Origin of the sequence: Pseudomonas sp. 30_B (genome assembly GCF_017491605.1) — a bacterium.
In the GTDB taxonomy this organism is placed as follows: Bacteria; Pseudomonadota; Gammaproteobacteria; order Pseudomonadales; family Pseudomonadaceae; genus Pseudomonas.
On the sequence record NZ_JAFGYY010000013.1, the window covers coordinates 57180 to 114850 of the forward strand.

Genomic DNA, 57671 nt, shown 5'->3' on the forward strand with positions numbered 1-57671 from the left:
CGGGGCAACCTGGCCACCTTGTCTGCCCTTTTCCTGCTGATCCCCCTGATTGGCCGCCATAGCCTTGGCTGGGGCACACCGCAGGGCTACCTGTCCGATCTCGCGCTCGGCTCGTTGCTCGTCGTCGCGCTGCACAGCCGACGACTGTTCATCGCCTTCCCGGTGATGCTGGTCTGGGCATTGTCGGTCATCGGCACCGCCGAACTGGTCAGCGCCGTGGGCCGCATGCCCGCCCCGGAAGACCTGCACTTCCTCGCCGACCCGACCTTCGTCGCCAACTCCACCGAAGGCGGCGGCCTGAATCACCAGCACCTGGCGGTCATCATCGGTATCGGCATCCTGCTCTGCGCGCTGCTCTGGCGCCGTCGCGAGCAGCCATTGCCGCGCTACGCCTACGCACTGCCGGCCGTATTCCTGGCCGGCCACTTCGGCCTGCAGTACTTCCAGCCCAGCGATGCGGAGATGTGGAAGCAGTTCAACCTGCCGCACCAGCTGGTCTCCCGCGCCATTACCAGCGGCGAAATCGCCTATGAGGACTGGCGCGACCGCGACCTGCCGGAGGTCCGCCCCGACGTGACCGGCCTCACCCAGCACGACCTCAATGGCACCCCGCTGCTTTCCGGCCGTGGCCAGGCGAAGAACGTGCTGATCATCGCCATGGAGGGTATTCCCGGCGCCTATGTCGCTACCAACCGCGCCGCGCTGAGCAGCAGCTACGAAGAGTCGATGATGCCCAAGCTCAGCACCTGGGCCGAACGGGCGATGACCACTCCGGATTACGTGGTGCACAGCCACCAGACCATCCGCGGGCTCTACGCCATGCTCTGTGGCGACTACAGCAAGCTGGACAACGGCACACCCAAGGGTGTCGAACTGCTGGGCAACCCGACCCGCGCCGCCGAATGCCTGCCGGCACAGATGCACCAGGCCGGCTTCAGCACCCACTTCCTGCAGGGCGCCGGGCTGCGCTTCATGGCCAAGGACAAGGTCATGCCGGCCATGGGCTTCGACAAGACCCTCGGCCGCGACTGGTTCAAGAAGAAGCCCTACCTGGAATTCGCCTGGGGCATGGATGACAAGGCCTTCTTCGAGGGTGCGCTGGACTATGTCGGCCAGCTGCGCCAGAAGAAGCAGCCGTGGATGCTCACCCTGCTGACCGTCGGCACACACCAGCCCTACTCGGCTACCCCGGAATACCTGGCCAAGTACCCGACCGCGCGCCAGGCCGCCGTTGCCTACCTGGACGACGCAGTGACCGCATTCCTCAAGGGACTGGAAGAGAAAGGCGTACTGAAGGACACCCTGGTGATCGTCACCTCCGACGAGTCCCACGGCATCGATAACGTGCGCCTTGCCTCGGCCTGGGGCCTGAACCTGGTGTTCGCACCGGAGCAGGCCGCGCTGCCGCCGGTGAAGGACGGCGTCTATGGCCATGTGGACCTGGAGTCCTCGATCCTCGACTACTTCGCCATCAAGGCACCGCAGGATATCGCCGGCCGCTCGCTGTTCCGCGAATACGAGACGGGCCGGGAGATGGTGTCCTTCACCAACGGCATGCAGCGTTACCACGACGGCAAGGGCACCTTCATCGAGTGCGACTTCCAGCAGGTCTGCCGGCGCTACAAGAGTGACGGCTTCATCGCCGACAGCGCTAAGTTCGAGGGTCGCTTCAGCGGCCGCGATGCGCGCCTGATGACTGCCCGTGCCGACATCCTCGACCAGTCGGTGGTCAACGCCCAGTCGGCGCGCGAATACCAGTTCGCGACCAAGGAACGCATTCAGCTGAAGCCGAAGATCGACAACGAATACACCGACAACCTGATCGGCGCGCAGTACCTCGAATTCCCGGCCAACTCGCGCACCACGGTGAGCCTGAAGATCCGCGCCATCCAGATGGACGCCAACGGGGCCAAGGTCACGCTCAAGACACGTTCCTTCGAGAAGCCGGTGCCCATCGAGATGCCGGAGTTCCCGCGGGTCATGCGCAATCAGCCGCTGGAAGTGACCTTCGGCTTCGACAACGAGGAGGCCCGCAAGGCGTTTTCCTTCCACCTGCTGGCCGAAGGCAAGGGCATCATCGAGATCACCGACTTCCACGTCACGACGCAGCCGCGCAAGTCGCCGATCAATGCCAGCGAGCCGCACGCAACGGGCCTGGCCGACGGCAAGGTGCTGCCGATTCCCCGCCTCTCCGGCCACCCGAACCTGATGGCCAGCCAGCCCCCGGAATCCCAGGACGACGTGACACCCACGGACGTCATCGAAGATCCGTCACCGCAACTGCGCCAGATGATGCAGTGACCCAAACCGGCGGCCGCAAGGCCGCCGGTCTTTTCCCCATCAGCGGAAGCTGGCACTATCGCGCCCCCGCGCGGAAGGCCCTCCGCCCCCGCGAGTTCAGCCCAGGCGACAACACACTGTGGCAATGCGACAACTTGCCGCCATCCCGGCGAACAGCGAGGCATGGGCGCTTGGCGCCCCCTGGGACGCGTGTTAGCTTCCCCCTCGCCAGGATGGCCCCGATTCTGCAGTACCCCGCTGCGAGAGCGTCCTAATAACAATAGAGGAGCCCCCTATGGCCGAGGCCATACCCGCACTGGAAATCCGTAATCTGCACAAGCGTTACGGTGACCTGGAAGTGCTCAAAGGCATTTCCCTGACTGCCCGCGACGGCGATGTGATTTCCATCCTCGGCTCCTCCGGTTCCGGTAAATCCACATTCCTGCGCTGCATCAACCTGCTGGAGAACCCGCACCAGGGCCAGATCCTGGTCGCCGGTGAAGAGCTCAAGCTGAAGAAGGCCAAGGACGGATCGCTGGTCGCCGCCGACGGCAAGCAGATCAACCGCCTGCGCAGCGAACTGGGCTTCGTCTTCCAGAACTTCAATCTCTGGCCGCACATGAGCATCCTCGACAACATCATCGAGGCCCCGCGCCGTGTGCTGGGCAAGACCCGCGCCGAAGCCACCGAGATCGCCGAGGCCCTGCTGGCCAAGGTCGGCATCGCCGACAAGCGCCACAGCTTCCCGTCCCAGCTTTCCGGCGGCCAGCAGCAGCGCGCCGCCATCGCCCGCACCCTGGCGATGCAGCCCAAGGTCATCCTCTTCGACGAGCCGACGTCCGCACTTGACCCGGAAATGGTCCAGGAAGTGCTCAACGTCATCCGCGCGCTCGCCGAGGAAGGCCGCACCATGCTGCTGGTCACCCACGAAATGAACTTTGCCCGCCAGGTTTCCAGCGAGGTGGTGTTCCTCCACCAGGGCCTGGTAGAAGAGCAGGGGCCGCCGCAGCAGGTCTTCGAGAACCCGCAATCGGCACGCTGCAAACAATTCATGTCCAGCCACCGCTAACGGAGCATCACTGCATGAAAAACTATAAGAAAGTCTTCCTGGCTGTCGCAGCCACTCTGGCCATCGGGGGCAACGCCATCGCCGCGGATAAACTGCGCATCGGCACCGAAGGCGCCTATCCTCCCTTCAACGGCATCGATGCCAGCGGCCAGGTCATCGGCTTCGACGTCGACATCGCCAAGGCCCTGTGCGCCAAGATGAAGACCGAGTGCGACGTCGTCACCTCCGACTGGGACGGCATCATCCCGGCGCTGAACGCCAAGAAGTTCGACTTCATCGTCGCTTCCATGTCGATCACCGACGAGCGCAAGCAGGCCGTGGACTTCACCAGCCCCTACTACACCAACAAGCTGCAGTACGTTGCCCCCAAGTCGGTGGACTTCAAGACTGACAAGGACTACCTGAAGGGCAAGGTGATCGGCGCCCAGCGCGCAACCATCGCGGGCACCTGGCTGGAGGACAACATGTCCGACACCGTCACCATCAAGCTGTACGACACCCAGGAAAACGCCTACCTCGACCTCTCCTCGGGCCGCCTCGACGGCGTGCTGGCCGACAAGTTCGTGCAGTACGACTGGCTGAAAAGCGACGCCGGCAAGGACTTCGAGTTCAAGGGCCAGCCGGTATTCGACAACGACAAGATCGGCATCGCCGTGCGCAAGGGCGATCCGCTGCGTGACAAGCTGAATGCCGCTCTGAAGGAAATCGTCGAAGACGGTACCTACAAGAAGATCAACGAAAAGTACTTCCCCTTCAGCATCTACTGATGCATGTGCCGCGCCGCCCAACCCCGGGCGGCGCGCGCCCTCAGGCGTGATTCCCCATGATTTTCGACCTGCACGGCTTTGGCGATCAGCTGATCGCCGGCACCTGGATGACGCTCAAGCTCTCGCTTTCCGCAGTCTGTGTCGGACTGGTCCTCGGTCTGCTGGGCGCGATAGCCAAGACGTCCAAGAACAACTTCCTGCGCATGCTCGGCGGCTTCTACACCACCGTGGTGCGCGGCGTACCCGAGACGCTCTGGGTACTGATGATCTACTTCGGTACCGTGACCGGACTGAATGCCCTGGGTGACCTGTTCGGCCATCCCGAGTTCGCCCTGTCGCCCTTCGCCGCCGGCACCTGTGCACTGGGCCTGTGCTTCGGTGCGTATGCCACCGAAGTGTTCCGTGGCGCGCTGCTGGCCATTCCCAAGGGGCATCGCGAGGCCGGCCAGGCACTGGGCCTGTCCGCTCCGCGCATCTTCTGGCGCGTCGTGCTGCCGCAGGTGTGGCGCGTTGCCCTGCCGGGCCTGGGCAACCTCTACCTGATCCTGCTGAAGGATACCGCCCTGGTCTCGCTGATCAGCCTCGAAGAAATCATGCGCAAGGCCAGCGTCGCCTCCAACGCGACCAAGGAACCCTTCACCTTCTATATGGTGGCCGCGCTGATCTATCTGAGTCTGACCATCTTCGTGATGGCTGCCCTGCATTACCTTGAGCGCCGCGCCGGCCGTGGCTTCGTGAGGAACGAGCTATGACCGACTTCGAGCTGATTCTCAAGTGGATGCCGAAGATGCTCCTGGGCGTGCAACTGACCCTGGAGCTGGTGGCCATCGCCGTGGTCGCCGGCCTGTGCCTGGCCATACCCCTGGGTATCGCCCGCGCCTCGCGGCACTGGTACGTGCGTGCGCTGCCCTATGCCTACGTCTTCTTCTTCCGCGGTACGCCGCTGCTGCTGCAACTGGCCCTGGTCTATTACGGCCTGGCGCAGTTCGAGGCAGTGCGCAAGAGCAGTCTCTGGCCCTATCTGCGCGACCCGTACTGGTGCGCACTGCTGACCATGACACTGCACACCGCGGCCTACATTGCGGAAATCCTCCGCGGCGCCATCCACGCCATCCCCTTCGGTGAGGTGGAAGCGGCCCGCGCGCTGGGCATGTCGCGGCGTCAGGCGCTGTTCCACATCATCCTGCCGCGCGCCGCGCGCATCGCACTGCCGGCCTACAGCAACGAGGTGATCCTCATGCTCAAGGCCAGCGCCGTGGTGTACACCGTGACCCTGTTCGATATCATGGGCATGACCCGCACCATCATCGCGCGCACCTATGAAGCCATGCTGTTCTTCTGCCTGGCCGGTGTGTTCTATCTGGTGATTACCCTGGTGCTGACCCGCATCTTCCGCCTGGTCGAGCACTGGCTGCGCGTCGACATGATGCAGGGCCGCTGATCGGCACGCCCAGCAAGGCACGGGGCCGCTATACTGCGCGCCCCATGACCTTCCCCGCCGCACCGTGCACCCGAACGACACTCCCCTGACCGGCCCCGACCTGCTCCAGCGCTTCCTGCAACTGGATGAATTCCTGTTGCGCCACCAGGCGCTCTGGCGGCCGAAACCGTTCACTGTGCTCGAACTGCCCTGGGAGCGCGAATACCCGGAGCTGGCCGGCTGGCTGCGTAGCCGCAGCCTGGAAGACGCCGACGCGGACCACCACCTCAGTGCACGACTCAACGCCCCCGCCCCTTTTCCCGAACTGGCCGACAACGCCGCACGCCTGTCCGCCGTCGGTGAATTGCCAGCAGTCGCCCTCGGCCAGTTGCCCACGGCCCTGACGGTCGACGTGCCCGGCCGCAAGTGGCAACAGATCGAGGCATTCGCCAGCCGTCTGCGTTTCGCCGAACCGTCCCGCCAGTGGCTCGACTGGTGTGCCGGCAAGGGGCATCTCGGCCGGCTGCTGGCGCGCGATGGCAATCCCCTGCTCAGCCTGGAATACGACGCCGCCCTGGTGGAAGACGGGCAGCGCCTGAGCGATCGGCTACGGCTGCAAGCCAGCCATCGCCAGCAGGATGTGCTTGAAGCGAATGCGGCCGAGCATCTGCAGGCCGGGCACACGGCCGTGGCCCTGCATGCCTGCGGCGATCTGCATGTGCGTTTGCTGCAGCTGGCCAGCGAGCGCGGTTGCCGCCAACTGGCTGTCGCGCCCTGCTGTTACAACCGCATCGACAGCGACCACTACCGGCCCCTCTCCGGTGCAGCACAAGGCTCGGCACTGCTGCTGTCGCGGGACGACCTGCGCCTGCCGCTGGCCGAAACCGTCACCGCCGGCGCGCGCGTGCGCCGGCAGCGAGACAGCTCGATGGCGCGCCGGCTGGCGTTCGACCTGCTGCAGCGGGAGCTGCGGGGCAGCGACGACTATCTGCCTGTCCCGTCGGTCCCGCCGGCGTGGCTCGACAAGCCGTTCGCCGACTACTGCCGCGACCTGGCCGCGCTGAAAGACCTGCCCTCCCCAGCCGAGCGCGACTGGCCGAGACTTGAGGCGCACGGCTGGAAGCGCCTTGCCGTGGTGCGCAATCTGGAGCTGGTGCGCGGGCTGTTCCGTCGCCCCATGGAGCTATGGCTGTTGCTCGATCGAGCGCTGTTTCTCCAGGAGCAGAGCTATGAGGTCACTCTTGGCAACTTCTGCAACCCACGCATGACCCCGCGCAACCTGCTCCTGCTCGCGGAACGCATCTGAGACGGGCGTTCCAGGCATCCATCCACAGCACCTGTGGATAACTCTGTTGACATCATCAAGAAAATTCGCGCTCACGCCCAATCCAGACGGCGCCTGTTCACGTTGCCGGCCTTCTGCAATTTTTATTAATTTCCTTTAAAAACAATCAATTAGAAAAAGCCGTGATGCACCGCACATCACCTATTCAATTTTCTTCGCACTACGCCGGGCAATGTGCATAAGGCCTCACCCCGCATGCCTCGCGCCGTCCGGACTTGTTGCCGTCGATACACCAATCACGATTCGTGGAATTGATTGTTCCCGCATAGCGACAATCAGGCCTTGTCAATCGCTGCCTAAGCAGTAATATTTCGAAATAAATCCCTGCCTAGACAGCTATTAGTCTTGCCATGAATCACTACGACGTCGCGGATTTTCCGTTCAAGGGCTCCATCGGCCATCTCCTGGGGGCCAGCGCACTCCTCAAGGACCGCTTGCTGGACAAGCACCTGGCCCACCTGGACATTACGGCGGCACAGTTCAAGGTGCTGTTCTTCATCGGCCACGAGCGCGCCAACACCCCCGCCGAGTTGTGCCGCGAACTGTCCATCGACAGCGGCTCGATGACACGGATGCTCGATCGTCTGGCACGCAAGGACCTGCTGCTCCGCCAACCCTGCCAGAACGACCGACGTAGCGTCCGCCTGCACCTCAGCGAAGCCGGCCAGGCGGTGCACGCCCAGTCCCCGCAGATCGCTGCGGCGGCGATGAACGAGTTGGTCGGCAGCCTGTCCCGCGAAGAACTGCGCACGCTGACCGGCCTGCTCGACAAGATTCTGCAAGCCCATGGCGTGCTGCCCAGCGATCAGCCACAGGAGAATCGGGCATGACCCTCCCGCGTATCGCCCGTCTGCCGGCCGGCGTGCTCGGTGCCGTGCTGAGCCTTGCGGGCTGCGTCAGCTCGTCGGGGCTGCTGCCCAACGGCCAGGCCACCGATCCGGCCAGCCTGAAAGTGGGAACGACCCTCGACGGTGCCGCGCTCTCCCCCGCTGCCTGGCCCAGCCAACACTGGTGGACCAGCCTGGGCGATCCGCAACTGGATGGCCTGATCGACGAAGCCCTGCGCGGTACGCCGGACCTGGACATTGCCAGCGCCCGCGCGCGCCAGGCCGTCGCCGCGGCGCAAGCGCAGGACGCCGACCGCCTGCCCAGCGTGAAGGGCACGGCCAGCTACGCCGGCATCCGCGCCCCGGAAAGCGTGCTGCCGGCGCCCATGGGCGGCCGCTATTCCGCGATCAAGTACCTGTCGCTGGGCTTCAGCTACGACCTGGACATCTGGGGCGGCAAGCGCGCTGCATGGGAAGCGGCACTCGGCCAGGCCAACGCCGCCGAAATCGACCGCCAGGCCGCGTCGATCAGCCTCTCCACCAACGTCGCCCGCGCCTACAGCAACCTGGCCCACGCCTTCGTCGTCCGCGATCTGGCCCGTGACGAGCTGGAGCGTTCGCAGCACCTCTACCAGCTCAGCCAGAAGCGCATGGACGCCGGCCTGGACAGCAAGGTCCAGTTGCAGCAGACGCAGACCCAGGTCGCCAGCGCCAAGCAGCAACTGGCAGCCGCGGAACAGGAAATCGCCAGCGACCGCATCGCCCTGGCCGTGCTGCTGGGCCAGGGACCCGATCGCGGGCAGAGCCTGCAACGCCCGCAGGTTCTGAAACCCGGCGCGCTGTCCCTGCCGTCGAACCTGCCCGCCGAACTGCTTGGCCGTCGCCCGGACATCGTCGCCGCGCGCTGGCGCGTCGAGGCGAGCGCCAAGGACATCCAGTCGGCCAGGACCGAGTTCTACCCGAACCTCAATCTGGGAGCGATGGTTGGCCTGGCCGCGATGCACACCGAGGACGTGCTGAAGGCGCCGAGCCGCTTCTTCCAGATCGCCCCGGCGATTTCCCTGCCGATCTTCGATGGCGGCCGTCTGCGCGCGAACCTTGCCGGGAAAGACGCCGACTACGACCTGGCCGTCGCCCAGTACAACAAGACGCTGGTCAACGCCCTCGGCGAAGTCAGCGATGACCTCGGCAGGCTGCGCTCGCTGGAACAACAGATCGACGACCAGCGCGAGGCCCGGGACATCGCCAGGTCCAACTTCGACCTGGCCATGCGCCGCTACGGCGAAGGGGTCGGCAATTACCTCGACGCCCTCAGCGTGCAACAGCAGCTGCTGGTCGCCGAACGCCAACTGGCCAACCTCGACGCCGAGCGCATCGACCTCTCGGTACAGCTGGTCCAGGCCCTGGGCGGCGGTTACCAGCCCGACACCACCACCACTCCCGCCCCGCTCGCCCAAGCGAACGCGGCCGCCGCGCATTGAACGAGGCACCCGACATGAGCACCCCCACTCAAGAAACCCCGAACGGCAACTTCAAGCGCAAGCGCTGGCTGCTGATCCTGCTCGCCGTCGTCGTGCTGGCCGGCCTCGCCAGTGTGGCCTGGCAGATCCTCTACGGCCGCTGGCACGAGGACACCGACGACGCCTACGTGAACGGCAACATCGTGCAGATTACCCCGCAGATCACCGGCACCGTGGTCAGTATCGGCGCCGACGACGGCGACCTGGTGCAGAAAGGCCAGGTGTTGGTGAAGTTCGACCCCAGCGATGCCGACATCGCCCTGCAACAGGCCGAAGCCAACCTCGCGCGCACCGTGCGCCAGGTTCGCGGCCTATTCAGCAACGTCGACGGCTACAAGGCCGACGTGGCGGCGAAAAAGGTCGCCCTGGCCAAGGCGGAGGCGGACTTCAAGCGCCGGCAGAACCTCGCCAACGACGGCGCCATCTCCCAGGAAGAGCTGGCCCACGCCCGCGACGCCCTGGACACTGCGCGCAGCTCGCTGACCACCGCCGAGCAACAGCTGGACACCAACCGCGCACTGGTCGACGACACCGTCATCTCCTCCCACCCGGACGTCAAGGCCGCCGCCGCCAAGCTGCGCCAGGCCTACCTGGACGACGCCCGTGCAGTGATCATCGCGCCGGTCACCGGCTACGTCGCCAAGCGCACCGTGCAGGTCGGTCAGCGCGTGCAGCCGGGCGCCGCGTTGATGGCAGTGATTCCGCTGGATCAGGTGTGGATCGACGCCAACTTCAAGGAAACCCAACTCAAGCACATGCGCATCGGCCAGCCGGTGGAAATCCGCTCGGACCTCTACGGCAGCGAAGTGAAGTACTCCGGCACAGTCGACAGCCTTGGCGTCGGCACCGGCAGCGCCTTCTCCCTGCTGCCGGCGCAGAACGCCACCGGCAACTGGATCAAGATCGTCCAGCGCGTACCCGTGCGCATCCGCATCAGCCCGGACGAGCTGGCCAAGCACCCGCTGCGCATCGGTCTGTCGATGGACGTCAACGTCAACCTGCACGACCAGAGCGGTCCCGCCCTGGCCCAGCAATCGCCGAAAGAAGCGCTGTTCTCGACCGACGTCTACCAACAGCAGCTGGCCTCCGCCGACCAACTGATCGAACAGCTGATCCACGCCAACCTGGCTGACGCCACCCACCGTACCGCGCAGCGCTGATGCCACCGACGCCATGAGCCAGAACAGCAGTTTCTCCCCGCCCAGCCTGGTGATGGCCACCATCGGCCTGTCGCTGGCGACTTTCATGCAGGTGCTGGACACCACCATCGCCAACGTGGCGCTGCCGACCATCTCCGGCAACCTCGGGGTGAGCTCCGAGCAGGGCACCTGGGTGATCACCTCCTTCGCGGTGAGCAACGCCATCGCCTTGCCGCTGACCGGCTGGCTCAGTCGGAAAGTCGGCGAGGTAAGGCTGTTCATCGCCGCCACCCTGCTGTTCGTGATCGCCTCCTTCCTCTGCGGCGTGGCGCAGCAGATGGGCATGCTGGTGGGCTTCCGGGCACTGCAGGGCTTCGTCGCCGGACCGCTGTACCCGATCACCCAGACCCTGCTGATCTCCATCTATCCCCCCGCCAAGCGAGGAATGGCGCTGGCGCTGCTGGCCATGGTGACGGTAGTCGCCCCCATCGCCGGGCCGATCCTCGGCGGCTGGATCACCGACAGCTACAGCTGGCCGTGGATCTTCTTCATCAACGTGCCCATCGGCCTGTTCGCCGCCATGGTGGTCTACCAGCAACTGCGCGAACGGCCGGTGGTGATCAAGCACGCGCCGATGGACTACATGGGCCTGGCGATGCTGGTGCTGGGCGTCGGCGCCCTGCAGATCGTGCTCGACAAGGGCAATGACCTGGACTGGTTCGAGTCCGACTTCATCATCGGCGGCACGGTGGTCGCGGTGATCGCCCTGGCCGTATTCGTCATCTGGGAACTGACCGACCGCCACCCGATCGTCAATCTGCGACTGTTCGTGCACCGCAACTTCACCGTCGGAACCCTGGCCCTGGTCGGCGGCTACGCAGGATTCTTCGGCATGGGCCTGCTGCTGCCGCTATGGCTGCAGACACAGATGGGCTACACCGCCACCTGGGCGGGCCTGGCAGCCGCCCCCATCGGCATCCTGCCGATCTTCCTCTCGCCGATCGTCGGACGCTACGCGCAAAGCTTCGACCTGCGCGTGGTCGCCAGCCTCGCGTTCCTGACGATGGCCGCAACCTGCTTCATGCGGGCCGGCTTCACCACCGAGGTCGATTACACCCGCGTCGCCCTGGTGCAGATGTTCATGGGCTTCGGCGTGGCGTTCTTCTTCATGCCGATCCTCAGCATCCTGCTCTCGGACCTGCCGCCGGACCAGATCGCCGACGGCTCGGGCCTGGCCACCTTCCTGCGGACCCTGGCCGGCAGCTTCGCCGCATCCCTGACCACCTGGCTGTGGAACCGCCGGGCGACCATGCACCACGCCTACCTGACCGAGAACCTCAGCGCCTACGACCCAGCGACCCGGGCGACCGTCGATCAGCTGGGCGGCCCCGGCCAACACAGCGCTTCGCTGCTGGAGCGCATGGTGGAGAGCCAGGCCTACATGATGTCGACCATCGACTACTTCACCCTGCTGGGCTGGCTGTTCCTCGCCATGCTGGTGGTCATCTGCCTGGCCAAGCCGCCCTTCGGCGCCAAACCCGGTGCGGCTACGGCGGGCGGGCACTGATCAGTGCACTGCATCACACTGCAAAATCAGTGGTTTACACCCCAGTCGGCGCCGCTATAATGGCGGCCCTCCTTGCCGGTATAGCTCAGCTGGTAGAGCAACTGACTTGTAATCAGTAGGTCCCGGGTTCGATTCCTGGTGCCGGCACCATCAGACCCAAACACAAAGGCCCGCCTCACAGCGGGCCTTTGTGTTTCTGCTTGACACTCGCAGTTTGCTGTCACTTGAGGCGCTTCAACGGGCACCGCCATCGTCCCGTCGCATTTTTTGACCCAATCGAGGTCAAACCGATCAGCCAAGCCTCATGATCGCCGGCGGTGACGTGAACTGCCGCCCCCATCGTCAGACACCTCTAGATCATACCGGACCATGCCAGGCGCGACGTTTGTTTGTCGGCCGCCAGAGCCGGTGTGTGGAAATGGACAGGCAGTGCTATGACAATTGTGCGCAAGTTCATATCATATGCAGTCCGCTCATGCGGATCAGAATGGATTTATTTGCTTCGTTGCCGGCAAGCGCCCTTGGGTGCCAGAGCGACGAATCGTACATGGAGGTCCGGCGGCCAAGCAGGCGCTGGCAGAAGCACAGCGACACCGGCACATCCCGGAAAGTCGCGTCGTGGAGGTTGAAATACCTTGAGAGTCCCCATTTGTTGCGGGACGCAGCGGCACCGCAGAGTGCCCCCTCGTTAACCCGTGTTCCAGCCCGGTCGGCCACAACCCCAAAGGTTTCCGCCCGTGGCCAGATCCCATGCCTATAAGAAGCGGAGCCAAAGTTGAACCTAGATTCCCCGGCCAACCCAAGCAGTCAGCGCGATGAGATCGATCTGATCGAGTTATTCCAAGGGCTCTGGGCGCAGAAGTGGCTTATTGCCGCCGTCACCGCCATTGCAGTGGCTTGCGCTGCCGCCTTTGCTTTTCTCAGCAAGCCGACCTTTGAGGCCAGGGCCGGGGTGCTGCCTCCGCGACTGAGCGATATCGCTGGCTACAACCTGGGGCGACGCGAAGCCAACTTGGATGAGTACAAAGTCGGAGACGTTTATCGGGTATTCAAGCTCAATCTGCTCTCCGACGGCGTCAAGCGAGAACTGTTCCAGAAAGCCTATCTACCCAGCCTGAAGGAGGCCGTAGCAAATGAGGCTCAAGATCGGCTATGGCTCCGATTCAACGACCTGCTCACGGTAAAGGCGCCGGACGCCAAGAACAGCCCCGACTACTTCACCATCACCGTGCAGCATGAAGATCCGCAAATCGCCGCTGACTGGGCCAACCGCTATGTGAGCATGGTGGAGGAGAAGACTGAAGCCGATATGAAGGCCAACCTGTTGACCGAGATTGGCACCAAGGCGCAATCCATTGAGCGGCAGATCGAAGTGCTACGCGCCAGTGCACAGAAACGACGAGAAGACCGCATTGTTCGTTTACGCGAGGCCCAACAAGTTGCCGAGGCCGTTGGCATCGGAGCTCCCCAGGTCACGGCAGGCAAGACCTCATCCGACGGCGATCTGGCCCAGTTCATGGATGGCAACCTGATGTACATGCGCGGCGCCAAGGCCATAGGTGCCGAGTTGGCAGTGCTGGAGCAGCGCAAGAATGATGACCCATTCATTCCCGAACTACGCGGACTGGAAAATCAGATGGTGTTCCTCCGCGGCGTGGACGTGAATCCGGACAACGTTTCGGTGTACACCCTAGACAGCAGTGCGGAAGTACCGCAAACCCCGATCAAACCCAAAAAGGCGCTTATTGTGGCGCTGGGCCTCGTCTTGGGCGGAATGTTTGGCGTCTTTGTTGCGCTTATTCGCACGGTATTACTTAGGCGAACTGCGAAACCAGGTTTATAACGATGAAAATCATACGCCCCTTCAAGCTGATCGCATCGTTTTCGGATCTCTCCGACAAGCAATTTTCCACCATTATATTAAATGGACTTTAACACATGTACAAAGCAACAATTGAGCGCCTCAAGTCCAAGGACTCCATTATTGGCATAGTCGGCATGGGGTACGTTGGTTTGCCGCTGATGCTGCGTTACAACGCAATTGGCTTCAATGTGCTCGGCATCGACATTGATGAAAGCAAAGTAACCATGCTCAATGCTGGCGAGAGCTATATCGAGCACATCCCCGCCGAGAAGATTATTGCCGCCCGATCGAGTGGCTTTACCGCCACTAGCGACTTCCGTCGCGCCGCCGAATGCGATGCATTGATTCTCTGCGTTCCGACTCCACTGAACAAATACCGTGAGCCGGACATGAGTTTTGTGATCAATACGACCAATGCACTCAAGCCATACTTGCGTGCAGGCCAGGTCGTCTCGCTGGAAAGCACCACCTACCCAGGCACTACGGAAGAGGAACTCTTGCCGCGAGTACAAGAAGGTGGCTTGGTGGTTGGGGAAAATATCTTCCTTGTATATTCGCCTGAGCGAGAAGATCCGGGCAACCCGAATTTTGAGACCCGCACAATTCCAAAGGTAATTGGCGGCCACACCTCTGCGTGTCTGGAAGTTGGTATTGCCCTGTACGAGCAAGCAATCGATCAGGTAGTACCCGTCACCTCAACCAAAGCCGCGGAAATGACCAAACTGCTGGAAAATATCCATCGTGCGGTCAACATTGGCTTGGTTAATGAAATGAAGATTGTTGCCGATCGTATGGGCATAGATATCTTCGAAGTAGTCGATGCTGCCGCAACCAAACCGTTCGGCTTCACTGCCTACTATCCCGGTCCCGGACTGGGTGGCCATTGCATTCCCATCGATCCGTTCTATCTGACCTGGAAGGCTCGTGAATATGGCCTGCATACTCGCTTCATTGAGCTTTCTGGCGAGGTCAATCGGGCAATGCCGGAGTATGTCCTTAGCAAGTTGATGGATGGGCTCAATGACAGTGGCAAGGCGCTGAAGGGGAGCAGAGTTCTAGTACTAGGCATCGCCTACAAGAAGAACGTAGATGACATGCGGGAATCGCCCTCCGTGGAAATCATGGAGTTGATCGAGGAGAAAGGCGGTATTGTTGCCTACAGCGACCCGCACGTCCCCGTCTTCCCGAAAATGCGCGAACACCATTTCGAGCTGAGCAGCGAAGCATTGACTGCCGAAAACCTAGCCAGCTTTGACGCCGTGATACTGGCCACCGATCACGACAAGTTCGACTATGAACTGATCAAGCAGCATGCCCGACTGGTCGTCGACAGCCGTGGCAAATACCGGGCCCCGGCCGAGCACATCATCAAGGCCTGATTTGTCGTCAAGCAACTCCTGCCCTGCAAGGTCCGACAGCCTTGCAGGGCGCTCGACTCAAAAGGAATACCCATGAAAAACTTCGCCCTGATCGGTGCCGCCGGCTACATTGCCCCTCGCCATATGCGCGCCATCAAGGATACCGGCAATGTGCTGGTTTCTGCCTACGACATTAACGACTCGGTCGGCATCATCGACAGCATTTCGCCGCAAAGTGAATTTTTTACCGAGTTTGAGCGTTTTCTTGAGCATGCCCACCGCATCAAACGCAATCCGGCAACTGCGCTTGATTACGTTTCGATCTGTACACCCAACTATCTGCACCATGCCCATATCGCCGCAGGCCTGCGCCTGGGCTGTGATGTAATTTGCGAAAAACCTCTGGTTCCAACGCCTGAAATCCTGGATGAACTGGCGTTGATCGAGCAAGAAACTGGCAAGCGCGTCTACAACATTCTGCAACTGCGCCACCACCAGGCGATTCTCGACCTGAAGGACAAGGTGGCCCGCGACAACGCCAGCCACAAGTACGATGTGGAGCTGACTTACATCACCAGTCGTGGCAAGTGGTACATGGAGAGCTGGAAAGGGGACCCGCGCAAGTCCTTCGGCGTGGCAACCAATATCGGCGTGCACTTCTACGATATGTTGCACTTCATCTTCGGCAAGTTGCAGCGCAACGTGGTGCACTTCACCGCCGAGAACAAGGCCGCTGGCTATCTCGAATACGAAAAGGCCCGGGTCCGCTGGTTCCTGTCTATCGATACCAATGATCTGCCTGACTCGGTAAAAGGAAAGAAGCCTACTTACCGCTCCATCACTGTCAATGGCGAGGAAATGGAGTTCTCGGAAGGCTTCACGGATCTGCATACCACCAGCTACCAGGAAATCCTCGCAGGACAAGGCTATGGCATCGAAGATGCGCGTCATTGCGTGGAGACCGTCAATACCATTCGCTCCTCCGCAATCGCTGGCGTGCAGAACGATGAAGGCCATCCATTCCTCAAGAACCTGAATCGCTGAGGTCCCCATGAGCTATCAGGTGCATCCTACCGCCATCATCGATGACGGCGCGCAGATCGGCGATGGTTCGCGAGTCTGGCATTTCGTTCACGTTTGTAGCGGCGCACGCATTGGCAAGGGCGTTTCCCTTGGCCAGAACGTATTTGTTGGAAACAAGGTAGTGATTGGCGATCACTGCAAAGTGCAGAACAACGTTTCCGTCTACGACAACGTCACCCTCGAAGAAGGTGTGTTCTGCGGCCCAAGCATGGTTTTCACCAACGTCTACAATCCGCGCTCTCTGATCGAGCGCAAGAGCCAATACCGAGACACTGTAGTGAAGCGTGGCGCCACCCTTGGTGCTAATTGCACCATCGTTTGTGGCGTGACCATTGGCGAGTTCGCATTTGTTGGGGCAGGTGCGGTGATCAACAAGGATGTACCTGCATACGCCCTGATGGTCGGCGTACCGGCACGCCAAGTGGGCTGGATGAGCGAGTTTGGCGAGCAGCTGGAGTTGCCGGTTCAAGGTGAAGGACAAACGGTCTGTCCGCACACGGGCTCATGCTATGTATTGAGCGACGAGGGACTGAATAAAGTGGATGCGCAGTAAATGATTGAATTCATCGACCTGAAAGCTCAGCAAGCCCGTATCAAGGATAAGATTGATGCCGGTATTCAACGGGTTCTGGCACATGGGCAATATATCCTCGGCCCGGAAGTGGCTGAACTCGAGGAAAAGCTTGCCGCCTTCACTGGAGCCAAGTACTGCATTACCTGTGCAAACGGCACCGACGCTCTGCAGATTGCACAGATGGCGTTAGGGATAGGGCCCGGCGATGAAGTCATTACACCTGGGTTCACCTATATAGCCACAGCCGAAACTGTAGCCCTATTGGGCGCAAAACCGGTCTATGTAGATATCGACCCCCGTACATATAATCTGGACCCACGCCTTCTGGAGGCGGCAATCACACCACGAACCAAAGCGATTGTCCCTGTGTCGCTGTATGGCCAGTGTGCGGACTTCGATGCTATCAACTCGATTGCAACCAAATACGGCATTCCAGTGATTGAGGACGCGGCACAGAGCTTTGGAGCCACCTACAAGGGCCTGCGCTCCTGCAACCTCAGCACTATAGCCTGCACCAGCTTCTTCCCTAGCAAACCCTTGGGTTGCTACGGCGACGGCGGGGCGATATTCACCAACGATGAAGAGTTGGCAAAAGTGCTGCGCCAAATAGCCCGGCACGGGCAAGAGCGTCGCTATCAACATGTCCGAGTGGGTGTGAACAGCCGTCTCGATACCCTGCAGGCTGCTATTTTGCTGCCTAAGCTGGATATCCTCGAAGAAGAAGTCATTCTACGCGGGCAGGTTGCCGCCCGCTACAGTGAGCAACTGAAGGCCATTAGGAGCGATGCCTCCGTTGCGAACGTCGCCTCTGACATCATTGCCCTTCCCTACATCGAGCCCCACAACATCAGTGCCTATGCCCAATATACCGTTCGCGTTCATGATCGTGGGGCGGTTCAGGAAAAACTGAGCAAGGCCGGCGTCCCCACTGCCGTGCATTACCCTATTCCATTGAATAAACAGCCAGCGGTAGCGGACAAAGCGGCTATTTTACCGGTAGGTGATGAGGTCGCAGAACAAGTGATGAGCCTGCCTATGCATCCGTATATGGATGCTGAGGTAATCCAGAGAATCGTGCAGAGCCTGGTTTAGTAGAATGAAAATTATCGTAACCGGGGGTGCCGGCTTCATTGGCTCGGCAGTCATCCGTCACGTTATCCGCAACACCGACAACAGTGTGGTCAACCTCGACAAGTTGACCTATGCCGGTAATCTCGAGTCATTGTCCGAAGTCGTCGGCAGCGAGCGTTACGCCTTCGAAAAAGTGGATATCTGTGACCATGCCGAAGTGGCGCGAGTGTTCCGCGAACATCAGCCAGACGCGATCATGCATTTAGCGGCTGAATCCCATGTGGATCGCTCCATCGACGGTCCCGCGGCATTCATACAAGCCAATATCGTTGGCACTTACATATTGTTGGAAGCAGCTCGTCAGTACTGGCTTGGGTTAGATGATTTACGCAAAGCAGCCTTTCGATTCCACCACATATCTACTGACGAGGTATATGGCGATCTGGAAGCTCCTGAAGAGTTGTTCACCGAAACAACTCCGTACGCCCCTAGCTCACCCTATTCAGCAAGCAAGGCCAGTTCCGACCACTTGGTCCGTGCTTGGCGTCGCACTTACGGCCTACCGACGCTGGTTACCAACTGCTCGAACAACTACGGGCCCTATCACTTCCCCGAAAAACTCATCCCGTTGATTATCCTCAATGCCCTGGAAGGCAAGCCACTACCGGTTTATGGCTCAGGCAGTCAGGTGCGCGACTGGCTCTATGTGGAAGACCACGCCCGCGCCTTGTACAGAGTGCTTACCGAGGGGAAGGTGGGAGAGACATATAATATTGGTGGCCACAACGAGAAACAGAACATCGAAGTCGTGCGCACTCTCTGTGAGCTACTCGATGAACTGTGTCCTGACTCGCCACACCGCCCGCATGCATTACTGATCACGCACGTTCAGGATCGCCCTGGGCACGATCTACGTTACGCCATTGACGCCAGCAAGATTCAACGCGAACTAGGCTGGGAGCCAGAGGAGACCTTCGAGTCCGGCATCCGCAAGACTGTCGAGTGGTATCTGAGAAATCTAGAATGGTGTCGCCGCGTGCAAGACGGCAGTTATCAACGCGAACGCCTCGGCTCCCCGATATAAGGATTGGAGATAGATGAAAGGAATTATCCTCGCTGGAGGCTCTGGCACGAGGCTCTACCCCATTACCAGGGGGGTGTCCAAGCAGCTGCTGCCAATCTATGACAAACCTATGGTGTATTACCCGCTGTCAGTTCTAATGCTGGCCGGTATCCGCGACATCCTACTGATCAGTACCCCGGACGATATCGGTGGTTTTCAACGCCTACTTGGTGATGGTAGCGAGTTTGGTATTCGACTTAGCTATGCTGTACAGCCTAGCCCTGATGGGTTGGCGCAAGCATTCATCATCGGAGAGGAATTCATTGGCAGCGATTCAGTCTGCCTGGCACTGGGCGACAATATTTTCTATGGTCAGGGTTTTGGCCCTTTATTGCGAGATGCAGCCAACCGCACTGATGGCGCCACCGTATTCGGTTACTACGTCATGGATCCCGAGCGCTTTGGCGTGGTCGAGTTCGATGCCGATAAGCGTGCCATTTCCATTGAGGAAAAGCCACTCAAGCCAAAATCCCACTATGCAGTGACCGGTCTGTATTTCTATGACAATGACGTCGTCGAGATCGCCAAGAGGGTAAAACCCTCCGATCGTGGTGAGTTGGAAATTACCAGTATCAACCAGGCTTATCTGGAGCGTGGCGACCTCAACGTCCAGGTACTAGGACGCGGTTTCACCTGGCTCGATACCGGCACTCATGAAAGCCTGTTGGAAGCTGCCCACTTTGTCGAGACCATTGAGAAACGCCAAGGTTATAAAGTGGCTTGTCTCGAAGAGATCGCCTTTTATAACGGATGGCTAAGTGTCGAAGATTTGAAGAACATTGGGCAAGCCTTGAGCAAGAATGGCTACGGCCAATACCTTCTCTCTTTAATAAAATGAAAATCCTTCACATTGCCGAGCCTCAAACATTCACAAAGCCGTTCTTTAAACTAATAGAGAGCAAACTCAACCCGGCACAACATTCCATATTGAGCCACACCTCGGCCAATGAGTGGCCAAAAGACCTGAATATAAAAAACAAAAGCACAGTTGGTTTTTCCTGGATTTTGCAGTTCACTCGAGCGGCATATCGTGCAGATAAAATAATAATTCATGGACTTTGGGATTTTTATGTAATAGTCCTACTTTTCCTTCAGCCATGGCTATTAAAAAAATGCTACTGGATGATCTGGGGGGGAGACCTATATGACTATGCCTCCAGTTATCGAAACTGGAAATGGTGGCTAAGGCTGTTCTTCAAGCGCCCTGTTATAAAAAAAATGGGGAACTTGATTACATATGTCGAAGGAGATGTTGAGCTCGCACGCAACTGGTATGGCGCCACAGGCAAATACCATGAGTGCATTATGTACACAAGCAATATATATCGAGAGCACGACATTAAAGCCGGACCACATAACGAAATTAATATTCAAATCGGAAATTCAGCCGACCCGAGCAATAACCACATCGAGATACTCGAGGCACTTTCTAGCTTTCGTAATGAAAATATTGAAATCTATGCCCCTCTCTCCTACGGGGATAAAGAGCATGCCCAATCCGTAATAAGAGTGGGCAAGGAAATATTTGGGGAAAAATTCAAACCGCTTACCAAGCTAATGCCACTCGATCAGTATCTTGAATTCCTCGAGAAAGTCGACATTGCTATATTCAACCACAGACGCCAGCAAGCAATGGGCAATACCATCACCCTGCTAGGGATGGGAAAGAAAGTTTACATGAGAAGTGACATCACTCCGTGGTCGATGTTCAAAAATATGGGAGTGAAGGTTTATGAGCTTTCAAGCCTTGATTTGAACCCGATGGATGAGGCCATTTTCAATCTCAATCGCTTGGTCATTAGAAATAATTTTTCTGAAAATAACCTAGTTGATCAGCTAAACAAAATATTTGAGGGGTAATTCAATGGCTTACTACTCAGATGAGCAACTACAGCAAATGGGTTTTCGAAGCCTTGGCACAAATGTCAAAATAAGCGACAGGGCAAGCATCTATAATGCCGATCAAATTGAGATTGGAGACAACTCTAGGATTGATGACTTTTGTGTCATATCCGGAAGAATTAAGATTGGTGCATTCTGCCACATCACGCCAATGTGCTTAGTAGCCGGCGGAACTCCGGGCATATTCTTTTCTGACTTCTGCACACTGGCATACGGTGTAAAGATTTTCTCCCAGTCGGATGATTACAGCGGTGAAACTCTGACAAATTCTTTAATTCCTCGAGAATTCAAGAAGGAAATTTTTGAAGAAGTCAGGCTCGGGAAGCACGTAATTATTGGCGCAGGCTCTGTAATTTTCCCTGGCGTTCATGTGGCCGAAGGGTGCTCTGTTGGAGCTATGTCATTAGTCAACAAAAGCACTTTGCCGTGGGGCATCTATATAGGTAGTCCAGTCTCTCGGGTAAAGGAAAGAAAACAAGACTTGCTTGTGCTGGAAAAAAAGTTTCTAGAAGAGATATCCAATGATTCCATTTAATAAACCGCCTTATACTGGCAACGAAGATCAATATGTCATCAGTGCGATGCGTAGCCCTAAAATTTCTGGGGATGGCGAATTCAGCAAGCGCTGCCAAGCATGGTTCGAAGAGACTCTTGGGTGCAAAAAAGCGTTACTTACACCCTCATGTACGCATGCCTTAGAAATGGCAGCATTACTGATCGATGTACAAGCTGGTGATGAAATCATCATGCCGAGTTACACCTTTGTCAGTACAGCTAATGCTTTCGCCCTGCGTGGGGCGAAGATCGTTTTCGTCGATATCCGACCAGATACGATGAACATCGATGAGAACCTGATCGAAGCGGCGATTACACCCAAAACCAAAGCAATCGTTCCGGTCCATTATGCTGGTGTAGCCTGCGAGATGGACCCCATCATGGATATAGCGGCCCGTCACCAGCTTTTTGTGATAGAAGATGCCGCTCAAGGCATGATGGCTACATACAAAGGCCGCCCCCTAGGCAGTATCGGCCACATGGGAGCCTTTAGCTTCCATGAAACAAAGAACTACACCAGCGGCGGCGAAGGCGGCTTACTGATCATCAACGATGAGCGCTTTACAAATCGCGCCGAAATTATCCGAGAAAAGGGTACTAATCGTAGTCAGTTTTTCCGTGGAATGGTGGACAAATACAGCTGGGTTGATATAGGCAGCAGCTATCTTCCCTGTGATATTCAGGCAGCCTTTCTGTGGGGTCAGCTTGAGAAGTCTGACGACATAAATAAAAACCGCCTACAGACTTGGCTAGGGTATTACGAAGCGCTACTACCTTTAGCATCCAGTGGAAGAATCACTCTACCGACAATACCAGACGACTGTATTCACAATGCACACATGTTCTATCTTAAAGTAAGAGACCTTGATGAGCGGACTCGCCTTCTCGAACATTTTAAAACCTCCGATGTATATGCTGTTTTCCACTACGTCCCACTTCATTCAGCCGTCGCCGGCCCGAAATTCAGTCGGTTTCATGGAAAAGATCGCTATACAACTAACGACAGCGAACGCCTGATTCGTTTGCCTATTTGGTATGGCATGCTAGAGCGTGAAAGAAAACGGGTTATCGACTCGACCCTAGAGTTTTTCGCGTGAACGCAAAGAAAATAGCCGCCTTCGCCGTTGGCCCCATCGGAGGAGCGGTTTTAGGTTTTGTTACACTACCCATCATTACTTGGTTTTATTCGGCTGAGGATATCGGCCGAATATCTATGCTCCAGGTTACTTCTAGTTTCTGCATCCTCCTGTTCAGTCTAGGGCTGGATCAGGCGTACGTACGCGACTACCACGAGTCGGTACATAGGCCTGCGCTACTAAAGACAGCCGTACTTCCGGGGCTGTTATTAATTACTATGACCCTAGCACTTTTCCTCATTGTGCCTGGCTTTATTTCAGAGACTCTATTTTCTGTGGATAGCGTCCTGATTAGCGCTCTGGTTGCTTTGTGTTTTTTATCTGGCTTTGTTTCGCGTTTCTTGTCCTTGGTCCTGCGCATGCAAGAGAGAGGATTGGCGTTTTCAATGAGCCAAGTTTTACCTAAGTTAATCTTTCTTTCTGCGGTCGGCATTTATGCGCTCTTTTCATTTGGCTTTGATCTTATCCATCTAATAATGGCCCAGACATTATCGATCTTGGCTGTCACCCTGATTTATGGCTGGAATACCCGCCGGGAGTGGCTTTCAGCACGAAAGCAAAGAATAGATATAGAGCAACTAAAAGCCATGCTGCGCTTTGGCGCACCTCTAATTATGGGAGGAGTTGCCTTCTGGGGGTTGACGGCAATGGATAGGATTTTTTTGCGCAACCTCTCTACCTTTGAGGAACTGGGAATTTACTCAGTAGCATCCAGTTTCGCCGCGGCAGCGGTCATTCTGCAGAGCATCTTCTCAACAGTTTGGGTACCAACTGTCTACAAATGGGCTGCAGAGGGCATTAATACGGATAAGATCGACCAAGTTACAGAGTACGTCTTGATTGCAGTAGTGGCTCTGTTTTCTTTGGCTGGTCTCTGCTCCTGGCTCGTTGTCTATTTATTGCCGTCCACCTACGCTAACGTCCAATATATCCTAGTCGCTTGCATGGCTTATCCGCTTCTCTATACTCTTTCGGAAGCAACAGGTGTCGGTTTGGGCATTGCTCGAAAAAGCACCTATGCCATGATGGCTTCGATTATCGCAGTCGCAGTCAATTTTTTTGGGAACTACCTGCTTATCCCGACCTTTGGCGCAGCGGGAGCTGCTATAGCGACAGCCTTGGCTTTTTGGGTTTTCTTTTTTGTTCGTACGGAACTCGCAAATAGGGTGTGGCGCCGCAGGCCAAGAGTAAAATTGTATGGTATGACTCTAATTTGTTTGGCGGCATCAGTTCTCTTTGTCCTTTCAGGAAAAGAGCATAGCTTTACTTTTATATTTTTATGGCTGGCAATTCTATGCGTGCCTTTGCTAAGCGTTTTCTCAGGAACTGGCAGGCAAAAGATTTCGATCAAGAATTTTTTCAATAAAAAGTCCATGGAACGCAGCAAATGACTGGATATTTAGACTCTAGTTTTTGCTTTTGCGAATGACGGGAGTTATTAGCACCTTGTTTAAGCTCCAGTACCTGACTTTCGCGAGATAGAATATGTCCGTATATATTTTGTTTTTCCTATTGGTTACTGGGCTTTTGCTTGTTGCCCGAAGGTTACCTAGTTATCAATCCTCTATTTTGGTGGGCATAGTTTTTATTATCCTGCTTTTGTTCGCAGGACTCCGAGGTCTGGTGGGGTCCGACACGTACTCCTACCTCACTGCCTATAACAACTTATCCGACAACGACTATTTTTTTTACTTACTCGGAAGAATGGAACCATTATTTGTCATTCTTGCGTGGGCACACAGCCACATCTTCAATAGCGGCTTTCTTTATATCTTCACAATATCATTGATTCAGATTTTTTTGCTTTGGAAAATTTGTGAAAACAGCGCTGACAGATGCCTATTCTTGGTGGCTTATGTTTTAGTTTTTTACTTAAATTTCCACTTCAATATTACGAGAGCTGCTATTGCTTCCATGCTGCTCTTGTATTCCCTGTGCAGCAAGTCTCGCTCCACAAGCATTCTCGCGGCGATTCTAGCGCCTGGATTTCATGTTTCCGTTCTATTATTTTACCCCCTGCTTTTTTCTCGCCTGGGAACAAAGTGGATCTTGATACTTCTTCTTTCTCTTTTTGCAGCCCTTGCTGTCTTCTATCAAGAGCTATATGATTTTTCTCTGAAATTCTTGTTTTATCTGGATTATTTACGAGGCGACTCATCAGGCCTTTCCTGGTATGGAACTTTGATTACCATCAATGTTTTGGCCTCTATCCTTTTACTACCAAGAGTTAGCTATCTATTCTTTGGCAGCGCCATACTCCTTATTCTCTCTGCGGTTGCTTATAGCTTTTACCCTATCGCCTACAGATTTATAGTTATCGCCCTGCTGATATACCTATTCCTTATCCTGGAAGTTCTTTCCAAATCAAGATATTCATGGGGCTATATATTCTTCTGGGCTCCTGTCGCTTTAACCTTTAGCGTTTTGATATATGGAATTTCAGAAGAAAGAACGATTCTGGAGCAAAGAATCGCCTCTGGTGAACCACTTGATAACGCCTTGGAGTCAACATATATACCGTATGAGTTTTATTGGCAGGACGAGAGCATTGATAAACTCTAAATTTCAACTCCTCTTTTTAGCAATTTACCTCTAGAAATATTCAATTATTAACAACTAACGGCGACTAGGTGATGCTCAGTATTTTAATGTCGGTAAAAAATGAGGTGCGCTATATCGAGTCAGCTCTTCGCTCTATTGAGCCAGCATCATCCACAGATCTTGAGGTGGTAGTAGTGGACGACGGCTCCACTGACTCCACACCTGATCTGGTAGAAAGTCTAAAATTGCCATTTGTTAAGCTTGTGCGGACGCCTGGAATAGGCAAGGCAGCAGCCTACAGCTTGGCGTATGCGCATGCCCAAGGCTCCTGCTTCGTCCTGTTTGCGGGCGATGACCTTCTTGTTCCTGAAGTGCTTGAAAAGCGGATAGCTCCGCTACGCACCCGCGAGACTGACATCCCCGCAGTGACCTTCTGTAAGTTAAGGTCTTTTTCCGAGCACGAAAAGTACGATGGAATGGTGCTACCGAAGAACATTGGGCTAGGCTTGGAGTCTGGCGGATGTATAGCTTTTAATCGAAAATTTGCTGAACAAGCATTCCCCATACCCTCTAACTTAGCAAATGAAGATAGCTGGCTCATGCTGCAAGTTCGATATTTAGGCGTAAAAGTAGATCACATACCTCTTGTCGGCCTCCTGTATCGAATCCATGAGAATAATAGTTACAGGCGCGGAGTTTCATTTACACAGGTCAACGAGCAGATGTGGCTGCGACAAAGAGCCATTTTTTATTTTTACGAAAAGTATCGAGACCGATTGTCGGCTGAACAGCAGAGACAGATTCTGCTCGAATTTTCGCTTCAGCTATTAAGATATTTAGGAAAGCCTCTATTGCTGATGTCTTTAAGCGGACTTTCGCTTAACGCTCGGATAAAATCTCTCTTCAACTCTACGTCGACACTCTATTCAGTTCGAGAACGTTTTTATAAGTTCTTTTCTGGCAGATAATTTGTGCGAATTCTTATCCTGTCCCAGTACTTCAACCCTGAAAGCTTCATCATTAATGATGTGGCGCGTACTCTTGTTGCTCAAGGGTGCGAAGTCAGCGTAGCTACAGGTAAACCAAACTACCCTGACGGCGAGGTTTTCCCCGGCTATAGAGCTGGCGGGGTCCAACGTGAGGTTTTTGCAGAGACGGTAGAGGTGACTCGGGTTCCACTATGGCCGCGAGGTAAGGGAGGAGCTAGAAATCTGGTCTTGAATTACCTCTCGTTTGTCCTCTGCGGAATTTTCTTTTTCCCGTGGCTGCTGAGAAAGCGCAAGTTCGACGCCATTCTGGTTTTCGCGCCCTCGCCTATCACCCAGGTCATTCCGGCCATCCTTCTTAAATGGCTGAAAAAAGCTCACCTGGCCGTATGGGTTCAGGATCTGTGGCCGGAAAGCCTAGAGGCCACAGGATTCATCAGGCAGCGATACCTTCTCAGGGCTGCAGGCTATCTAGTCAGAGGGATTTATGCAGGATGCGATACCCTGCTGGTTCAGTCCCGGGCATTCGTCGAGCCCGTGGCACGCTATGCGCGGCGTGAAAAAATCATCTATTTCCCAAACTCAATAGCGCCGCAGGCGCCACCCCAAACGGTGGAGAGAATTCCTCTCGAATTGGCTGAGGAGCTTGAGCAGCATTTCAGCGTTGTTTTCGCAGGCAATCTAGGAACGGCCCAAGCTGTCGAGACGCTGCTCGAAACAGCTATCCAACTGAAACACGACCCTGAAATCCGCTTGGTACTTGTCGGCAGCGGTAGTCGCCTCTCCTGGTTACAGGCACAAAAGCAGGCGCACGGGTTGGATAACCTTTTGTTGCCAGGGCGTTTCCCGATGGAGTCGATGCCGCAGATATTCGACCGCTCAGCATCCTTGCTGGTCTCGCTCAAGGATGAGGATATCTTCGCCCAGACGATACCGAGCAAGATTCAAGCTTATCTTGCAGCTGGGCGACCGATTATCGCTTCGTTGCGTGGCGAGGGGGCAAGGGTCGTCGCTGAGGCGGGTGCGGGGGAAGCCTGTAAGCCGGAAGATGCTACCGCGCTGGCAGCATTGATCCGCTCCATGAAAGGTCGACCTGCTGCCGAACTGCAGGCCATGGGGCTGGCAGGTAAGGCATATTTCAATGAACATTTCGAGATGAGCAGCCAGGTGGCACGCCTGGTGGAGATTCTTGAGACTCAGAGCAAGGGACAAAAGTGATGCGCATCTTGGTATTGGGCGTAACCGGCATGCTGGGCAGTGCCGTATATAGATCGTTTAGCCACGACTCGAAGTACGAAGCCTGGGGCACAATGCGTAGTGCCGGAGCGCTGCAGCATTTCGCTGAGCAGAGCCGACCACGCCTGCTGACCGGAGTAGATGTGCTCGATCAGGATACACTGGTCAGTGTGCTGGAGCGCGTCCGCCCGGATGTCGTCATCAACTGTGTAGGCTTGATCAAACAGTTGGCCGACGCCAAAGACCCTTTGTCAGCCTTGCCGATTAACGCCATGCTGCCACATCGGTTGGCAAAACTCTGTGGTTTGGCGGGTGCCCGATTGATCCATGTGAGCACGGATTGTGTGTTCTCCGGCCATAAGGGAATGTATGCCGAGCATGATCTGTCGGATGCGGAGGATCTTTACGGGAAGTCGAAGTTCATTGGTGAACTGCATGATATGCCGCATGCGATTACGCTGCGCACCTCCATCATCGGGCATGAGATCGGCAGTCATTTCTCCTTGGTGGACTGGTTCCTTTCCCAGAAGGCTCCGGTCAAAGGCTATGCCAAAGCCATATTCTCCGGATTGCCCACTGTCGAACTGGCTCGAGTGATGAAAGAGTATGTAATCCCTAATCCCGAACTGCATGGTCTTTACCACGTATCGGTCGAGCCGATTGACAAGCTGTCGCTGCTTAGGCTGGTAGCCGAGGTCTACGGGCACCAGATCCAGATCACTCCAGACGAGCAGGTCCGTATCGACCGCTCGTTGGACTCGTCCCGCTTCCGTCAGGCCACAGGTTACCTCCCCCCGACCTGGCCTGAACTGATCAAAATGATGCGTGACCAGCGTTAATTCTTATATTTCCAAGTGTGGTGGCTGCTTATGTTCGATGACAAAGTCTTGATGATCACCGGTGGTACCGGCTCCTTCGGTAATACTGTGTTGAAGCGTTTTCTCGATACCAATGTCAAGGAAATCCGGGTATTCAGCCGGGACGAGAAGAAGCAGGAGGATATGCGGATTGCCTTGGCCAACGACAAGGTCAAGTTCTATATCGGCGATGTACGTAATTACGATAGCGTCTCTCAGGCCATGGTCGGAGTTGACTATATCTTCCATGCGGCGGCTCTGAAGCAGGTGCCTTCCTGCGAGTTCTACCCCATGGAGGCCGTCCGTACCAATGTCATCGGTACGGAGAACGTGCTGAACGCGGCAATTGCCACGGGCGTCAAGCGTGTGGTGGTGCTCAGTACTGACAAAGCTGTTTATCCGATCAACGCAATGGGCATCTCCAAGGCTATGGCGGAGAAACTCATGGTTGCCAAGTCGCGGATGATTCCTGAGTCCGGGCCGGTTATCTGCGCAACTCGCTACGGTAACGTGATGGCTTCGCGTGGCTCGGTGATCCCACTGTTCATCAGCCAACTCAAGAGCGGCGAGCCGCTGACCGTCACGGATCCGAACATGACCCGCTTCTTGATGTCGCTGGAGGATTCCGTGGACCTCGTGCTGCATGCCTTCGAGCATGCAGAGCAGGGCGATATCTTTGTGCAGAAAGCTCCCGCCTCGACGGTGGCGGATCTTGCCCAGGCGCTCAAGGAGCTGTTCTCCCGCGACAATCCGGTAAAGGTTATCGGTACTCGACACGGCGAGAAGCTATATGAATCGCTGATCTCCCGCGAGGAGATGGCCAAGGCTGAAGACATGGACCGCTATTACCGAATCCCGGCGGATAACCGCGACCTCAACTATAAAAAGTTTTTCGTCGAGGGCGAGCAACATATTTCCGAGCTGGATGACTACACCTCGCACAATACCGAACGCCTTAGCATTCAAGGTATCAAGGATGTATTGCTGAAGCTGGATTACATTCAGGAGCAACTCGATGCTTAAGGTGATGACGCTGGTCGGCACCCGTCCGGAGCTGATCAAGATGAGTCGTGTGATCGCGGAACTGGATAAGCAGGTTCAGCATGTGCTGGTGCATTCGGGGCAGAACTACGACTTTGAATTGAACCAGGTATTTTTCGATGATCTGGAGATTCGCAAGCCAGATCATTTCCTGGGAGCAGCTGGTGATACCGCAGCGAAGACCATCGCCGAAGTGATTGCCAAGGCAGATGAAGTATTCGAACTGGAAAAGCCCGATGCTCTCTTGCTGTATGGCGATACGAACACCTGCCTGGCGGTTATCGCAGCCAAACGCCGCAAAATTCCCGTATTCCACATGGAGGCAGGGAATCGTTGCTTCGACCAACGCGTGCCGGAGGAGTTGAACCGCAAGGTCCTCGATCACCTGAGCGATATCAACATGGTGCTGACCGAACATGCGCGTCGGTACCTGATTGCAGAGGGAATTCGCCCGGAAACTATCATCAAGACCGGCTCGCATATGGAGGAGGTACTGGATTACTACATGCCGAGTATCCAGGCTTCGGATGTGCTGCAGCGCGAAGGACTGGAGGAAGGCAAGTTCTTCATCATCAGTACCCATCGGGAAGAGAATGTTGATACACCAGGGAATCTCCGCGATCTACTGGAAACCCTGCGAGCACTGGCCGAAACGTACCAATACCCAATCATCGTCTCCACGCATCCTCGTACCCGCAAGCGTTTAGAGGCGCTGGGCGAGTCGCTGGATCATCCACTGATCCGCTTCGTCAAGCCGTTCGGTCTGCTGGACTATATCAAGCTGCAGATGTCGGCGTTCTGCGTACTGTCCGACAGCGGCACCATAACCGAAGAAGCTTCGCTGCTTAATCTGCCAGCCATTACCATTCGCAATGCCCACGAACGGCCTGAGGGCATGGACGAAGGTACGTTGATCATGAGCGGCTTGAAAACGGATCGCGTACTGGATGCGGTCCGTGTGGTAACCAGCCAGCACGACCGGGCTCGTCGAGTAATGCCTGTGGTGAAGGATTATCAGGCTGGCCCTGTATCGAAACAGGTAGTCCGGGTAGTGCTTAGCTATACCGACTACATCAACCGTACGGTCTGGTCGAAGGCCTGAGTACTGCAGGGGTAATGCATGCGAGTTTTGCTGACTGGCGCGACCGGTTTTGTTGGTGCGGGACTAACCAAGCGGATATCTGAGCTGACAAACCTGCAGTTGTTCGCAGCTGTGCGTCAGCAAGCGCGTAGTTTTCCAAGTGGTGTCACTGCTGTACCGGTTGCGGATCTGGCATCCGATACGGATTGGGGCGAAGCACTGGAGGGCGTCGAAGTCGTTATCCATAGTGCAGCCCGCGTCCACATCATGAATGACGAAGCCACAGATCCGCTCGCTGAATACCGCAGGGTCAACGTGTCAGGTACCTTGAACTTGGCTCGACAGGCAGTCGATGCAGGTGTGAAGCGATTTGTCTTCATCAGTTCGATCAAGGTCAACGGTGAAGGGACCCCGCTCGGCCGTTCCTTCAAGGCAGACGATGCTCCAGCCCCTGCGGACCCCTACGGAGCTTCCAAGCTGGAGGCTGAACGAGGATTGCTGGCCCTTGCACATGAAACGGGGCTGGAGGTGGTGATCATCCGCCCCGTGCTGGTGTATGGACCCGGCGTCAAAGCCAACTTTCTCAGCATGATGAGTTGGTTGCAGCGACGGCTCCCTTTGCCTCTGGGCGCTATCCACAACAAGCGCAGTATGGTCGCTCTGGACAACCTCGTAGACCTGATCATTACCTGTATCGACCACCCCCAGGCGGCTAACGAGGTGTTTCTCGTCAGCGATGGTGAAGACCTGTCTACTACCGAATTGTTGCGGCGTACTGGCCGAGCACTCGGGAGACCGGCAATGTTGTTGCCAGTACCCGAATCCTTGCTGAAATTCGCGGCCCGCTTGTTGGGTAAGCCAGGGATCGCTCAACGCTTGTGTGGTTCGTTGCAGGTCGATATTTCCAAGACCCGGACGCTATTGGGTTGGACTCCCCCCGTCACAGTTGATGATGCACTGATCAAGACGGCTCGTTATTTCCAGGATCGGCGTTAAATGTCTCTTTGGTTTCTTCTGCCAGCCGCAGCTGGCTTTGCGCTATTTCTGACGGGAGTGCTGCGTCGCTATGCATTGGCCCGCAGCATTATCGATGTTCCCAATGCACGCAGCTCACATACGATTCCTACCCCTCGGGGCGGAGGGGTTTCGATTGTCGTGAGCTTTCTGCTGGCTTTGCCGTTGGCTGCTGTTTTCGGTTCGGCAGGCTGGCCCGTCGTCCTGGCGCTTCTGGGGGCGGGAGCAGGTATCGCTCTGCTGGGATTCCTCGATGATCACGGTCATATAGCCGCCCGCTGGCGGTTGCTTGGACATTTCTCCGGAACAGCCTGGGCGTTGTTCTGGCTGGGCGGCTTGCCGTCTTTGTCCGTGCTAGGCGTCGAACTTGATCTTGGTTGGGCGGGTTATCTGTTAGCCGCCCTCTATCTGGTCTGGCTATTGAATCTCTACAACTTCATGGACGGCATCGATGGTATCGCCAGCATTGAGGCCATCTGCGTTTGCGTCGGGGGGGCCTTGCTCTATGCCTTATCAGGGCATGTGCATGATGCAGCGCTACCGTTGTTATTGGCGGCGGCTGTGGCAGGCTTTCTGTTCTGGAACTTCCCTCCGGCCCGAATTTTCATGGGGGATGCCGGTAGCGGTTTTTTGGGGATCGTCCTAGGCATACTATCGTTACAGGCTGCCTGGGTTGAATCTCAGCTGTTCTGGAGCTGGCTGATTCTGCTTGGCGTTTTCATTGTCGATGCAACCTTTACTTTGCTGCGCCGCTTGCTGCGGGGTGACAAGGTGTACGAGGCGCATCGCAGTCATGCCTACCAATACGCTTCACGCCAATTCGGTCGACATCTCCCGGTCACCCTTGCCGTCGGACTGATCAATCTGCTGTGGCTGCTGCCAATCGCGCTTTGGGTCTGTTCGGGGGAGCTGGACGGAGTGCTGGGGATCTTGCTCGCGTATACACCTCTCCTGCTTTTGGCGGTCAAGTTTCGAGCGGGTGAGTTGGAGCGAGCATGAGTTCAGAGCGTACTTTGCTGATATTGGGGGCCGGAGGGCACGGCAAGGCAGTTGCCGAGGCTGCTTTGCTTTCTGGCGAATGGCAACGGGTGCTATTCGTGGATGACCGCTGGCCACAGTTGACAGAGTCATTCGGTATTTCAGTGGTCGGTAATCTGGGCTGCCTGGAGCGCTTGTCAGACCAGGTTGATGCCGGTATCGCGGCTGTTGGCAACAACGAACTGCGTGAGGTCTGGCAGACGGCTTTAGTTGCGGCCCGGATCCCGCTGGCCTGTGTGGTGCATCCGAGAGCGTGGGTGAGTCCGTCTGCGGATGTCGGACCTGGAACCGCAGTTATGGCAATGGCCGTCGTTGGTACTGACGCGCGGCTCGGGCGAGGAGTGATTGTGAACGCCGGGGCTATAGTTGATCACGATGCGCAGGTGGGAGATTTTGGCCATTTGGGTGTCGGTGTCAGCCTGGCCGGTGGTGTGCATGTGGCATCCGCAGCCTGGCTGCAGGCGGGATGCAGTGCGGGTTATGGCGTTGTGGTTGAGAGTACAGCCGTGCTGGCGCCTGGCACGGTGCTGAAAGCAAAGGACTGAGGAATAGACATGGTGTGGCAATGGAGTAATCAAATTCGTCAACGACTCTTGCGCTTGCCCAGGCGGCACAAGCGCTGCCTGCAAGTCGTTGTCGACGTCGTCCTGGTCTGGATTGCCCTCTGGCTGGCTTTCGTCGTTCGCCTGGGCGAATTCGACGCCGTTCGTCCTTTCAATGGCCATGGGTGGTTGTTCGTTATCGCTCCTCTGATTGCCCTACCGCTCTTTATTCGTTTCGGCATGTACCGGGCGGTGATGCGCTACCTGGGCAACGATGCATTGGTCGCCATTGCCAAGGCGGTTTCGCTTTCGGCCCTGCTGCTGGCCCTGGTGATTTATTGGTACCGCGGCAGCACAGTGAATGTTCCGCGTTCGATGGTGTTCAACTATTGGTGGCTGAGCCTCATGCTGCTTGGCGGATTACGCCTGGCGATGCGTCAGTTCTTCATGGGCGACTGGTTCGATCCCCGGGCACGAGCCAATATCGCCCGAGGTGACGGGCGTATACGCGTAGCCATTTATGGTGCGGGCGCTGCGGGCAATCAGTTGGTAGCGGCCTTGCGCATGGGCCGCACCCTGCTGCCGGTGGCATTTATCGATGACGATTCGTCCATAGCTGGCCGAGTCATTTCGGGATTGCAGGTATACAAGCCCAAGCATATCGCGCAGTTGATCGATGAAACTGCAGCAAGCGAGGTGTTGCTGGCCATTCCGTCGGCGTCTCGTGGGCGTCGTCGTGAAATGTTGGGAATGCTCGAAGCGTATCCACTGCATGTCCGTTCGGTGCCGGGAGTCATGGACCTCGCCAGCGGCAAGGTCAAGGTCGACGATCTGCAGGAAGTCGACATTGCCGACCTGCTCGGGCGCGATGCCGTGCCGCCGCAGCAGGAGCTGTTCGAGCGTTGCATCAAGAGGCAGTCGGTACTGGTTACAGGAGCCGGTGGCTCGATCGGTTCGGAGTTGTGCAGGCAGATTCTGTCTTCCGGGGCTCGGGTGCTGATTCTGTTCGAGCATTCCGAATTCAATCTCTACAGCATTCACAGCGAGTTGGAGCGGCGCATCGTTCGCGAATCGCTGAAGATCCAGCTGGTGCCGATACTCGGCTCGATTCGCAATCCAGTTCGACTGCAGGATGTATTGAAAACCTGGCAGGTGAATACTGTTTATCACGCGGCGGCCTACAAACATGTGCCAATGGTGGAGCACAACATCGCCGAGGGCGTACTGAACAATCTGCTTGGCACCCTGTATACCGCGCAGTCGGCAATCAAGGCGGGAGTGGCGAATTTCGTACTGATTTCGACCGACAAGGCGGTGCGGCCGACCAACGTCATGGGCAGCACCAAGCGACTGGCGGAAATGGTGCTGCAAGCGCTGAGCCGAGAGGCTGCACCGGCATTGCATGGCGACGGTAGCGTTCACCAGGTGAACAAGACCCGTTTCACCATGGTGCGTTTCGGCAATGTCCTGGGCTCTTCCGGCTCGGTGATTCCGCTGTTCCGTGAGCAGATCAAGCGCGGCGGCCCGGTCACTGTTACCCACCCGAATATCACACGTTACTTCATGACCATTCCGGAAGCTGCACAGCTGGTTATTCAGGCAGGGTCCATGGGGCAAGGCGGCGACGTGTTCGTGCTCGATATGGGCAGCCCAGTGAAGATTGTCGACCTGGCCGAGAAGATGATCAGGTTGTCGGGGCTCAGCGTGCGCTCCGAGTCCGATCCGCATGGGGATATCTCCATCGAGTTTTCCGGGTTGCGCCCAGGCGAGAAGCTCTACGAAGAGCTTCTGATTGGCGACAACGTGCAGCCAACCGAGCATCCCATGATCATGCGTGCCAATGAGGAATACCTTTCCTGGGATGTACTCAAGGAGCGCGTGGAAGCGTTGCTCACGGCTGTTGAAGCGGATGATTTTGTTCAGGTTCGGCAACTGCTACGTGAAACCGTCAGCGGTTATGTCCCGGATGGAGACATCGTCGATCACATCTATATCCAACGCCGAACGGACATGTGAGGCCATGGTTTAACCGGCTATTTGCAGGGTAGTTGTCACTTGAACATCTCACCCTGCGGCAGCGTGTTCTGTAACATCCGACACTGCTGACGGCTGGCTGGCCTCTACCGGACGATACTGCCCGGCAACCTCTGCAGGTTGCCGTATCACCTCCACAATGCCCCTGATCCAAGACGCCCCTCGTCACATCAGGTCCAACTCTGTCCTCGGCTGGACTGCTGCACACTCTGAACAGTGATCAGCCTGGACAAGCGGGCCGACGCCGGCAACCGAGCGAGCCTGGCCGACCTCGATGACGACGACAAGCGAGCCTTTGTCCATGACGATGCAGGGCATGTGGACAAGACCTACAATGCCAGAGGCTGGAACGAGAAATCCCGGCAAGAAGTGGTAGACCACGTCTGTGACGGACTCGACCGGGAGTCTCCTCGCAACGAAGGTCCCGGCACCGTGAGCAGATTCACTTCCTCAAGGGCAGCCCCTGCCACGATCACCGCTGCGCCATCGATGCCATGCTCCTGGAGTGTGGGTTGGACCGGAGCTGGCAGAGACCTTTGATAGTGGAACTGCCAAATCGCCCGCGGGCCCCGAAAGCGTTGCCAGCGGGCCTATCGTCAATGACTGAGCCAACAGTGCATATGAACGACATTCTGATCCTCGGGGCCAACGGCCAGGTCGGCTGGGAGTTGCAACGCTCTCTATCCCCCCTGGGTCAGCTGACCATCTGCGATCGCCAGCGCGGCAACCTGGAGGACACCGAGGGTCTACGTTCGCTGGTGCAGTCCATACGCCCTGCTATCATCGTCAACGCCGCTGCCTATACCTCAGTCGACAAGGCGGAGGCCGACGTCGACCGGGCACGTCGGGTGAATGCCGAGGCCGCCTGCGTGCTGGCAGAACTGGCTGCCGACCTGGACGCCTGGCTCGTACATTATTCGACCGACTATGTATTCGACGGCAGCGGCACCCAACCCTTCCGCGAAAACGACCCTACCGGACCACTCAACATCTATGGCAGAACGAAGCTGGAGGGCGATCAGGCGATTCTCAACAGTAATTGCCGCCACCTGATCTTCCGTACCAGTTGGGTCTATGCCGCGCGCGGTACGAACTTCGCCAGGACCATGCTGCGCCTGGCGGCGGAACGCGAGGAGCTGCGCGTGATTGCCGATCAGGTCGGCGCACCAACCAGTGCCGAATTGATCGCCGACGTCACCGCCCAGGTGCTCGCACAGCTACGCTATCGTCCTGACGCCCGATCGCTTGCCGGCCTCTATCACCTAACCGCAGATGGCGCGGTCAGCTGGCACGGCTACGCGCGCTTCGTGATCGAGCAGGCCATCGCCCTGGGGTTGCCGCTTCGCACCCTGTCAGAGCAGATTCTGCCAATCCCTACCCAGGACTACCCACTACCGGCAACACGCCCCAAAAACTCTCGCCTCGATACCCGCAAACTGCGGGAAACGTTCGGCCTGAACCTGCCTGCATGGGAAACTCACGTGAAGCGGATGCTGATCGAACTGGCGGGAGAAAAAGCCGCATGAAGCGTAAAGACATCCGGGAATGTTGATCATCTTTACACCAGAGGACGCTCCACCGAATCAGTAACTGCCGGGCGACGGCAACCAATGAGGCATCGGGATCGCCAAGAGCCTCCCCTGACACGCGGCGAACTGGAAATCACCGACGTTAATCACATCCGCCTGGAAAAGAGCGAGTTGTCGGTTGAGATCCTGGGACGCGGCTATGCTGGCTGAATACCGGCATCCGTGAATCCCTGCTCGAAGCCGGTCAACTCATCACAACCTTGGAGAACCGGCAGGGACTCAAGGTCGCGTGCCCGGACGAGACTACCTCCCGCCAGGGATGGATCGGTCCGGAAGTCCTGCCAAAGCTGGTCGTACCGCTGCCCCAAGCGGGCACGGCCTGTATCTCCAACGCCTCCTGACACAGACGGTGCACCGATGAACGTCACCCCGCTGGCCATTCCCGATGTTCTATTGATCGAACCCCAGGTATTCGCTGATAGCCGTGGCTTCTTCTTCGAAAGCTACAACCAGCAGAAACTCGAACAGTCGATCGCCCGCAAGATCAATTTCGTACAGGACAACCACTCCTGCTCGTCCCGTGGTGTGCTGCGCGGCCTGCACTATCAAATTCGCCAGGCCCAGGGAAAATTGGTGCGCGTCGTTCGGGGCGCGGTGTTTGATGTCAGCGTGGACATCCGTCGTGGCTCGCCGACCTTCGGCCAGTGGGTCGGACAAGTCCTCAGCGAAGAGAACAGACGACAGGTATGGATTCCCGAAGGCTTCGCCCACGGTTTCCTGGTGCTCAGCGAAAGTGCCGAGTTTCTCTACAAAACCACGGATTTCTGGGCGCCGGAACATGAGCGCTGCATCGCCTGGAACGATCCGGAACTCGCCATCGACTGGCCACTCGACGCAGAGCCGGTACTGTCCGGGAAGGACCGAGAAGGGCGCCGTCTGGCAGACGCCGAACTCTTCGACTGAGGCCCCGAGAGACAGTTGTCCGCGAGCGAGCCGCAAGGGGCTGAGCAGTTCGCCGGATGCAACCTGCCCGGCATTGATCGGTGTAGCATCCACAGCGAATACGCCCCCACGCGATGTATGCCGACTTGAACCTTCACCTCACCCGCTGGCGCTCGCTGGCTCTTCTCGCCCTGCTGCTGGCGCCGCTGCTCTGGCCGCTGCACCACTTCGCCGAACGCTACTACAGCCAGCAGATCGCCCAGCAGAACCAGCAGACCCTCGACCTCTACGTCGCCAACCTGCTCGGTACGTTGCGCCGCTATGAGGACCTGCCGCCGATCCTCGGCGAGCTTCCGACGCTACGGGCCGCGCTCCAGTCTCCCGGCAACCTGCTCCTGCAGAACGCCGCCAATCTCGAACTGGCGCGAATCCGCGGGCGCACCGGCGCCGACGTGATCTACCTGATGCAACCGGACGGCCTGACCCGCGCCGCCTCCAACTGGGATCAGCCCGACAGCTTCGTCGGCCGCAACTTCTCGTTCCGTCCTTACTATAAGGAAGCGATGCAGGGGCGCCCCGCGCGCTTCTTCGGCCTGGGCACCACTTCCAAGCGTCGCGGCTACTTCTTCGCCAGCGAGGTGCGCGACGGGGATACGCTGCTGGGTGTGCTGGTGGTGAAGGTCGACCTGGAACACATGGAACAGCTGTGGGGCAATACGCCCGACCAGTTACTGGTGATGGACAGCGACGGCGTGGTCATCCTGTCGTCCAACAAGGCCTGGCGCTTCCATACCAGCCGCGAGCTGTCGCCGGCCAAGCAGCGCGAAATCGCTGAGAACATCCCCTACCCCGTCCTGCATCCCGCACCGCTGAAGATCGACCAGCGCCGCTGGATCAGCCAGAGCCGCCAATTGCCGGAAACCGGCTGGACCGTCAGCATCTATACCCCGCGCACCCAGGTCGACGGCCCGGTGCGCAGCGTCGTGCTGATCGGCGCGGCCACCCTCGTCGCGCTGCTTCTGCTGCTGTCGCTGCTGACCATCAGCCGCCGTCACTACCTCGAACGCATCGAACTGGAGGCTCAGGCCAAGCACGAGCTGGAGCTGCGTGTTCAGGAGCGCACCCAGGAACTGGAAGATGCCAACACCCGCCTGCAGGAAGAGGTCCGCAACCGCGAACAGGCCCAGCGCGAACTCATGCATGCCCAGGACGAGGTGGTACAGGCCGGCAAGCTGACCGCACTGGGCACCATGTCCGCCAGCATCAGCCACGAACTCAACCAGCCGCTGGCGGCGATCCGCAGCTACGCCGACAACGCCCGCGTGCTGCTCGACCACGAGCGCTACGATGATGCCCGCGGCAACCTCCAACAGATCGGCGAGCTGACCGGACGCATGGCCTCGATCATCGGCCACCTCAAGGCCTATGCCCGTGGCGCCCGGCGCGCGCCGGAGAACGTCGCCCTGCAGCCGGCGATCAACGATGCCCTGGCGCTGGTCGCGCCGCGCCGGCAGGCGATGAACGTGGAACTGCTGCGCGACCTGCCGGATGCCGCGATCTGGGTGCAGGCCGGCGAGACCCGGCTACGGCAGATTCTCTCCAACCTGCTGTCCAACGCCCTCGACGCCCTCACGGAGAAGGCGCCACCGCGACGCATCTGGCTGACCGCCGAGCAGACGCCCGAGCGCATCATCCTGTCCCTGCGCGACAACGGCCCCGGCTTCTCCGAGCAGGCGCTGGCCCATGCCCGCGAACCCTTCTTCACCACCAAGACCAGCGCCAAGGGCCTTGGCCTGGGCCTCGCCATCTGCGACACCCTGTTACGAACGCTCGGCGGTCATCTGGAATTGGGGAATCACCCCGAGGGCGGCGCTCTCGTACAATTACACCTGTTGCCGGGCATCCCCGGCGTGACTTCGACGCCGCAGGAGGAAACCCGCGCATGAGTTTGGCCGCGCCCTTCGATCCCACCACCCAGGTGCTGCTGATCGACGATGATCCGCATCTGCGCCAGGCACTGTGCCAGACCCTCGACCTGGCCGGCTTCAAGGTCATCGCCCTGGCCGATGCGCGCCAGCTCGATACCCAGCAGGCGCGGGACTGGCCCGGCGTGATCGTCAGCGATATCCGCATGCCCGGCATCGACGGTCTGCAGTTGCTGGAGCAGTTGCACGCGCAGGACGCCGAACTTCCGGTGATCCTGGTCACTGGTCACGGCGACGTCCCGCTGGCGGTCAAGGCCATGCGCTCGGGCGCCTATGACTTCCTGGAAAAACCCTTCCCCAGCGATGCATTGCTCGACAGCGTGCGCCGTGCCCTCGATGTGCGTCGCCTGGTGCTGGAGAACCGCAGCCTGCGCCTGGCGCTGTCCGAGCAGAAGGAACTGCGCGGCCGCCTGGTTGGCCAATCCGCCCCCATGCAACGCCTGCAGCAGCAAGTCGCCTCGTTGGCGGCGATCCAGGCGGACGTGCTGATCCTCGGCGAGACCGGCTCGGGCAAGGAGGTGGTCGCCCGCGCCCTGCATGACCTGTCCAGTCGCCGCAACGGTCCCTTTGTCGCCATCAATGCCGGTGCGCTGGCCGAGTCGGTGGTGGAGAGTGAGCTGTTCGGCCATGAGCAAGGCGCGTTCACCGGCGCGCAGAAGCGGCGCATCGGCAAGTTCGAATATGCCAATGGCGGCACGCTGTTCCTCGACGAGATCGAGAGCATGAGCCTGGACGTGCAGGTCAAGCTGCTGCGCCTGCTGCAGGAACGTACTGTCGAGCGCCTGGGCTCCAACCAGCTCATCCCGCTGGATATCCGCATCATCGCCGCCACCAAGGAAGATCTGCGCCTGGCCTCGGACGAAGGCCGCTTCCGCGCCGACCTCTATTACCGCCTGAACGTCGCCAGCCTGCGCATCCCGCCGCTGCGCGAGCGCGGCGACGATATCCTCCTGCTGTTCCAGCACTTCGCCGAACGCGGAGCGCAGCGACACCGCCTGACAGCGCGCCCCCTGGACTCCGCACAGCGCGGGCAGCTGCTGGCCCACGGCTGGCCGGGCAACGTGCGCGAACTGCAGAACGCCGCGGAGCGTTATGCACTGGGACTGGACCTGGGACTCGACGAACTTGGCGCCCAGACGTCTCCGGCCACCACCGGCGCAGGGCTGAACGAACAGGTCGAGGCCTTCGAGCGCTCGCTGATCGCCGCCGAGATGAGCCGTCCGCACAGCTCGCTGCGCAGCCTGGCCGAAGCCCTCGGCGTGCCGCGCAAGACCCTGCACGACAAGCTGCGCAAGCACGGGCTGCTGTTCTCCGGTGGCGGGAATCCCGCCGAGGACGCCGACGGCTGAGCAGGAATCCGCCTATTCAATGAGCGGCCCCATCGGGCAAAGCCCGGAAACTCAAGACGCAGCAGACTGGCACACCCCTTGCTCTTCATTTGTTAATGCGTGTTGCGCATTGCTTCGTGCCGCATCTGCCTGCGGCGCGCCCTCCGGGCCACGAACCCGGCGGTGTCCTTCGGCCCCCATGCCATCTGGCGCCTTCGGCGCTTCGCCGGGCGCAGCGATCCTGCCCCGGCCAATCCCTTCATCTCCCAAGTGACTTCGCCGCCCTCAGGCGCCTTCACTTGCATCAGAACGTTCCTACACACCCGGCCTCTCGCTGCAACCATTGCCCATGGCAAGCGTGCCGCATCGCACATCTGGATGGACGCGGCAGCAAACTGCCACAGCGCTGTCACATAACTGCGATCAAATTTTCACGAAAGCCTCTCTAAATCGGGCATTACTGGGAAATTCCTTCTATCTTGTCAGCGGGGTGAGCGGGGCTGGAGTACCGCTCAATACATTGGATAGCAAGCTATTGACCCACGTCAGGGAGCGTCCCTGACAGACGGCGCTTAATAGCTACACTCTCCAACTTCCTATAGGGAGATTCTTAAATGTCGCAAGAAAGCAGCCAAAAATTAAAACTCGGTGCGCTGACAGCCCTTGTCGTTGGTTCCATGATCGGCGGGGGTATTTTCTCCCTCCCGCAAAACATGGCCGCCAGTGCTGACGTCGGCGCAATTCTCATCGGTTGGGCCATCACCGCGGTCGGGATGCTGACCCTGGCATTCGTCTTCCAGACCCTGGCCAACCGCAAACCTGAACTCGATGGCGGTGTGTACGCCTACGCCAAGGCCGGCTTCGGCGACTACATGGGCTTCTCCTCGGCCTGGGGCTACTGGATCAGCGCCTGGCTCGGCAACGTCGGTTACTTCCTACTTCTCTTCAGCACCCTGGGCTACTTCTTCCCGATCTTCGGCAAGGGCGACACCCTGCCGGCGGTGATCTGTGCCTCGGTGCTGCTGTGGGCCCTGCACTTCCTGGTACTGCGCGGTATCAAGGAAGCGACGTTCATCAACACCATCACCACGGTGGCGAAGATCGTCCCGCTGTTCCTGTTCATCCTGATCTGCCTGTTCGCCTTCAAGCTGGACATCTTCAGCGCTGACATCTGGGGCGCGAGCAATCCGGAACTGGGCAGCGTGATGAACCAGGTGCGCAACATGATGCTGGTCACCGTCTGGGTGTTCATCGGTATCGAAGGCGCGAGCATCTTCTCCTCCCGTGCGGAAAAACGTTCCGACGTCGGCAAGGCCACTGTGATCGGCTTCATCACCGTCCTGCTCCTGCTGGTACTGGTGAACGTACTGTCCATGGGCGTGATGACCCAACCGGAACTGGCCAAGCTGCAGAACCCGTCGATGGCGCTGGTACTGGAGCACGTGGTCGGTCACTGGGGTGCGGTACTGATCAGCGTCGGTCTGCTGATCTCCCTGCTGGGTGCCCTGCTCTCCTGGGTACTGCTGTGCGCCGAGATCATGTTCGCCGCGGCCAAGGACCACACCATGCCGGAGTTCCTCCGCAGGGAGAACGCCAACCAGGTGCCGGCCAACGCCCTGTGGCTGACCAACATCTGCGTGCAGATCTTCCTGGTGGTGACCTTCTTCTCCTCGGGCAGCTCCGACGGGATGGACCCGTACACCAAGATGCTGCTGCTGGCCACCTCGATGATCCTCATCCCGTACTTCTGGTCCGCGGCCTACGCCCTGCTGCTGGCAGTCAAAGGCGAGACCTACGACAAGGACCCGGGTGACCGCACCAAAGACCTGATCATCGCCGGTATCTCGGTCATCTACGCCGTCTGGCTGATCTACGCCGGTGGCCTGAAATACCTGCTGCTGTCGGCGCTGCTGTATGCGCCCGGCGTCATCCTCTTCGCTAAAGCGAAACATGAAGTGGGCCAACCCATCTTCACCAATGTCGAGAAGCTGATCTTCGCGGGTGTCGTCATCGGCGCCCTGATCGCGGCCTACGGCCTCTACGACGGCTTCCTCACTCTGTAACTCTTGGAGACATCTCATGAGCACGGAAAAAACCAAACTTGGCGTTCATTCTGAAGCTGGCAAACTACGCAAAGTGATGGTCTGCTCGCCTGGACTCGCCCACCAACGCCTGACCCCGAGCAACTGCGACGAGTTGCTGTTCGACGACGTAATCTGGGTAAACCAGGCCAAGCGCGACCACTTCGACTTCGTCACCAAGATGCGTGAACGCGGCATCGACGTCCTGGAAATGCACAACCTGCTGACCGAGACCGTCCAGAACCCCGAGGCCCTGAAGTGGATCCTCGACCGCAAGATCACCAACGACAGCGTTGGCCTGGGCCTGACCCAGGAACTGCGCGGCTGGCTGGAAAGCCTGGAGCCACGCAAGCTGGCCGAGTTCCTCATCGGCGGCGTGGCCGCTGACGACATCCCCGACAGCGAAGGCGCCAAGGCGCTGAAGATGTACCGCGACTACCTGGGCCACTCCAGCTTCCTGCTGCCGCCGCTGCCCAACACCCAGTTCACCCGCGACACCACCTGCTGGATCTACGGCGGCGTGACCCTGAACCCGATGTACTGGCCGGCGCGCCGTCAGGAAACCCTGCTGACCACCGCCATCTACAAGTTCCACCCGGAATTCGTTAACGCCGACTTCGAAGTCTGGTACGGCGATCCGGACAAGGACCACGGCATGTCCACCCTGGAAGGTGGCGACGTGATGCCGATCGGCAACGGCGTCGTCCTGATCGGCATGGGTGAGCGTTCTTCCCGCCAGGCCATCGGCCAGGTTGCCCAGGCGCTGTTCGCCAAGGGCGCTGCCGAGAAAGTCATCGTTGCCGGGCTGCCGAAGTCCCGCGCCGCGATGCACCTGGACACCGTCTTCACCTTCTGCGACCGCGACCTGGTCACCGTCTTCCCGGAAGTGGTGAAGGAGATCGTTCCCTTCGTCCTGCGTCCGGACGAGAAGAGCCCCTACGGCATCAACGTCCAGCGCGAAGACAAGGACTTCCTCACCGTCGTCGCCGAATCGCTGGGCCTGAAGAAGCTACGCGTCGTGGAAACCGGCGGCAACAGCTTCGCCGCCGAGCGCGAGCAGTGGGACGACGGCAACAACGTGGTCTGCCTGGAGCCGGGCGTAGTGGTCGGCTATGACCGCAACACCTACACCAACACCCTGCTGCGCAAGGCCGGTGTGGAAGTGGTCACCATCAGCGCCGGCGAACTGGGCCGGGGCCGTGGCGGCGGTCACTGCATGACCTGCCCGATCATCCGTGATCCGGTCGATTACTGATTCCAACAGAGCACACAAACCCTGCCAGGCGGCCCGAACAGGGCCGCCCGCCTCGCCAGCCACGAACCCACTGACGGGGCCGAGAATTCCATCCAAGGAGAAAGATCATGGCTTTCAACATGCACAACCGTAACCTGCTCAGCCTGATGCACCACAGCACCCGCGAGCTGCGCTATCTCCTCGACCTGTCCCGCGACCTAAAGCGCGCCAAGTACACCGGCACCGAGCAGCAACACCTCAAAGGCAACAACATCGCGCTGATCTTCGAGAAAACCTCGACCCGCACCCGTTGCGCCTTCGAAGTAGCCGCCTATGACCAGGGCGCCAACGTCACCTACATCGACCCGAACTCCTCGCAGATCGGCCACAAGGAGTCCATGAAGGACACCGCCCGCGTTCTCGGCCGCATGTACGACGCCATCGAATACCGTGGCTTCAAGCAGGAAATCGTCGAAGAACTGGCCAAGTACGCCGGCGTACCGGTATTCAACGGCCTGACCGACGAATACCACCCGACCCAGATGCTGGCCGACGTGCTGACCATGCGTGAGCACAGCGACAAGCCGCTGCACGACATCGCCTACGCCTACCTGGGCGACGCCCGCAACAACATGGGTAATTCCCTGCTGCTGATCGGCGCCAAGCTCGGCATGGACGTGCGCATCGCCGCACCGAAGGAACTCTGGCCGACCGAGGAACACGTCGCCGCCTGCAAGAAGTTCGCTGAAGAAAGCGGTGCCCGCATCACCATCACCGAAGACCCGAAAGTCGCGGTCAAGGGCGTGGACTTCATCCACACCGACGTGTGGGTATCCATGGGTGAGCCGGTCGAAGCCTGGGGCGAGCGCATCAAGGAACTGCTGCCCTACCAGGTCAACATGGACATGATGAAGGCCGCCGGCAACCCGCGCGTGAAGTTCATGCACTGCCTGCCCGCCTTCCACAACAGCGAGACCAAGGTCGGCAAACAGATCGCCGAGCAGTACCCGAACCTGAAGAACGGCATCGAAGTCACCGAAGACGTCTTCGAGTCCCCGTACAACATTGCCTTCGAGCAAGCGGAAAACCGCATGCACACCATCAAGGCAATCCTCGTTTCGACCCTCGCCGACATGTAATGCCGGGCCGTCCCCGGACCGCGACGCCGTCGCCGGTCCGGGGGCGTTTCCACTCTTTCGGAGGTAATGAATATGCGTATCGTCGTCGCATTGGGCGGCAACGCCCTGCTGCGTCGTGGCGAGCCCATGACTGCCGACAACCAGCGCGCCAACGTGAAGATCGCCGCCGAGCAGATCGCCAAGGTCGCTCCGGGCAACGAACTGGTGATCGCCCACGGCAACGGCCCGCAGGTTGGCCTTCTGGCCCTGCAGGGCGCGGCTTATGAAAAGGTTTCCCCGTACCCGCTGGACGTCCTGGGCGCCGAGACCGAAGGCATGATCGGCTACATGATCGAACAGGAAATGGGCAACCTGCTGCCGTTCGAAGTACCGTTCGCCACCATCCTCACCCAGGTCGAAGTCGACGCCAAGGACCCAGCCTTCCAGAACCCCACCAAGCCGATCGGCCCGGTCTACTCCAAGGAAGAGGCCGAAGCGCTGGCCAAGGAGAAAGGCTGGAGCATCGCGCCCGATGGCGACAAGTTCCGCCGCGTCGTGGCCAGCCCCCGTCCGAAGCGCATCTTCGAGATCCGCCCGGTCAAGTGGCTGCTGGAGAAAGGCACCATCGTCATCTGCGCAGGCGGTGGTGGTATCCCGACCATGTATGACGAGTCCGGCAAGAAGCTCTCCGGCGTCGAGGCTGTAATCGACAAGGACCTCTGCTCCTCGCTGCTGGCCCAGGAACTGTCGGCCGACATCCTGATCATCGCCACCGACGTGGACGCGGCCTACATCGACTGGGGCAAACCGACCCAGAAGGCCATCGCCCAGGCCCACCCGGACGAACTGGAACGCCTAGGCTTCGCCGCCGGCTCCATGGGTCCGAAGGTCATGGCGGCCATCGAGTTCGCCCGCGCTACCGGCAAGGACGCGGTGATCGGCTCGCTGGAAAACATCGTGGCCATCACCGAAGGCAAGTCCGGCACCCGCGTCAGCACCAGAAAGGCTGGCATCGAGTACCGCTGAGCAATACCCCGCAGTACCTCCGGGAGCCCGACGTGGCTCCCGGTTCTCCCTTCCTTCCCTCGTCCTCACTCTATCTGTACGGAAATTCGTCGACTTCTTCCGCCAAATCCTGGCGTTGGCGTGACTCGACGGTCATCATCCTCGTCAGCTAAAGCATTCGAATCACTCAAGCCACCGCTGGCTTTGTGCCACCGGGCCGCCCCGCCTTGGGCAATCACCGCCCGAACGCACAAGATGGACTTGCTGAAGGAGTTTCCGAGAGATGTCTCGACTACCGGTCATCGTTGGTTTTGGTGGGTATAACGCTGCGGGCCGCAGCTCGTTCCACCATGGGTTCCGCCGCACCGTCCTCGAATCCATGGAGAGCGCCGCTCGCCAGGAAACCCTCGCCGGCCTTGCGGTGATGATGAAGCTGGTGAAGTTCGATGCCGGTCAATACCGCGATGCCGAAGGCCAGGCACTGACCCTGGCCCAGATCGAACAGCGCTTCGGCGATCAGGTCCGCCAGTCCACCCTGATCCGCCGCATCGAACTGCAATACCTCGACGTCGATGCCGCCCACTGCCACAAGAGCATCACCCTCGGCGCCGCCGGCAGCCCGGTCACCTTCAGCACCCAGCGCAAGCAACTGCCCGAGCCGCTGCCGGCCAACTGGTCGGTGGAAGAACTCGAAGGCGGCGAAGTGCGTGTCACCCTGCACGACAACTGCGAATTCAAGGTCGACAGCTACCGCGCGCTGCCGGTGAAGTCCGCCGGCCAACTGCCCACCGGCTTCGAGCCGGGCGAGCTGTACAACTCGCGCTTCCACCCGCGCGGCCTGCAGATGTCCGTGGTTGCCGCCACCGACGCGGTGCGCTCGGTCGGCATCGATTGGCAGACCATCTGCGACCACGTGCAGCCCGACGAAATCGCCGTGTTCTCCAGCAGCATCATGAGCCAGCTGGACGAGAACGGTTACGGCGGCCTGCTGCAATCGCGCCTGCGCGGTCACCGCGTATCGGCCAAGCAACTGCCGCTGGGCTTCAACAGCATGCCCACCGACTTCATCAACGCCTACGTGCTGGGCAGCGTCGGCATGACCGGCAGCATCACCGGCGCCTGCGCCACCTTCCTCTATAACCTGCAGAAAGGCATCGACGTCATCACCACCGGCCAGGCCCGCGTGGCCATCGTCGGCAACGCCGAGGCGCCGATCACCTCCGAGATCATCGAGGGCTACGCCGCCATGAGTGCGCTGGCCACCGAGGAAGGCCTGCGCAACATCGATGGCCGCGACGATGTCGACTTCCGCCGCGCCAGCCGCCCGTTCGGCGAAAACTGCGGCTTCACCCTGGCCGAGTCCGCCCAGTACGTGGTGCTGATGGACGACGCCCTGGCCCTGGAGCTGGGCGCCGAGATCCACGGCTCGGTGCCGGACGTGTTCATCAACGCCGACGGCTTCAAGAAGTCCATCTCCGCGCCCGGCCCGGGCAACTACCTGACCATGGCCAAGGCCGTGGCCGCCGCCGCGCAGATCGTCGGCCCGGACAGCGTGCGCAAGCACAGCTTCGTCCATGCCCACGGCTCCAGCACCCCGGCCAACCGCGTCACCGAATCGGAAATCCTCGACCGCGTCGCCACTGCGTTCGGCATCAGCGAGTGGCCGGTCACCGCGGTGAAGGCCTTCGTCGGCCACTCCCTGGCCACCGCCAGCGCCGACCAGCTGATCTCCGCCCTGGGCACCTTCCGCTACGGCGTGATCCCGGGCATCAAGACCGTGGAAAAGTTCGCCGACGACGTGTTCAAGGACCACATCGCCCTGTCCAACACCGATGTCCGCCGCGACGACCTGGAAGTCTGCTTCATCAACTCCAAGGGTTTTGGCGGCAACAACGCCACCGGCGTGCTGCTGTCCCCGGCCGTCACCGAGAAGATGCTGCGCAAGCGCCACGGCGATGCCGCCTTCGACGCCTACCAGACCCGCCGCGAAGCCACCCGCGCCGCCGCCCGCCAGTACGACGAGGCCGTGACCCAGGGCCGCTTCGACATCATCTACAACTTCGGCAACGACATGATCGACGAGCAGGCCATCGAGATCAGCGAAAAGGGTGTCCAGGTGCCGGGCTTCAACCAGGCCATCACCTACAAGAAGGACGAACGCTTCAGCGACATGCTCGACTGATCGCCGCCGCCCCAGGAAAAAGCCGGGCAGATGCCCGGCTTTTTCATGTCTGCGGAGGGCTAGCCGTAGGAGCGCGCCATGCGCGCGATCGCGGGCATGGCCCGCTCCTACACGGAAAACTCAACGGCTGCGTAGGAGCGGATTTATCCGCGATGGCCAACCACCGCGTCGGGGTCCCGGGTCAATATGTCCCCTGCCCCACGCCCAGCTCGAGAATGCTCGCCTTGAGGTTCTCGAAGTCGTACTCCGACAGCCCCACGTAATCCAGCACCTTGGCGCGAATACTCTCCCACTCGTGGTCTTCCGGCTGGTTGCCCAGTACACGGTGCGAGCCGCAGATGTGCTCGGCCATCTTGAGGATCGCCAGCAGATTCTTCAGCTGCGTATCGCGGGCGCTGTCGTCGCTGAAGATCGACAGCGCATTGTGATGGTTGGCGATGGCCTCACAGACGTGCTCCGGCAGGCGCCAGGAGCGCGCGGTGAAGTAGCCGACCACCGCATGGTTGGTGTTCAGCACGCGGTTCTCGGTGTCCACCACCCGGCGCTCGTCACTGGCGCTGGCATAGGCCTCCTCCAGTACCGCCATGTAGTGCGGGAAGCGCTTGAGCATCAGCGGAATGCCGCAGTTGTGGAACAGCCCCAGCGCATAGGCCTCGTCCACCGACTCGTAGCCGATGCGCTTGGCCAGGTTCAGGCAGCTCATGGCCACGTCCTGCGCGGTGTCCCAGAAGCGGTTGAGGGTGACGATGGTGTCGTCGCTCATCTCGCCCTTGATCGACTGCGCATTGATCAGGTTGATCACCGAGCGGCTGCCCAGCAGGTTCACCGCGCGCTGGATCGAGGTGATGCGGTTGGCCAGCCCGAAGAACGGCGAGTTCACCAGCTTCAGCAAGGCACCGGACAGCCCCGGGTCCTGGCTGATCAGCCTGGCGATCGCCTTCAGGTCCGGGTTGGGCATGAACTGCTCCATCTGCAGGTCAACCATGATCTGCGGCTGTGGCGGCACACTGATGCCCTGAAGGGCCTGGCGGATCTGTTCGGCGGAAAGTTCCTGGGACATGGGTAGCCGTGCTGAAGGTTGACGGGGCGCACAGTTTACCCAGAGCGCGACCTTCTGGAACCGGCGTTTTAGACTGAACTTTCATCGGCGGCAGTGTCGGAACCTTTACACCCAAAAGGACGAAACGGGAGATTCGCCATGAGCCAGACCCTGAACGGCAAGACTGTCGCCATCCTGGTTACCGACGGCTTCGAGCAGGTGGAGCTGACCGGCCCGCGCAATGCCCTGGAACAGGCCGGGGCCAAGGTTCGCATTCTTTCCGACAACAAAGACGAGGTCCGTGGCTGGAACCATGACAAGCCCGGCGACAGCTTCAAGGTCGATGGCACCTTCGAGACGGCGCACATCGACGAATACGACGCCGTGCTGCTGCCCGGCGGCGTGATCAATTCCGACCAGATCCGCAGCCTGCCCAAGGCCCAGGAACTGGTGCGGCGCGCCGATGACGCCGGCAAGCCCATCGCGGTGATCTGCCATGGCGCCTGGCTGCTGGTCTCCGCCGGCCTGGTCAAGGGCCGCACCCTGACCAGCTGGAACTCCCTCAAGGACGACATCAGCAACGCCGGCGGCCATTGGGTGGACCGTCCGGTGGTGAAGGACGGCCTCCTCATCAGCAGCCGCAAGCCCGACGACATCCCCGTCTTCAGCAAGCAGCTGATCGAAACCCTCGCCGCCTGACCGCCCCAGTCGACCAAAAGCGCACGCGCCCCGCTCCGGCGGCGCGTGCCGCTGCGCTATAATCGCGCTCTTTTGCCGGAGCCTTTCCCCATGACCCTGCCCAGCCTGCGTCTGAAAGCCAACGCCGAGCGCCGCCTGCGCGCCGGCCACCTGTGGGTCTACAGCAATGAGGTGGACGTTGCCGCCACCCCGCTGAACGGTTTTGGCGCCGGCGAGCAGGCCATCCTCGAAATGGCCAACGGCAAGCCGCTGGGCATCGTGGCGATGAGCCCGAACAACCTCATCTGCGCCCGCCTGATTTCCCGCGATACCAAGCACGTTCTCGACAAATCCCTGCTGGTTCACCGCCTGAACGTTGCCCTGAGCCTGCGTGACCGTTTGTTCGACAAGCCTTTCTACCGCCTGGTCTACGGCGACTCCGACCTGCTGCCGGGCCTGGTAGTGGACCGTTTCGGCGACGTGCTGGTGGTCCAGCTCGCCTCGGCGACCATGGAAAAGCACCGCGACGACGTGCTCGCCGCCCTGCTGCAGGTACTCAAGCCCAGCGCCGTGCTGTGGAAGAACGACTCCAGCGCCCGTGATGCCGAAGGCCTGGAGCGCTACGTGGCCAACGCCTACGGCGAAGTCCCTGAATGGGTCGCCCTGGAAGAGAACGGCGTGAAGTTCGAGGCCCCGGTGCTGGCCGGCCAGAAGACCGGCTGGTTCTACGACCACCGCATGAACCGTGCTCGCCTGCAGCCCTATGTGCAGGGCAAGCGCGTGCTCGACCTGTTCAGCTACATCGGTGGCTGGGGCATCCAGGCCGCGGCCTTCGGCGCCAGCGACGTCATGTGCGTCGACGCCTCCGGCTTCGCCCTGGACGGCGTGGAGCGCAACGCCGCGCTGAACGGCGTGGCCGACAAGGTCGCCTGCGTCGAAGGTGACGTGTTCGAAGCCCTGCGCGAGCTGAAGGCCGCCGACGAGCGCTTCGACGTGATCGTTGCCGACCCGCCCGCCTTCATCAAGCGCAAGAAGGACCTGAAGAACGGCGAGGCCGCCTATCGCCGCCTCAACGAACAGGCCATGCGCCTGCTGTCCAAGGACGGCATCCTGGTCAGCGCCTCCTGCTCCATGCACCTGCCCGAGGACGACCTGCAGGACATCCTGCTGGGCAGCGCCCGCCACCTGGACCGCAACATCCAGCTGCTGGAGCGCGGCGGCCAGGGCCCGGACCACCCGGTGCACCCGGCGATCCACGAGACCCGCTACATCAAGAGCCTGACCGTGCGCCTGCTGCCCAACGGCTAAGACCCGGGCATTTTGGCGAACGATAACGGGGCGCTTCCTGCCGGGAAGCGCCCCGTTTTCATTTCATCGCATCCGCCCTCTCGGGACCCGAAAATGTGGCAACCCAGGTTCAGGCAGCGCCATTCGTGGCAAAAGTGCGGGCCGCTGCCGACCGCCAGCCTTTCCCTGGCGGCAAGGGCCGGCGTAGAATCCGGGCATTCCTGCCATTTATCCCCCGGCGGGCCTGTGAGCCCCGGCCGAGCAGGCGGTGACCCCGCCACGCCCCGCGCCGACCTCGCCCATGCAAGGCCATCTGCTGTTTGCATCCGGTGCGTACCGCGCTCACGATACGAAATCAGAGTCCGCTCAAGGTCTCGCCGGCCAGCCCTACCCGCTGTACGCCGCCGCACGAAAGACCCGGAACGGCTCCCACCGTGACCTGATGCGCAGGAACCCGTCATGCCCGATTACCGTTCTAAAACCTCCACCCACGGCCGCAACATGGCCGGCGCCCGCGCCCTCTGGCGCGCCACCGGGATGAAGGACGAAGACTTCAAGAAGCCGATCATCGCCATCGCCAACTCCTTCACCCAGTTCGTGCCCGGCCACGTGCACCTGAAGGACCTGGGCCAGCTGGTCGCCCGCGAGATCGAAAAACACGGCGGCGTGGCCAAGGAATTCAACACCATCGCCGTGGACGACGGCATTGCCATGGGCCATGACGGCATGCTCTATTCCCTGCCGTCGCGCGAGATCATCGCCGACTCCGTCGAATACATGGTCAACGCCCACTGCGCCGACGCCATCGTCTGCATCTCCAACTGCGACAAGATCACCCCCGGCATGCTGATGGCCGCCCTGCGCCTGAACATTCCGGTGGTCTTCGTCTCCGGCGGCCCGATGGAAGCCGGCAAGACCAAGCTGGCCAACCACGGCCTGGACCTGGTGGACGCCATGGTTGCCGCCGCCGACGACTCCTGCTCCGACGAGAAAGTCGCCGAGTACGAGCGCAGCGCCTGCCCCACCTGCGGTTCCTGCTCCGGCATGTTCACCGCAAACTCGATGAACTGCCTGACCGAAGCCCTGGGCCTGTCCCTGCCGGGCAACGGTTCGACCCTGGCCACCCACTCTGACCGCGAGCAGCTGTTCCTGCGCGCCGGCCGCCTGGCCGTCGAACTCTGCCAGCGCTACTACGGCGAAGGCGACGAGTCCGTGCTGCCGCGCAACGTCGCCAGCTTCAAGGCGTTCGAGAACGCCATGACCCTCGACATCGCCATGGGCGGTTCGACCAACACCATCCTGCACCTGCTGGCCGCCGCCCAGGAAGCCGAGATCGCCTTCGACCTGCGCGACATCGATCGCCTGTCGCGCAAGGTGCCGCAGCTGTGCAAGGTCGCGCCGAACATCCAGAAGTACCACATGGAAGACGTGCACCGCGCCGGCGGCATCTTCTCCATCCTCGGCGAGCTGGCCCGTGGCGGTCTGCTGCACACCGACGTGCCGACCGTGCACAGCCCGAGCATGGCCGACGCCATCGCCCAGTGGGACATCACCCAGACCCAGGACGAGAAGGTCCACACCTTCTTCAAGGCCGGCCCCGCCGGCATCCCGACCCAGGTTGCGTTCAGCCAGAGCACCCGCTGGCCGACCCTGGACGATGACCGCGCCGAAGGCTGCATTCGCAGCGTCGAGCACGCCTACTCCAAGGAAGGCGGCCTGGCCGTGCTGTACGGCAACATCGCCCTGGACGGTTGCGTGGTGAAGACCGCCGGCGTGGACGAATCCATCCACGTGTTCGAAGGCCGCGCGAAGATCTTCGAGAGCCAGGACGGTGCCGTGAAGGGCATCCTCGCCGACGAAGTGAAGCCGGGCGACATCGTGATCATCCGCTACGAAGGTCCGAAAGGCGGCCCGGGCATGCAGGAAATGCTGTACCCGACCAGCTACCTGAAATCCAAGGGCCTGGGCAAGGCCTGCGCCCTGCTCACCGACGGCCGCTTCTCCGGCGGTACCTCGGGCCTGTCCATCGGCCACGCCTCGCCGGAAGCCGCCGCGGGCGGCGCCATCGGCCTGGTGCAGGACGGCGACAAGGTGCTGATCGACATCCCCAACCGCAGCATCAACCTGCTGGTGAGCGATGAAGAACTGGCCGCCCGCCGCGTCGAGCAGGACAAGAAGGGCTGGAAGCCAGCCCAGCCGCGCGCTCGCAAGGTGAGCACCGCGCTGAAAGCCTACGCCCTGCTGGCCACCAGCGCCGACAAGGGTGCGGTGCGCGACAAGTCTCTGCTGGAAGGCTGAGCCTTGCAGCGGTAAGAAAAAGCCCGGCGAATGCCGGGCTTTTTTGTTTCGGTTACGGTGCATCTCGTTGCAATGATCCGCTTTTCGTAGGACCGAGGGGGACGCCCAGTCCTTGCTCGCGAACCGGCCCAGCTCCGGTGCAGTCGGGAATTCCGTTCGCGAGCAAGCTCGCTCCTACAGGTTCATGCGACTCCGCAGCCAAGTGGTAGGGCGGACTAACCAGGTCTTATGACTCGTCTTTGGAAATCGGACAATCACCGGAGCCCGGCTTGAGCCCACGGCTCGCATTGCAGATCGTGCCGCTTTCCTTCCACACGATATTCCCCAGCTTGTCGTCCTTCTTCGGCGTCAACTCAATGGTCAGCGGATCTCCGTCGGCATTGGTCGCGCCGGTAGTCGCCTTGATGACGCCGTTCTCCACCGAATACTCGCCGGTGATGTTCGCCGTCGCCGCGACCTCTTCGGGAATCCCGTAGGCGCCCGCCTTGCATTCGCTAATTTTCGCCTCGGCAAGACAGAGACTGACTGCCGTCTTCACCCCGGACAACTCGGTCTTTGCCGCCGCAGCCCGCGAACGCGAGGAATAATCCGAATACAGGGGAAGCGAAACCGAAGCCAGAATGCCGATGATCGCCACGACGATCATCAGTTCGATCAGGGTGAATCCGCGCTGCACGTTGCTCATCATCAATTCCTTATGTTGGATGGTGTCCGGAGCCACCGATGGCACCGGATGCAGTGCAGTGAAGTCGCGTAAACCAAGTTCTACATTCAGACGTTTCCTCATAACCATCTGAATTTCAGTCCTTTTTTACGCAAACCAGGCCTACAGCCAGTCCTGTCCTACAGGACAGGTTCTTACTTCCTCTCCGCCCACTCGTCCTTCGTTGCCTCATGGCACTGTGCGATCCCGGCGCAGGCCAGTAAAATCGCGCTCTTTTTTTCCCGGACCGCCCCCATGAGCTCCTTCGAGAACCCGTCCGCCGCCAAGGATCAGCCCGATCTGGTCTACGGCCTGGAAGACCGCCCCGCCCTGCCGATCGCCCTGCTCGCCGCGCTGCAGCACCTGCTGGCGATCATCGTGCCCATCGTCACCCCCGGCCTGCTGATCTGCCAGGCGCTGGGCGTGTCGCCGCGCGACACCAACCTGATCGTGTCGATGTCGCTGGTGATCTCCGGCATCGCCACCTTCGTCCAGTGCAAGCGCTTCGGGCCGTTCGGCGCGGGGCTGCTGATCGTCCAAGGCACCAGCTTCAACTTCGTCGGCCCGCTGATCGCCGGCGGTGCGCTGATGGTGAAGAACGGCACCCCGGTGGAAGCGGTGATGGCCGCCATCTTCGGCGTGGTCATGGCCGGCTCCTTCGTGGAGATGGGCGTGTCGCGCATCCTGCCCTTCGTGAAGCGCCTGATCACCCCGCTGGTCACCGGTATCGTGGTGCTGATGATCGGCCTCACCCTGATCAAGGTCGGTCTGATCAGCATGGGCGGCGGCTTCTCGGCCATGGGTAACGGCACCTTCGCCAACGGCGAGAACCTGATGCTGTCGGGCCTGGTGCTGGCGATCATCGTCATCCTCAACCGCATTCCGGTGGTGTGGATGCGTAGCGGCGCCATCATCATCGCTCTCGCCGTGGGCTACGCGCTGGCCGGCTACCTGGGCCGCCTGGACTTCACCGGCATGCACGAGGCGCCGGCCTTCCAGGTCCCGGTGCCGCTGCACTTCGGCCTGGGCTTCTCCTGGAGCCTGTTCATCCCGATGCTGGTGATCTACCTGGTGACCTCGCTGGAAGCCATCGGTGACGTCACCGCCACCAGCAAGATCTCCAGGCAGCCGGTGGAAGGCCCGCTGTGGATGCAGCGCATCAAGGGCGGCGTGCTGGTGAATGGCGCCAACTCGCTGCTGGCCGGCCTGTTCAACACCTTCCCCAGCTCGGTGTTCGCGCAGAACAACGGCGTGATCCAGCTGACCGGCGTCGCCAGCCGCCACGTCGGCCTGTGGATCGCCGCGATGCTCGTCGTGCTGGGCCTGTTCCCCAGCGTCGCCGGGGTGATCCAGGCCGTGCCCGAGCCGGTGCTCGGCGGCGCGGTGATGGTGATGTTCGGCGCGGTCGCCGCCTCCGGCATCAATATCCTCGCCGGCACCCACCTGGACCGCCGTGCGCTGCTGATCATCGCCGTCAGCCTGGCGCTGGGCCTGGGCATCTCTCAGGTGCCCGAGTTCCTCGCGCACATGCCCCACGCGATCCGCAACGTGCTGGAATCCGGCGTGGCGACCGGCGGCATCTGCGCGCTGCTGCTCAACTGGTTCCTGCCCGAATCCGACGCCGCCAAGGCCTCGCACAACGGCTGATCCCGCCACGACGCCACCTTCGGGTGGCGTCGTCGTTTATGCTCCCTGGCATGACCACTTCCCTGCGCATCGGCGTCATCGCCGACACCCACGGCCTGCTGCGTCCTGAAGCGCTGGCGGCGCTGAAAGGCTGCGACCATATCCTGCATCTGGGCGATATCGGCCCCGAATCCCTCCTCGATCAGCTGCGTGCGCTGGCGCCGCTGGACGTGGTGCGCGGCAACAACGACACCGGAGACTGGGCGGACGCGCTGCCGGACACGCTGCTGCTGGAGCTGGGCGGGCTGCGGCTTTACCTGATCCATGACCTCAAGCAGTTGGCCGTCGATCCCCGCGCAGAGGGCTTCGACGTGGTACTGGCGGGGCATTCGCACAAGCCGCTGAACGAGGTGCGCGATGGGGTGCTGTACCTGAACCCGGGAAGCGCCGGACCGAGGCGGTTCAAGTTGCCGATTGCGTTGGCGATCCTGGCTCTGACTGACGGGAAGGCTGAGGTGGAGATGATCTCGCTGGCCTGAGCACCGACGATGCGATGGCACGACCCTGTAGGAGCGCGCCATGCGCGCGATCGCGGGCATGGCCCGCTCCTACGGGTGTATTAGGGCTCCAGCAACTGCGTGGACAACTGCGCCACCGCCTCCTGCCGCTCGCTCTTCTCGCTCCGCCGGCCGCCATTGAGGCTGGACCACTCCGGATGCGCCCGCGCCTTGCGCAACGCCTCGGGCAGCTTGCCCTCGCGCCACTGCTCGTCCTCGGGCGATTGCAGCTGGATCGCCTCCACCGCCGCATGCCCGCGCGCCTGCAAGGCTGCCAGCAACTGGCGCTGCCTCAGCGCGAGCAGGCGCAGCACGCTGTCATCCACGGACAGCTCGCGGCTGCCCTTGAGCTTGCCCAGCAGGCGCTGGCCATAATGTCCGACCGTCTGCCAGGCGCCGCCGGCGATGGCGCCCAGCGCAGTGGCCGCGCCAAGCGTCAGGCCGCCCACCAGCAGATCGATCCCCGCCCCAGCCGCCGCGCCGGCCGCGACGCCGCCACCGAGGCGGATGCCCAATTGGCGCAGGGTTTCCGGGTTGAACAGGTCGTCGCCCCAGCGCCCGTCCAGCAGCGGCAGGTCCGCCGCGCGGGCGTCGTCCTTGCGGAAGGCATAGAGGCTGAGCAGCGCCTTCACACAGGTGTCTTCGCGCTTGCGCACCTGGTTGCGCAGCGTCTCGGTAGCCGCGCGCACGGCGGCGTCGCCGGCGGGCACCAGCTGGCGGCAGGCGGCAACATCCACCAGCAATTCGGCGATCAATCGCGCACCGGCTTCGCGGCGAGCGATGGTCTGCGCTTCATGATCGGCCACCAGCCGATCCAGCTGCGGGCGCGCGCGCTCCAGCAGCAGTGCCAGGCTTTCATATAACCGGCGCTCGCCATCCAGCGGCGGCGCCACGCTGTCGAAACGCACCAGAGCATGCAGGCCGAGACGGGACAGCGCCTCGCGCCATTGCTCCTCGCGGTGCTGCGGGCTGGCGACGAAATTCAGCACCGGCAGCAGTGGCCGGGCGCAGGCGGCGAGCACCGCCAGTTCGTCGCGATACTTGGCCAGCACCGGTTCGCGGGCGTCGATCACGTAGAGGCCGGCGTCGGAGGCGAGCAACTGGCGCAG

At 59.8% G+C, this 57671-nt stretch carries 48 protein-coding genes, 1 tRNA gene and 1 pseudogene (2 of these 50 cut by a window edge); 47 read left to right on the forward strand and 3 right to left on the reverse strand.

The features are described from left to right. The 42 genes and pseudogenes from J5M67_RS15880 to J5M67_RS16080 form a co-directional block, all read left to right on the forward strand. On the forward strand, positions 1 to 2301 hold the 3' portion of the coding sequence (locus tag J5M67_RS15880) for an LTA synthase family protein (protein WP_207886301.1). 30 nt of this gene lie to the left of the window's left edge; only the last 2301 of its 2331 coding nucleotides appear in the window; the start codon falls outside the window, past its left edge; it ends in the stop codon at positions 2299 to 2301. A gap of 274 nt (positions 2302 to 2575) precedes the next feature. Then, a complete protein-coding gene (locus J5M67_RS15885; RefSeq protein WP_207886302.1) occupies positions 2576 to 3349 on the forward strand; it encodes an ABC transporter ATP-binding protein in 774 nt (257 codons plus the stop codon). Between the two features lie 14 nt (positions 3350 to 3363). Further along, positions 3364 to 4116, forward strand: a complete 753-nt coding sequence (locus J5M67_RS15890; RefSeq protein WP_207886303.1) for an ABC transporter substrate-binding protein — start codon at positions 3364 to 3366, stop codon at positions 4114 to 4116. 56 nt (positions 4117 to 4172) lie between these two features. Beyond that, complete coding sequence (locus J5M67_RS15895; RefSeq protein WP_207886304.1) at positions 4173 to 4868, forward strand: ABC transporter permease; 696 nt, start codon at positions 4173 to 4175, stop codon at positions 4866 to 4868. Then, complete coding sequence (locus J5M67_RS15900) at positions 4865 to 5557, forward strand: ABC transporter permease (RefSeq protein ID WP_207886305.1); 693 nt, start codon at positions 4865 to 4867, stop codon at positions 5555 to 5557. Before J5M67_RS15895 ends, J5M67_RS15900 begins: the two co-directional genes overlap by 4 nt. Before the next feature lie 64 nt (positions 5558 to 5621). Further along, positions 5622 to 6842, forward strand: coding sequence for a methyltransferase (locus J5M67_RS15905; RefSeq protein ID WP_207886306.1), 1221 nt, complete (start codon positions 5622 to 5624; stop codon positions 6840 to 6842). A gap of 389 nt (positions 6843 to 7231) precedes the next feature. Continuing rightward, entirely contained in the window at positions 7232 to 7711 is a 480-nt protein-coding gene (locus J5M67_RS15910; RefSeq protein ID WP_207886307.1) for a MarR family winged helix-turn-helix transcriptional regulator, read from the forward strand. Then, complete coding sequence (locus J5M67_RS15915; RefSeq protein WP_207886308.1) at positions 7708 to 9189, forward strand: efflux transporter outer membrane subunit; 1482 nt, start codon at positions 7708 to 7710, stop codon at positions 9187 to 9189. Before J5M67_RS15910 ends, J5M67_RS15915 begins: the two co-directional genes overlap by 4 nt. Positions 9190 to 9203: 14 nt before the next feature. Beyond that, complete coding sequence (locus J5M67_RS15920; RefSeq protein ID WP_207886309.1) at positions 9204 to 10388, forward strand: efflux RND transporter periplasmic adaptor subunit; 1185 nt, start codon at positions 9204 to 9206, stop codon at positions 10386 to 10388. Between the two features lie 13 nt (positions 10389 to 10401). Beyond that, on the forward strand, positions 10402 to 11934 hold the full coding sequence (locus J5M67_RS15925; protein WP_207886310.1) for a DHA2 family efflux MFS transporter permease subunit: 1533 nt from the start codon (positions 10402 to 10404) through the stop codon (positions 11932 to 11934). A 74-nt stretch (positions 11935 to 12008) separates the two neighbouring features. Continuing rightward, positions 12009 to 12084, forward strand: a tRNA-Thr gene (locus J5M67_RS15930). Between the two features lie 625 nt (positions 12085 to 12709). Continuing rightward, positions 12710 to 13777 (forward strand): LPS O-antigen chain length determinant protein WzzB, encoded by a 1068-nt coding sequence (locus J5M67_RS15935; protein WP_207886311.1) that lies wholly within the window; start codon positions 12710 to 12712, stop codon positions 13775 to 13777. A 95-nt stretch (positions 13778 to 13872) separates the two neighbouring features. Next, on the forward strand, positions 13873 to 15177 hold the full coding sequence (gene wbpA, locus J5M67_RS15940; protein ID WP_207886312.1) for a UDP-N-acetyl-D-glucosamine 6-dehydrogenase: 1305 nt from the start codon (positions 13873 to 13875) through the stop codon (positions 15175 to 15177). A gap of 72 nt (positions 15178 to 15249) precedes the next feature. After that, on the forward strand, positions 15250 to 16200 hold the full coding sequence (wbpB, locus tag J5M67_RS15945; RefSeq protein ID WP_207886313.1) for a UDP-N-acetyl-2-amino-2-deoxy-D-glucuronate oxidase: 951 nt from the start codon (positions 15250 to 15252) through the stop codon (positions 16198 to 16200). Between the two features lie 7 nt (positions 16201 to 16207). Beyond that, on the forward strand, positions 16208 to 16792 hold the full coding sequence (gene wbpD / locus J5M67_RS15950; RefSeq protein WP_207886314.1) for a UDP-2-acetamido-3-amino-2,3-dideoxy-D-glucuronate N-acetyltransferase: 585 nt from the start codon (positions 16208 to 16210) through the stop codon (positions 16790 to 16792). Then, positions 16793 to 17905: a DegT/DnrJ/EryC1/StrS aminotransferase family protein gene (locus tag J5M67_RS15955; protein WP_207886315.1), complete on the forward strand. Its 1113-nt coding sequence runs from the start codon at positions 16793 to 16795 to the stop codon at positions 17903 to 17905. It begins immediately after the preceding gene. Between the two features lie 4 nt (positions 17906 to 17909). Beyond that, positions 17910 to 18968, forward strand: coding sequence for a dTDP-glucose 4,6-dehydratase (gene rfbB / locus J5M67_RS15960; RefSeq protein ID WP_207886316.1), 1059 nt, complete (start codon positions 17910 to 17912; stop codon positions 18966 to 18968). 13 nt (positions 18969 to 18981) lie between these two features. Continuing rightward, positions 18982 to 19845 carry a glucose-1-phosphate thymidylyltransferase RfbA gene (rfbA, locus tag J5M67_RS15965; RefSeq protein WP_207886317.1) on the forward strand — a complete coding sequence of 288 codons (864 nt, stop codon included), beginning with the start codon at positions 18982 to 18984 and terminating at the stop codon, positions 19843 to 19845. Then, positions 19842 to 20867: a TDP-N-acetylfucosamine:lipid II N-acetylfucosaminyltransferase gene (locus J5M67_RS15970; protein ID WP_207886318.1), complete on the forward strand. Its 1026-nt coding sequence runs from the start codon at positions 19842 to 19844 to the stop codon at positions 20865 to 20867. The genes rfbA and J5M67_RS15970 overlap by 4 nt, the downstream gene beginning before the upstream one ends. Before the next feature lie 4 nt (positions 20868 to 20871). Beyond that, entirely contained in the window at positions 20872 to 21444 is a 573-nt protein-coding gene (locus J5M67_RS15975) for an acyltransferase (protein ID WP_207886319.1), read from the forward strand. Further along, on the forward strand, positions 21431 to 22561 hold the full coding sequence (rffA, locus tag J5M67_RS15980; RefSeq protein ID WP_207886320.1) for a dTDP-4-amino-4,6-dideoxygalactose transaminase: 1131 nt from the start codon (positions 21431 to 21433) through the stop codon (positions 22559 to 22561). Before J5M67_RS15975 ends, rffA begins: the two co-directional genes overlap by 14 nt. Next, complete coding sequence (locus tag J5M67_RS29935; RefSeq protein WP_207886321.1) at positions 22558 to 23991, forward strand: oligosaccharide flippase family protein; 1434 nt, start codon at positions 22558 to 22560, stop codon at positions 23989 to 23991. The genes rffA and J5M67_RS29935 overlap by 4 nt, the downstream gene beginning before the upstream one ends. Before the next feature lie 94 nt (positions 23992 to 24085). Further along, positions 24086 to 25162, forward strand: coding sequence for an EpsG family protein (locus J5M67_RS15990; protein ID WP_207886322.1), 1077 nt, complete (start codon positions 24086 to 24088; stop codon positions 25160 to 25162). Positions 25163 to 25233: 71 nt separating this feature from the next. After that, on the forward strand, positions 25234 to 26109 hold the full coding sequence (locus J5M67_RS15995; protein WP_207886323.1) for a glycosyltransferase: 876 nt from the start codon (positions 25234 to 25236) through the stop codon (positions 26107 to 26109). A 60-nt stretch (positions 26110 to 26169) separates the two neighbouring features. Beyond that, positions 26170 to 27345 carry a glycosyltransferase family 4 protein gene (locus J5M67_RS16000; RefSeq protein WP_368735936.1) on the forward strand — a complete coding sequence of 392 codons (1176 nt, stop codon included), beginning with the start codon at positions 26170 to 26172 and terminating at the stop codon, positions 27343 to 27345. After that, entirely contained in the window at positions 27345 to 28202 is an 858-nt protein-coding gene (locus J5M67_RS16005) for an SDR family oxidoreductase (protein WP_207886325.1), read from the forward strand. The genes J5M67_RS16000 and J5M67_RS16005 overlap by 1 nt, the downstream gene beginning before the upstream one ends. Positions 28203 to 28232: 30 nt before the next feature. Continuing rightward, complete coding sequence (locus J5M67_RS16010; RefSeq protein WP_207886326.1) at positions 28233 to 29243, forward strand: polysaccharide biosynthesis protein; 1011 nt, start codon at positions 28233 to 28235, stop codon at positions 29241 to 29243. After that, the gene (gene wecB / locus J5M67_RS16015) at positions 29236 to 30363 is read left to right on the forward strand and encodes a non-hydrolyzing UDP-N-acetylglucosamine 2-epimerase (protein WP_207886327.1); all 1128 of its coding nucleotides are present in this window, start codon (positions 29236 to 29238) and stop codon (positions 30361 to 30363) included. The genes J5M67_RS16010 and wecB overlap by 8 nt, the downstream gene beginning before the upstream one ends. An 18-nt stretch (positions 30364 to 30381) precedes the next feature. Continuing rightward, complete coding sequence (locus J5M67_RS16020; RefSeq protein ID WP_207886328.1) at positions 30382 to 31338, forward strand: SDR family oxidoreductase; 957 nt, start codon at positions 30382 to 30384, stop codon at positions 31336 to 31338. Further along, the gene (locus J5M67_RS16025) at positions 31339 to 32355 is read left to right on the forward strand and encodes a glycosyltransferase family 4 protein (RefSeq protein ID WP_207886329.1); all 1017 of its coding nucleotides are present in this window, start codon (positions 31339 to 31341) and stop codon (positions 32353 to 32355) included. Next, a complete protein-coding gene (locus J5M67_RS16030; RefSeq protein ID WP_207886330.1) occupies positions 32352 to 32939 on the forward strand; it encodes an acetyltransferase in 588 nt (195 codons plus the stop codon). Before J5M67_RS16025 ends, J5M67_RS16030 begins: the two co-directional genes overlap by 4 nt. A gap of 9 nt (positions 32940 to 32948) precedes the next feature. Then, positions 32949 to 34952 carry a nucleoside-diphosphate sugar epimerase/dehydratase gene (locus tag J5M67_RS16035; protein ID WP_207886331.1) on the forward strand — a complete coding sequence of 668 codons (2004 nt, stop codon included), beginning with the start codon at positions 32949 to 32951 and terminating at the stop codon, positions 34950 to 34952. Positions 34953 to 35590: 638 nt separating this feature from the next. Beyond that, positions 35591 to 36496, forward strand: coding sequence for a dTDP-4-dehydrorhamnose reductase (gene rfbD / locus J5M67_RS16040; RefSeq protein WP_207886332.1), 906 nt, complete (start codon positions 35591 to 35593; stop codon positions 36494 to 36496). 120 nt (positions 36497 to 36616) lie between these two features. Next, positions 36617 to 36920, forward strand: a pseudogene (locus tag J5M67_RS29585) (glucose-1-phosphate thymidylyltransferase); the annotation flags it as partial. Then, positions 36917 to 37462 carry a dTDP-4-dehydrorhamnose 3,5-epimerase gene (gene rfbC, locus J5M67_RS16045; RefSeq protein WP_207886333.1) on the forward strand — a complete coding sequence of 182 codons (546 nt, stop codon included), beginning with the start codon at positions 36917 to 36919 and terminating at the stop codon, positions 37460 to 37462. The pseudogene J5M67_RS29585 and the gene rfbC, both read left to right, overlap by 4 nt. A gap of 113 nt (positions 37463 to 37575) precedes the next feature. Then, positions 37576 to 39387 (forward strand): sensor histidine kinase, encoded by a 1812-nt coding sequence (locus tag J5M67_RS16050; protein WP_207886334.1) that lies wholly within the window; start codon positions 37576 to 37578, stop codon positions 39385 to 39387. Then, a complete protein-coding gene (gene dctD / locus J5M67_RS16055; RefSeq protein ID WP_207886335.1) occupies positions 39384 to 40775 on the forward strand; it encodes a two-component system response regulator DctD in 1392 nt (463 codons plus the stop codon). Before J5M67_RS16050 ends, dctD begins: the two co-directional genes overlap by 4 nt. A 593-nt stretch (positions 40776 to 41368) precedes the next feature. Then, complete coding sequence (gene arcD, locus J5M67_RS16060) at positions 41369 to 42817, forward strand: arginine-ornithine antiporter (protein WP_207886336.1); 1449 nt, start codon at positions 41369 to 41371, stop codon at positions 42815 to 42817. Positions 42818 to 42833: 16 nt separating this feature from the next. Beyond that, complete coding sequence (arcA, locus tag J5M67_RS16065; RefSeq protein WP_207886337.1) at positions 42834 to 44090, forward strand: arginine deiminase; 1257 nt, start codon at positions 42834 to 42836, stop codon at positions 44088 to 44090. A gap of 107 nt (positions 44091 to 44197) precedes the next feature. Further along, entirely contained in the window at positions 44198 to 45208 is a 1011-nt protein-coding gene (locus J5M67_RS16070) for an ornithine carbamoyltransferase (protein ID WP_207886338.1), read from the forward strand. Positions 45209 to 45280: 72 nt separating this feature from the next. Then, positions 45281 to 46213 (forward strand): carbamate kinase, encoded by a 933-nt coding sequence (arcC, locus tag J5M67_RS16075; RefSeq protein ID WP_207886339.1) that lies wholly within the window; start codon positions 45281 to 45283, stop codon positions 46211 to 46213. Positions 46214 to 46475: 262 nt separating this feature from the next. Continuing rightward, positions 46476 to 48374 (forward strand): beta-ketoacyl synthase, encoded by a 1899-nt coding sequence (locus J5M67_RS16080; protein WP_207886340.1) that lies wholly within the window; start codon positions 46476 to 46478, stop codon positions 48372 to 48374. Positions 48375 to 48555: 181 nt separating this feature from the next. Here the strand turns inward: J5M67_RS16080 and J5M67_RS16085 are convergent, their stop codons facing one another. Then, positions 48556 to 49380 (reverse strand): HDOD domain-containing protein, encoded by an 825-nt coding sequence (locus J5M67_RS16085; RefSeq protein ID WP_207886412.1) that lies wholly within the window; start codon positions 49378 to 49380, stop codon positions 48556 to 48558. A 192-nt stretch (positions 49381 to 49572) separates the two neighbouring features. On the opposite strand from J5M67_RS16085, the gene J5M67_RS16090 reads away from it, so the two are divergent. The 3 genes from J5M67_RS16090 to ilvD all read left to right on the forward strand — a co-directional run bounded on the left by J5M67_RS16090 (position 49573) and on the right by ilvD (position 53676). Next, entirely contained in the window at positions 49573 to 50112 is a 540-nt protein-coding gene (locus J5M67_RS16090; RefSeq protein ID WP_207886341.1) for a type 1 glutamine amidotransferase domain-containing protein, read from the forward strand. Between the two features lie 90 nt (positions 50113 to 50202). Next, the gene (locus J5M67_RS16095; protein ID WP_207886342.1) at positions 50203 to 51399 is read left to right on the forward strand and encodes a class I SAM-dependent rRNA methyltransferase; all 1197 of its coding nucleotides are present in this window, start codon (positions 50203 to 50205) and stop codon (positions 51397 to 51399) included. A 438-nt stretch (positions 51400 to 51837) separates the two neighbouring features. After that, the gene (ilvD, locus tag J5M67_RS16100; RefSeq protein ID WP_207886343.1) at positions 51838 to 53676 is read left to right on the forward strand and encodes a dihydroxy-acid dehydratase; all 1839 of its coding nucleotides are present in this window, start codon (positions 51838 to 51840) and stop codon (positions 53674 to 53676) included. Positions 53677 to 53902: 226 nt separating this feature from the next. On the opposite strand, the gene J5M67_RS16105 is transcribed toward ilvD, so the two are convergent. Further along, the gene (locus J5M67_RS16105) at positions 53903 to 54361 is read right to left on the reverse strand and encodes a prepilin-type N-terminal cleavage/methylation domain-containing protein (protein WP_207886344.1); all 459 of its coding nucleotides are present in this window, start codon (positions 54359 to 54361) and stop codon (positions 53903 to 53905) included. Between the two features lie 273 nt (positions 54362 to 54634). On the opposite strand from J5M67_RS16105, the gene J5M67_RS16110 reads away from it, so the two are divergent. Together J5M67_RS16110 and J5M67_RS16115 are read left to right on the forward strand one after the other, a co-directional pair. Beyond that, on the forward strand, positions 54635 to 56026 hold the full coding sequence (locus J5M67_RS16110; protein WP_207886345.1) for a nucleobase:cation symporter-2 family protein: 1392 nt from the start codon (positions 54635 to 54637) through the stop codon (positions 56024 to 56026). Positions 56027 to 56076: 50 nt separating this feature from the next. Further along, positions 56077 to 56544 carry a metallophosphoesterase family protein gene (locus J5M67_RS16115; RefSeq protein ID WP_207886346.1) on the forward strand — a complete coding sequence of 156 codons (468 nt, stop codon included), beginning with the start codon at positions 56077 to 56079 and terminating at the stop codon, positions 56542 to 56544. An 80-nt stretch (positions 56545 to 56624) separates the two neighbouring features. On the opposite strand, the gene J5M67_RS16120 is transcribed toward J5M67_RS16115, so the two are convergent. Beyond that, on the reverse strand, positions 56625 to 57671 hold the 3' portion of the coding sequence (locus J5M67_RS16120) for a GTPase/DUF3482 domain-containing protein (RefSeq protein ID WP_207886347.1). Its footprint extends 327 nt past the window's final position; 1047 of the gene's 1374 nt are visible here — the last part of the coding sequence; the start codon falls outside the window, past its right edge; its stop codon occupies positions 56625 to 56627.

Bases quoted from the DNA above. Each gene is read 5' to 3' on its own strand.
- J5M67_RS15885 (WP_207886302.1), top strand. From the start codon at position 2,576: ATGGCCGAGGCCATACCCGCACTGGAAATCCGTAATCTGCACAAGCGT.
- J5M67_RS15890 (WP_207886303.1), top strand. From the start codon at position 3,364: ATGAAAAACTATAAGAAAGTCTTCCTGGCTGTCGCAGCCACTCTGGCC.
- J5M67_RS15895 (WP_207886304.1), top strand. From the start codon at position 4,173: ATGATTTTCGACCTGCACGGCTTTGGCGATCAGCTGATCGCCGGCACC.
- J5M67_RS15900 (WP_207886305.1), top strand. From the start codon at position 4,865: ATGACCGACTTCGAGCTGATTCTCAAGTGGATGCCGAAGATGCTCCTG.
- J5M67_RS15910 (WP_207886307.1), top strand. From the start codon at position 7,232: ATGAATCACTACGACGTCGCGGATTTTCCGTTCAAGGGCTCCATCGGC.
- J5M67_RS15915 (WP_207886308.1), top strand. From the start codon at position 7,708: ATGACCCTCCCGCGTATCGCCCGTCTGCCGGCCGGCGTGCTCGGTGCC.
- J5M67_RS15920 (WP_207886309.1), top strand. From the start codon at position 9,204: ATGAGCACCCCCACTCAAGAAACCCCGAACGGCAACTTCAAGCGCAAG.
- J5M67_RS15925 (WP_207886310.1), top strand. From the start codon at position 10,402: ATGAGCCAGAACAGCAGTTTCTCCCCGCCCAGCCTGGTGATGGCCACC.
- wbpA (WP_207886312.1), top strand. From the start codon at position 13,873: ATGTACAAAGCAACAATTGAGCGCCTCAAGTCCAAGGACTCCATTATT.
- wbpB (WP_207886313.1), top strand. From the start codon at position 15,250: ATGAAAAACTTCGCCCTGATCGGTGCCGCCGGCTACATTGCCCCTCGC.
- wbpD (WP_207886314.1), top strand. From the start codon at position 16,208: ATGAGCTATCAGGTGCATCCTACCGCCATCATCGATGACGGCGCGCAG.
- J5M67_RS15955 (WP_207886315.1), top strand. From the start codon at position 16,793: ATGATTGAATTCATCGACCTGAAAGCTCAGCAAGCCCGTATCAAGGAT.
- rfbB (WP_207886316.1), top strand. From the start codon at position 17,910: ATGAAAATTATCGTAACCGGGGGTGCCGGCTTCATTGGCTCGGCAGTC.
- rfbA (WP_207886317.1), top strand. From the start codon at position 18,982: ATGAAAGGAATTATCCTCGCTGGAGGCTCTGGCACGAGGCTCTACCCC.
- J5M67_RS15970 (WP_207886318.1), top strand. From the start codon at position 19,842: ATGAAAATCCTTCACATTGCCGAGCCTCAAACATTCACAAAGCCGTTC.
- J5M67_RS15975 (WP_207886319.1), top strand. From the start codon at position 20,872: ATGGCTTACTACTCAGATGAGCAACTACAGCAAATGGGTTTTCGAAGC.
- rffA (WP_207886320.1), top strand. From the start codon at position 21,431: ATGATTCCATTTAATAAACCGCCTTATACTGGCAACGAAGATCAATAT.
- J5M67_RS15990 (WP_207886322.1), top strand. From the start codon at position 24,086: ATGTCCGTATATATTTTGTTTTTCCTATTGGTTACTGGGCTTTTGCTT.
- J5M67_RS15995 (WP_207886323.1), top strand. From the start codon at position 25,234: ATGCTCAGTATTTTAATGTCGGTAAAAAATGAGGTGCGCTATATCGAG.
- J5M67_RS16005 (WP_207886325.1), top strand. From the start codon at position 27,345: ATGCGCATCTTGGTATTGGGCGTAACCGGCATGCTGGGCAGTGCCGTA.
- J5M67_RS16010 (WP_207886326.1), top strand. From the start codon at position 28,233: ATGTTCGATGACAAAGTCTTGATGATCACCGGTGGTACCGGCTCCTTC.
- wecB (WP_207886327.1), top strand. From the start codon at position 29,236: ATGCTTAAGGTGATGACGCTGGTCGGCACCCGTCCGGAGCTGATCAAG.
- J5M67_RS16020 (WP_207886328.1), top strand. From the start codon at position 30,382: ATGCGAGTTTTGCTGACTGGCGCGACCGGTTTTGTTGGTGCGGGACTA.
- J5M67_RS16025 (WP_207886329.1), top strand. From the start codon at position 31,339: ATGTCTCTTTGGTTTCTTCTGCCAGCCGCAGCTGGCTTTGCGCTATTT.
- J5M67_RS16030 (WP_207886330.1), top strand. From the start codon at position 32,352: ATGAGTTCAGAGCGTACTTTGCTGATATTGGGGGCCGGAGGGCACGGC.
- J5M67_RS16035 (WP_207886331.1), top strand. From the start codon at position 32,949: ATGGTGTGGCAATGGAGTAATCAAATTCGTCAACGACTCTTGCGCTTG.
- rfbD (WP_207886332.1), top strand. From the start codon at position 35,591: ATGAACGACATTCTGATCCTCGGGGCCAACGGCCAGGTCGGCTGGGAG.
- rfbC (WP_207886333.1), top strand. From the start codon at position 36,917: ATGAACGTCACCCCGCTGGCCATTCCCGATGTTCTATTGATCGAACCC.
- J5M67_RS16050 (WP_207886334.1), top strand. From the start codon at position 37,576: ATGTATGCCGACTTGAACCTTCACCTCACCCGCTGGCGCTCGCTGGCT.
- dctD (WP_207886335.1), top strand. From the start codon at position 39,384: ATGAGTTTGGCCGCGCCCTTCGATCCCACCACCCAGGTGCTGCTGATC.
- arcD (WP_207886336.1), top strand. From the start codon at position 41,369: ATGTCGCAAGAAAGCAGCCAAAAATTAAAACTCGGTGCGCTGACAGCC.
- arcA (WP_207886337.1), top strand. From the start codon at position 42,834: ATGAGCACGGAAAAAACCAAACTTGGCGTTCATTCTGAAGCTGGCAAA.
- J5M67_RS16070 (WP_207886338.1), top strand. From the start codon at position 44,198: ATGGCTTTCAACATGCACAACCGTAACCTGCTCAGCCTGATGCACCAC.
- arcC (WP_207886339.1), top strand. From the start codon at position 45,281: ATGCGTATCGTCGTCGCATTGGGCGGCAACGCCCTGCTGCGTCGTGGC.
- J5M67_RS16080 (WP_207886340.1), top strand. From the start codon at position 46,476: ATGTCTCGACTACCGGTCATCGTTGGTTTTGGTGGGTATAACGCTGCG.
- J5M67_RS16090 (WP_207886341.1), top strand. From the start codon at position 49,573: ATGAGCCAGACCCTGAACGGCAAGACTGTCGCCATCCTGGTTACCGAC.
- J5M67_RS16095 (WP_207886342.1), top strand. From the start codon at position 50,203: ATGACCCTGCCCAGCCTGCGTCTGAAAGCCAACGCCGAGCGCCGCCTG.
- ilvD (WP_207886343.1), top strand. From the start codon at position 51,838: ATGCCCGATTACCGTTCTAAAACCTCCACCCACGGCCGCAACATGGCC.
- J5M67_RS16105 (WP_207886344.1), bottom strand. From the start codon at position 54,361: ATGAGCAACGTGCAGCGCGGATTCACCCTGATCGAACTGATGATCGTC.
- J5M67_RS16110 (WP_207886345.1), top strand. From the start codon at position 54,635: ATGAGCTCCTTCGAGAACCCGTCCGCCGCCAAGGATCAGCCCGATCTG.
- J5M67_RS16115 (WP_207886346.1), top strand. From the start codon at position 56,077: ATGACCACTTCCCTGCGCATCGGCGTCATCGCCGACACCCACGGCCTG.